The sequence below is a fragment of the Virgibacillus salinus genome (assembly GCF_900102415.1).
Taxonomy (GTDB): Bacteria; Bacillota; Bacilli; order Bacillales; family Amphibacillaceae; genus Lentibacillus; species Lentibacillus subterraneus.
The window spans coordinates 634385-692055 of record NZ_FNKD01000002.1; the positions used below are offsets into that span (position 1 = coordinate 634385).

Sequence of the window (57671 nt, forward strand, 5' to 3'; positions counted from 1 at the left end):
ATACGCAAGATATGCATGTAACATCCAGATATGTTTTTCTAATTTCCCTTGTAACGTTACAAGCAAATCAACTGTTGGCTCATCTTTGCGTTCGGAAGCTTCAGGAATACCTTCATTCTTTATTTCACTGATGATCTGTTTATAGTCGCTAATTAACTGTCTTACTATCTCATCTTCTTTATCATCAGCTGTTGCTTCCTCAAGTGTTGATTCTTTTATGTATTTAATCATTGTTGCCAATGGTTTGCCATCAATCATTAAAACTCTCTCAGCTATTTCATCCAAATCACTTTCTATTGTTTTATACATATCTTCAAAAACATCGTGCAACTGGTAAAAGTGTTTTCCTTGAATGAACCAGTGATAACGGTGGAGCTTTACGTACATGACAAAGTAATTGGACAATAATTGATTTAAAAAGTTTATTAGCTTCTGATTATCCATAGCGCACCTCGCTGTTTTACTTATAGTTTTCACGAGGTGTGCTTCTTTTATTCAATCCTTACATAACGCGTTTGAACATTTTCTCCAATTCATAGGAAGAATAGTGCACAATGATTGGTCGGCCATGCGGACATGTAAATGGATCAGTTGAATTACGTAAATCTTCCAATAATCGAAACATGTCTTCCTGGCTTAAATAATGATTTGCTTTAATTGATCGTTTGCATGACATTAATATTGCTGCATCTTCTCTTATTTTCTCAACATTGATCCGTTCATCCTCCATAACCTGATCAATCATTTCCCGAATTATCTCTTCTTCAAAACCCTTAGGAAACCATGTTGGATATGAGCGAATAATATAAGTTTGATTTCCAAATGACTCGAAAAATAGTCCTACTTTCTCAAGTTCTCCTTTGTAATGATCAATAAAGATAGATTCTTGTTTAGAAAATTCAAATGTCAAAGGCATTAATAATTCCTGAGACTCGTTAATTGTTTTACCAAGCTTCTGTTTAAAAAACTCATACTTTATACGTTCTTGTGCCGCGTGCTGGTCGATCATATATAACCCTTTTTCATTTTGGGCTAGAATGTAAGTACCATGGAGTTGACCAATTGGATACATAGTAGGTACACGTTGCTGTTCTTCTTTGACTACTGCAGGTTTTACGTCAGAAAGGATATCTTTATTATTGTCGAACTCTTGTTGAAAACCTATATTATTAGTCGAGTTTGCTTGCTCTATAGTTGATACATGTTCGTTTACTTGAGGCGTTTGTTCCCATTGCTGTGCTTCCCTCTGTGGTTCATTAAATTGTAATGTGTTTTGAACTGATTTCTCTTGATTTTCTTGCTTTTGTTCCATTTCAGGAATTAAGGATGCTTGTCGGAATTTTGTTCTAATTGTCTCTTCAATGGCAGCAAATAATTCCTTATCTTTACTAAAACGAACCTCTAGTTTAGTTGGGTGTACGTTCACATCAACTAAAATTGGGTCCATTGTTATCGATAGGACGACTACTGGCAGACGGCCAATTGGTAAGAGTGTGTGATATCCTCTAATAATCGCTTGTGACAATGGGATACTCTTTATATACCGTCCATTAATAATAGTGGATATATAATTACGCGATGCTCTGGTGACTTCAGGTTTTGCAATAAATCCTTCGATTGAAAAATCAAGGGTATCACGCTGAATCGGCAACATCTTTTTAGCAACACTCATCCCATATACATTTCCAACTACCTGGAGCAGATCTCCAGACCCAGTTGTCTTGAAGAGAGACTTCCCGTTGTGGGTGGCTTCAAAACGAATTCCCGGGTGAGATAATGCTAGCCTGTTTAATAGATCTGTAATGTGCCCAAGCTCCGTATGAATGGTTTTCATGTATTTTAATCGAGCAGGAGTATTAAAAAATAAATCTTCTACTACGATTTCTGAGCCTTTACGTGCATCACTTTTCGCCCTGTTTATAATGGATCCGCCTTCCATCGAAATTAACGTAGCAGCATTTTCACCTTGTGATGTCTTTACTGTTAATTTACTTACTGCTGCTATACTTGCTAATGCTTCTCCGCGAAATCCCAGCGTTTTGACATGAAATAAGTCTGTTTCGCTTTTAATTTTACTTGTTGCATGACGCAGAAAGGCTTTCTCGCAGTCATCCTCAGACATACCATCGCCATTATCGGTTATTTTAATTTTTTGTAATCCAGCTTCCTCTACTTCGACTTTTATCGAAGTACTATTAGCATCAATACTATTTTCAATTAATTCTTTTACGACAGATGCAGGGCGTTCCACTACTTCTCCAGCAGCAATTTTATTTGCTAAAGCATCTGGCATTTGAATAATATTCATGAGAACAATCCCTTCTATCTTACTTTTTTACATGTTTTTGCAAACGGTACAGTTCGTTCATCGCTTCCATCGGTGTCATTTCAAATAAATTAAGATTATTTAAGTCCTCAATTATTGATTTGTCTTCTTTGCTGTACTGTTTCTTTCCTTTAGGTATTTTTTCCTCAATAAAAAAGGATAATTGATCATTAGCAGCTAGATTGGCTACCTCATGCATTTCATCATTATTCTCCAATTGATTTAAAATGGAACCTGCTCGATCAATGAGTGGTTCAGGAAGATTTGCTAATTTCGCAACGTGTATACCATAGCTTTGATCAGCTGCTCCTTCTTTTATCTGGTGAAGAAAAACTACATTTCCTTCATACTCTTCTGCGCGAACATGAATGTTTTTCAATTTATCTAAGGTATTTTCAAGTGCAGTTAATTCATGATAATGTGTTGAAAATAATGTTTTGGCATGAATATTATTGTGGATATATTCAACAATCGATTGTGCTAGTGCCATTCCATCATATGTGCTTGTCCCTCGACCAATTTCATCAAGCAGAATTAAGCTGTTTTCTGTCGCATTAGTAATGGCATGATTTGCTTCCAGCATTTCAACCATAAAAGTACTCTGCCCTGCAACTAGATCATCTGCTGCACCAATCCGTGTAAAGATCTGATCGAATAGAATTAAATCTGCATCTTCACATGGAACAAAACAGCCAATTTGCCCCATAATAACTGTTAATGCCAGTTGACGCATATAGGTACTCTTACCTGACATATTAGGGCCGGTTATTAGAAGAACGTCAGTGTTTTGATCCAGTAATACATTATTTGGAACGAAAGAATCATCCTTCATCACTTGTTCAATTACAGGGTGACGCCCATTCTTAATAGATAACGTCTCATCAACAAATCGCGGGCGCTTATAATTATTCGCTTCACTAACCGTTGCGAACGCCTGAAGTACGTCAATCTTACTGACTATATCAGCTAAATGCTGTATTTTAGGTATATGTTCTTTTATTTGTTCTCGAATTTTAAGGAATAAATTATATTCTAAATCAACGCTTTTCTCTTCTGCCTCTAAAATAAGTTCTTCTTTTTCCTTTAATTCCGGTGTAATGTAACGCTCAGCATTCGATAATGTCTGCTTGCGTTCATATTTTCCCTCAGGCAAGAGATGTAAATTGGCTTTGGTTACTTCAATATAATAACCAAACACACGGTTATAACCAATTTTAAGGGACTTGATATTTGTTTCTTTCTTTTCCTTCTGTTCCAGTTCAGCAATCCATTGTTTTCCATTACGTGAAGCTTCTCTATAAGTATCAAGCTTTTCATTATACCCATCTTTAATAATCGATCCTTCTTTGATCGATATTGGCGGATCTTCTATTAAACTGGTATCTAATATGGATAGGATCTCTTCTGGAAATACAAGTTTATTACTTAATTCAATTATATTTTTTTGATTAAATTGCTTTAGTATTGTACTAACTTCCGGTAACTTTTCTAATGAATGTTTTAATTGGATAAGATCACGTGCATTTATATTGCCGAATGCAACTCGACCGGCAAGACGTTCAAGATCATAAACTGATTTTAATACATCACGTAGAGAATCGCGCTCCATAAATCCTTGATAAAAGCCATCAACAATATCATGACGTTTTTCAATTTCATATTTATTTAATAATGGGCGTTCTAGCCACTTTTTAAGCATTCTGGATCCCATTGCTGTTACTGTTTTATCAAGTACCCACAGTAGACTGCCATGCTTGCTTTTTTTCATAATTGTCTCAGTTAATTCCAGGTTTCGTTTAGAGTACATATCCAACGCTAAATGATGTTCCAATTCAATAATCTTAGCAGGCTGTAAATGATCAAGTGAACGCTTTTGTGTGTATTGGATGTAATTAAGCAGACGACTAAATGCCTTAACAAGTCGCTCATCAGTTAGGTTATCGCATAAACTGCGATATTCTGCATTAAAATTTATTTCATCCTGGTAGGACAATGTTACGTTTAATTTTTTGCTTAATTGGTCCTGTAATTCATCAGGCAAACTCGAAGGAATTACTATTTCTTTTATTGGCTGATTATACAACTCATGAATGACTGCTTCCCAACCACTTGAAATAAGTGCAATATTGTTTTCACCAATTGACAAATCATTATAAACTATTACATAAGAACCATCAGAGAAATGAGAAAGACTGGCAATATAGTTGTTATCACGTTCATTAAGCATATTGCTTTCCATTACGGTTCCAGGAGTAATAAGCTGAACAACTTCTCTTCTTACAACACCCTTAGCTACCTTTGGATCCTCAACTTGCTCACAAATAGCTACTTTATATCCTTTTTCAATTAAATTTTTAATGTAATTAGCAGCAGAATGATAGGGTACACCGCACATTGGAATAGGGTCATCTTGTCCTGCACCTCGTTTGGTAAGGGTTATTTCCAATTCCCTAGCAGCATTTATTGCATCATCAAAGAACATTTCATAAAAATCACCTAATCGAAAAAATAAAAATGCATCTTTGTGTTCTGCTTTTATTTTTAAGTATTGTTCCATCATTGGTGTGCTTTTAGCCATAAGTTAATCCTCCAAAAAATATACCGAATATAATGTACAATTATAGCATAATTTGTAGACATAAAGCGACTTCCCCATATCATAATAAAAGCTGTTCCCTAAAAGGTTGTTGATGTTGATATGAACTGCTACACAAACCGATTCGTAGTATTTAATGTGGATCTCTAACCTCGCAGCTGAAATATACTCGCTTTCACTGCTCCGTATGCTTTCACAGTGTCTTGCCTAGCCGTGGGCTCACCATGAGCCTCCGACGCATAGGACGTGCTAGTGCAGACGTTGCCACAGGACGTGGGGTACTTAGTCTGCCTCGCACGCAAAGAACGCTCACTGTGGGGTCTCTTAGGCTCGCTGTCGAGGCCAATGAAAAACCACCGTCTTTTTAAACAAGTGAAAATCGATTCCTAAATTTCGTGCAATAATCATCTTGTAGTGGGGAGTAACATATTATTTCACCTATTATTCACTAAATGAATTGGGAAATAAATTTTCCAAAATATGTTTTTCAGTGGGCTCCTTGCTGTCCCACAGGAGTCTCGCATATTTCAGCTGCTGGTTTAAATGGTTTAAATCTTGTTTTCACCCATCACAATATGCATTTTGTTAATTTGAACTACTTATTAAGATTCATTACTTTAAAAAAGCAACAATCTTTTAGAAAACAACCAGAGTGACAGTGCGTTCCTATAAAAAATCAGAAAACTGGGTATTCGTTAAAGGGGATACTTGTGAAAGCGTATTTTCCTTTACTATAGAGTGAAGTCTTAAGAGCGAATCCATTAGCTGCACTTATGCAGTAAAGTATGTTCTTAACTACCAAAAAAACTTACGAGAGTATTAACCCTCGTAAGTTTTCTAGTCCTTCGCCTTATCCTTCACAAAATCTGGACTTACATCACTTAACTCGTCATCTGTTATATCAAATCCCCAATCGTCATCATCAAAATTATCGTTGAAACCTTTAGGATTTACTCTTACCTTAACCTTTGTTTCTCCAATAATTTGGACAACAAATTCGCGCTCTATTTCTACAACTATTTTATGGCCTTGGTTGGCAATTTGGCACTCCAAACAATTAGGCTGTTGAATCACTTTGGCAATAACATCATAATCGTCACTCAGACAATTATCATCCTTAACAGATAGTGGAATATAGTCACAATACGTTACACGTTCTGTTACCACCTCAGTTTTTGTATTGTCATTGTACGAATACCAAATATTAATATCGTAGCTACCATTTATCTCTACAGTATCTTCTGATTTTTTCTTGGCATTATACAGATGATTGATCACCCAGCAACCAAGAATGCTTGATGGTCTATGTGACGGCGAGATATTGTGAGTAGCCTGCGTGAACTTTCTACCCTTACCACAGACAGCTTTCGTAATGATTTCTCTAAATTCTTGATCAAGAAAAGTCATAATTTCGTTTACCTCCTCTTTTTTCATAGTCATTTTATGCAAGACAAATACCTATAGTGCATAGCTATTGTATAAAAGGACGTAAAGATTAGAATATCTTTTCTTAAAAACCATTCAAAGGCTATTGCCATAAGGAAAGCCAGGCAAGAAAAATTTCCTGCCTGGCATCAATTTAATGGCTGCATGCTGAGCCGTTATTTGTCTTTGAACCAGTTTCACCCGATAAAAGGTCACCGCCAGTAGACGATATAACATCATTTGTTACCTCACGGGCAATTGTTCCAGAAACCAATTGCAAAATATCATTAACTACAATTTGAGTTTCTTTAAATTCTTGTACCACTGGAATATCATCAATTTCAGCTTGCAAACGGTCAATTTCAGCTTCTACCTTTTTCAATGCTTCTGTTTTTTCATAAGCCTGGAAATTAACTGCCTGCTTCTGTAAAGTTTTAATTTTAGTTATTAATTGTTGTACTTTTTTATTATTATTAATTTTTGCCTCGACTTGTTTAAAGCGATCAATCTCTTCTGTGCTAGCTAGCATCTGTGCCAAACCTTTTGCTTCATCAAGCACTTGTTTGCGTGTATATTCAGCCATATTAATTCACCTCAACTGTATTTTCTACCATTATACCATTTAATGACCATGTTTTGGATTCGGTAATTTCGACTTCAACAATTTTGCCAATTGCTGATTTAGGACCTTGAAAGTTTACCAGTTTATTTCTTTCTGTATAGCCAGCAAGTATATCTGGATTTTTCTTACTCTCACCATCGACAAGAACTTTAACAATCTTATTATCATAGGTTTTCATTGATTCTGCTGACTGTTTGTTAACAAGATCATTTAAACGGTATAACCGCTGTTTTTTCACTTCTTCTGGTACGTCATCTGTCTTTCTGGCAGCTGGAGTACCATCACGAGGTGAATAAATAAATGTATATGCTGCTTCAAATCCAACTTCTTCTACTAATGTCATTGTTTCTTCGAATTGTTCTTCTGTTTCGTTTGGAAAGCCGACAATAATATCTGTAGTGAGGGTTGCATTAGGCATAGCTTCACGTATTTTGCGAACAAGCTCTAAATATTCTTCACGTGTATATTTACGATTCATTTTCTTTAGAACCTCACTGCTTCCGGACTGGACAGGAAGATGGATATGATCAAGCAAATTCCCACCCTGTGCTAATACTTCAATTAAGCGATCATCAAAATCTCTTGGGTGTGATGTTGTAAAGCGCACACGTGGAATATCAATTTTATGAATATCATTCATCAAATCACCTAAACCATATGACAATTCTTCTAAATCTTTTCCGTATGCATTAACATTTTGGCCAAGCAGAGTGACTTCTTTATAGCCCTGCGCTGCGAGATGCCTTACTTCCTGGATAATATCCTCCGGTTTACGGCTACGCTCTTTCCCGCGCGTCATAGGTACTATACAATAGGTACAAAACTTATCACATCCGTACATAATATTTACCCATGCTTTTATATTACCTTTTCGTACTTTTGGAAGGTTTTCAATAATGTCGCCCTCTTTAGACCAAACTTCTACAATCTTTTCTTTTCCAAACATAGCTTCTTTTACTAGATGTGGAATACGGTGAATATTATGTGTTCCAAAAATCAAATCAATTTGCGGATGTTTTTTCAAAATCCGATTTACAACAGATTCTTCCTGTGACATACAACCACATACACCAAGAATTAAATCCGGGTTCTCTAATTTAAGCGGTTTTAAGTGACCAATTTCACCAAACACTTTGTTTTCCGCATTTTCACGAATTGCACATGTGTTCAACAAAATAATATCTGCTTCTTTGGTATCAGAAGTTGACTCATAGCCCATCTCGGTTAGAATACCTGCCATGACCTCTGTATCATGCTCATTCATCTGACATCCATATGTACGAATCATGAATTTTTTGCCCTCACCAATTTTCTCCATACCTTCAGGGATTTCAAAGTCATAATGAACTTTCACATCATCACGACCACGTTTACGAGCTTTATTTAAATTTGGTGGCTCATATGTCGTTTCAAAATACTTTGAAATAATGTCATCGCTGGAAGTGTTCTTTAACCGATTCATATTATCCGATCCGGATTTTATGTCCGTTGGATTTTCAGTTTGCTTTATTTGTGACTGATCCTTTCGTTGCTGCTCATTCATTAACGAAACTCCTTTCTTATATATAAAACGCTATTAATGACATAGATGTACATTATTAAATTATAAAGGCTATAGGCAAATTAAACAATACATGAGCAGTTTAGCGCAATGAAAAACTACCTGGAAATAGAAAGTTTACTAAATTTGTCATAAAAATAGTGTTACGCAGCATTTGCGCAACACTTAATATTATATTTAGTAAGTTATCTAGGTTCCACAATTAGTTTAATCGCTGTCCGTTCTTCCTCATCAATCATAATATCAGTAAAAGCCGGAATACAAATTAAATCAACTCCACTTGGCGCTACAAATCCTCTGGCAATCGCTACTGCTTTGACGGACTGGTTTAATGCACCAGCGCCAATCGCCTGCATTTCCGCTGTTCCACGTTCCCGTAAGACATTCGCAAGTGCACCTGCTACTGAATTTGGATTTGATTTTGCTGAAACTTTCAATACTTCCATTACTAGTACCTCCTTCAATTACTATTGTAGTTCTATTGCTACTATATTCTTGGAGATGATAGCTTATAACCTTATTATGCATCAATAATTCTAAACATTCAAATAATCAACCAAAGAATGGATGGTCATCGTTTATTAAAATACGCTCAACCTTAGTTGCTTTTCCAGTTTTATCATCTATTGTCACTAAAAACCCGTTTAATTGAGTTCTTCCCTTCGTGTCAATTTCAAAACGTACTGGTAAACTTGTGAGAAACTTTTTCATAACTGCTTCCTTTTCCATACCTAAAATTGAATCATAAGGTCCAGTCATCCCAACATCCGTAATATATGCTGTTCCTTGTGGTAAAATTCGATCATCAGCAGTTTGAGTATGTGTATGTGTACCAACAACAGCACTGACTCGACCATCCAAGTACCAACCCATTGCCTGTTTTTCACTTGTAGCTTCTGCATGAAAATCTACAAAAATAATGCTTGTACGTTTTTTCGCTTCTTCAATTAGTTCATCCATTTTACGAAACGGATCATCAAGTGCAGGTAAAAAAGTGCGTCCCTGCATATTAATTACAGCAATTTCACTTCCATTTAAGTTCACAAATTTAAGCCCTTTTCCGGGTGTACCCTCCGGAAAGTTTGCCGGCCGAATCATATTCTTGGCGTCATCTATAAATTCAAATATTTCTCTTTTATCCCAAGTATGGTTCCCCATTGTAACAACCTGAGCACCCCACTCAAGAAATTGCTTATAAATTTTCTCAGTGATACCTTTTCCAGATGCTGCGTTTTCCCCGTTAATAATAGTTATATGTGGACGGTGTTTTTCTTTTAATTTTGGTAAATAATGCTGAACCATATCTCTTCCAGGAGATCCTGCTACATCACCAATAAACATTATTTTCATAATTTTTCTCATCCTAACAAGTAATAATATGTTTCACACTCAAATTATACTTTAAAGCAAAAATAAAAGCGACCAGCTGGCCGCTTTTATTAATCTAGTTCCTCTAATTGGTCACTATTTAGCATATTCAACTGCTCTTGTTTCTCGGATAACAGTTACTTTAATATGACCTGGGTAATCCAATTCGCCTTCAATTCGTTTACGAATATCCCTAGCGATTTTGACTGAATCAATGTCATCAATTTCATCAGGTTTAACCATAATTCTAATTTCTCTTCCCGCCTGAATAGCGAATGACTTTTCTACACCTGTAAACGACTCGGATATCTCTTCCAGTTTTTCAAGACGCTTAATGTAATTCTCCAATGTTTCACTTCTTGCTCCAGGGCGTGCAGCGGATAGTGCATCTGCTGCAGCAACCAAAACGGAAATAATGGAAGTAGCTTCCTCATCACCATGGTGAGAAGCAATAGAATTAATGACAACCTCATGTTCCTTGTATTTGATTCCTAGTTCTTTCCCAATTTCAACATGACTTCCCTCTACTTCATGATCAATGGCTTTACCAATGTCATGAAGTAAGCCAGCTCTTCTTGCAAGTGTTTCATCTTCACCTAACTCAGCAGCAAGCAGTCCGGAAAGGTACGCTACCTCTGTAGAATGCTTTAACACATTTTGACCATAGCTTGTACGATATTTTAGGCGACCAAGTATTTTAACTAAATCTGGATGTAATCCATGTACTCCAACTTCAAACGTTGTTTCCTCTCCAATTTCTCGTATATATTCATCTACTTCACGTCTGGCTTTATCCACCATTTCTTCTATTCTTGCAGGGTGTATTCTACCGTCTTGTACGAGTTTTTCTAGAGCCATACGAGCTGTCTCTCGACGTATTGGATCAAAACCTGACAAAATTACTGCTTCCGGTGTATCATCAATAATTAAGTCAATACCGGTAAGCGTTTCTAAAGTTCGAATATTACGACCTTCACGGCCGATAATTCGACCTTTCATTTCGTCATTAGGAAGATTTACAACAGATACAGTTGTTTCAGCTACATGGTCTGCCGCGCAACGCTGTAAGGCTAACGAAAGAATACTTTTCGCTTTCTTGTCTGCTTCCTCTTTCGCACGATTTTCAGCTTCTTTAATCATTAATGCTGATTCATGACTAACCTCTTGTTCAACTCGCTCTAAAATTATCTGTCTTGCCTGATCAGTTGTATACCCTGAAATGCGTTCAAGCTCCGTTTGCTGCTCTTGAATTACAGCTTCCACTTTGCTTTCCATTTCTTCAATTTGTTGTTGTTTTTCTGTTAGTGATTGTTCTTTCTTCTCTAACAAGAGCTCTCGCTTATCCAGCGTTTCACTTTTTCTGTCCAGATTTTCTTCTTTTTGCATCAGACGATTTTCTTGCTTTTGCACTTCTGTTCGACGTTCACGTAAGTCATCTTCTGTCTGCTGGCGAAGTTTATGATTTTCATCCTTCGCTTCAAGAAGTGCCTCTTTTTTAGAGGCATCTGCATTTCGGTGTGCTTCATCTACTATTTGTTTAGCTAAATTTTCCGCACTGGAAATCTTAGCTTCTGCAATAGATTTACGAATCAGATAACCAACAACAATACCGACGATTACGGCAAGCAAAATGGAGATGATTAAGGGACTGTCCATGGGGTTCACCTCCTATTGCTATAAGTTGTACAACAATTCATTATTGTCGGCATGTACAATGTTCAATAATAAATAAATAAAATTGTATAATAAAAAATATAAAATTATACAATTTAATTGTAATTGTCCGTATAGCCAATGTCAAGGAATCGTAACAATTAGCAATCCGTTCAAATTATTAAATCCCTTGCCAGTAATTACCAGCAAAGGATTCTTCAGTTAAATATTCTTATACATCTAAACTTTCCTGTCCCTTTTCTTCTGTTTCTTCTGGCTGTTCATCTAAATTATAATGTTGACGAATCATTCCATGTAATTCTGTCATGACATTCTCATTAGCCTTCAGATATTCTTTTGCATTTTCCCGGCCTTGTCCAAGCCGATCTCCATTATAGGAATACCATGCACCACTTTTTTGAACTATATCAAGGTCAGATCCAACATCTATTATTTCGCCCTCTTTGGAAATACCTTCCCCATACATAATGTCGACCTCTGCCTTCTTGAAAGGTGGCGCCACTTTATTCTTAACCACTTTAATTCGTGTTTTATTACCAACCATATCATTTCCCTGTTTCAATGTCTCGGCACGGCGAACTTCCAATCTAACAGATGCATAGAATTTCAGTGCGCGACCGCCAGGAGTTGTTTCCGGATTACCAAACATAACCCCAACTTTTTCTCTGATTTGGTTAATGAATATAGCAGTTGTCTTTGATTTATTAATTGCACCTGATAGTTTTCTTAGTGCTTGTGACATAAGGCGTGCCTGCAAGCCCACATGTGCGTCACCCATTTCGCCTTCGATTTCCGCTTTGGGAACTAAGGCAGCAACCGAGTCAACAACAACTATATCTACAGCGCCACTGCGCACAAGTGCCTCAGCAATTTCCAGAGCTTGTTCACCGGTATCTGGCTGTGATAATAGTAATTCATCTATATTTACCCCTAATGCTCGCGCATATGTAGGATCAAGTGCATGCTCCGCATCTATAAATGCCGCATGTCCACCTTTTCGTTGTGCTTCAGCAATTGCATGAAGAGCGACAGTTGTTTTACCAGAAGATTCTGGTCCATATATTTCTACCACTCGTCCTCTTGGATACCCTCCAATACCTAAAGCTACGTCTAATGCCAACGAACCGCTTGGAATTGTTGCAATCTTTTGTTCAGCCTGTTCACCTAATTTCATCACAGAACCTTTACCAAATTGTTTTTCGATTTGTTTTAACGCCATATCTAAAGCTTGTTTTTTATCTCCCAACGAGCTTACCTCCTTTAATTAACTATCTACATCATACCTTGTTTTTCATCATTTGCCAAGAAAAGAACGAATAAATGTTCTCATTTTTCGATGTTGTTTAAACGGGAAAAATGGGGTTTACTAGATTATAGACTCTGAAAATACAATTTCACAGTAAATTCATGATGCCAAAATACTATTTTAACAAATTATATAAAAGTTCAAATCCCTTTAAAGTGGCTTTTTTTCGTATGGTTTGCCGGCTGCCTTGAAAAGTAAATTTCCTTGCAATACTCACCTTAGAACTGTCATAAACAGCGATGAAAACAGTTCCAGGAGGATGACCTTCCACACTATCCGGTCCAGCTGCTCCCGTAAAGCTAATACCTATATCTGAATCTAAAAGCGTACAAATATTTCTGGACATTTCTGCAGCACATTCATCGCTGACCGTTCCATACTGCCTAATAGTTTCAGGCGAAATATGCAATACATTTTCTTTAACGTTTGTATCATAACAAACTAGTCCGCCAAGGCATACTTTAGAAGCACCCTCAACAGCTATAAGCTTTTCAGTAAACATACCTCCTGTTAAGCTTTCAGCAGCACCTATGTGCTTATTTTGAGCTTTTAATAAGGCAAACACGTTCTCCTCTATTGTTTGCTCATCGGCTCCATACATGTGGTCTCCTACTTTGGCTTGAATTTGCTGCTTTGTCTTGCTGATTAAATTAGTAGCCTCTTCTTGCGTGTTCGCCTTAGCAGTTAGCCTAATAGCTATACCTTCACTTTGTGCCAAAGGAGCAATCGTGGGATTACTTTGATTTTGAATAATATCACTAAGTTCATCTTCGAGCTGTGACTCACCAATGCCAATAAACCGTAGCATTGTGGATTTAATAACTGAACTTTCCCCTGTTAGTTGCTGAAGATACGGCATTACATTATCCGACATCATCTGTTTCATTTCTCTTGGTACACCAGGCAAAAAAATCCACGTTGTATCGTTTTCGGATACAATCATTCCTGGTGCCATCCCCACGTTATTTTCAATTACGTCAGCACCAGTAAAAACGCGCGCTTGTTTTCGATTGTTCGGGGTCATTTTAGATTTTTGTTTCCTATAAAACGCCTCTATTTTTTCCATTGATGGTCGGTGTTCAATTATATCCCTTTTAACGATTTTCTGAAAAGCTTCTCTTGTTAAGTCATCCTCTGTCGGACCTAATCCACCAGTAACAATTATAACATCTGCCCGGTTTTTTGAATGCTGAAACTGTTCCTTCACTCTTTGCAGATTATCTCCCACTACTGAATGATGAAACACATTCATTCCTATCGCTGCCAGTTTCTCCGACATCCATTGTGCATTTGTGTTCGCAATTTGCCCTAGTAATAACTCCGTGCCAACTGCGATAATTTCCGTTCGAAACTGTTTCGTCATTTTGAATCCCTCATAACATGCCAATTTTTAACAAAATAATCATAACCTGATAAGATTGTAAAGAACAAGGCTACATACAGCATTATAGTAGCAAAAGGTAATCCCATATACGAAAATGGAAAATTATGAAGCAGTAATGCCGCAATCGCAACCATTTGAGTCACTGTTTTTAATTTCCCCATACTACCAGCTGCTAAGACTACTCCCTCACCTGCAGCTACCAAACGAAGGCCAGTAATTGCAAATTCTCTACTAATAATTATAATCGTTACCCATGCAGGCGCCAATCCTAGTTCCACAAGTAAAATGAGTGCAGTAGCTACAAGCAGTTTATCTGCTAGTGGATCCAAGAATTTCCCTAAATTTGTGACTAAATTAAACTTCCTGGCGTAATAGCCATCCACCCAGTCAGTTGTTGAAGCAACGATAAATAAAATTGCGGCAGCTAGGTGCGATATAGGAAGAGAGGACTCGCCAATGTCCCATACACCCCAGTTGAATGGAACACTTAATAAAATAATGAAAATTGGAATTAAAAATATACGTGAGAGCGTAATTTTATTTGGTATATTCACAACTATTTCCTCCTACGGTATAAACCCCTTCCATATAAGGAAGGGGTTAAAATGGAATGACTATCACTAATTTGACTGCGCGCTCGCTTTGTTAATATTTATCCAAAGTTTTTGAAGTACATAATCATTCTCATCAACTGGATAATTAACCTCTACACCATCTATAGTAATATCCAAATTAGGTGCGGATCCAACTTTAAACCAGACGCGCTCTGCTCCAGACAAATCTAGTTCAAGTGGAGAATCATCAGCAGTAAACATCCCTGAAAACAAAGATTCTCCATCACCGTTCTCCACTTCAAGCCAGGATTCACCTGATGTCTCTATTTTAGCCATTACCTGTTCACTTGCATTTTCCATAGTAAGCGTTGACTCAGGGCTAGATCCAGTACCTTTTTCATTTACTGTTAATTCTGGTTGAGGCTGATCTGCTTCTTCAGCTTGTGAGTCATTATTTTCTTCATCTGTTTCATCAGAACCTGCATCGGAGTTATCATCTTCTGCTTGTTCTTCATCTTGTTTGTTTTCATCAGGGTTATAAGTAACCTCATTATCATTTTGTGTATCTACGGGTTCTGAACTGTCATTAGACAATGTTTGCTGGTAGAAATACCATGCTGCAAAAACGATACCTATCACTAAAAGAACAACAATAATAGTTGGAATAAACGAGAAAATGGCTGTGTTTTTTGTTGGATTATTGTCCTTGCGTGATCGATGAATTTGGGTATATTGGGTAGAACTCTCTGCTTCAGTCTGTGGTATCTCATCCTTATATTCTTCCAGTAGCTCGGTTGAATCCAAACCAACTGCATTTGCATATTCCTTAATAAATGCCCTAGCATAAAATTTTCCTGGCAATATATGGAAATTACCTTGTTCGATTGCTTCTAAATATCTTTTTTGAATTTTGGTTGTTTCCTGTAAACTTTCCAATGATATCTTTTTTTCTTCTCTAGCTTCTTTTAGTCTTAATCCTATCTCCATAAATAACACCATCCATTTTTAGTTGCACTTATGCAGTAATAAAGCATTTATACTTTCTTAACTGCTAGAAATCAAACATCGAAAAGCCGTTATCCTGACTGAATTGATCCTTCTCAACTGTTTCGTATGTAATTGCTTCGTCTTCATTGCTGCGTAATTCAATAATATAATCAAAGTCATCTAATTTATATTCAGTAGTTTGTACAAACATATCAGGATGCTCCACAACTTTAATGGCAGGAAGCTGCATTATCTCACGAATTAGCTGCCAATGCTTTTCATTGGCACGCCTAGTCGAGACAATACCATCAATAATGTACAAATTATCACTATTATACTCATCTTGTATTAATTGACTTCGGATGGTTTGCTTTAATAAAGTACTTGATACAAATAACCAACGCTTATTTGCACAAACGCTTGCAGCTACAATTGATTCCGTTTTGCCTACACGCGGCATGCCACGAATTCCAATTAATTTATGACCTTCCTTTTTATATAACTCCGCCATAAAGTCAACTAATACACCTAAATCAGCACGGACGAAGCGAAAAGTCTTTCGATCATCAGCATCGCTATGTATGTATCGCCCATGTCTTACAGCTAGTTTATCACGAAGTTTGGGTTTACGTAATTTTTTTACTTCTATCATATCCATCGTTTGTAAAATTGATTTCAATCGAGTGATTTGTTCGTCTTCTCTTGAAAGTAATAACATACCCCTTCTTGAATTCTCTACGCCATTTATAGATATAATATTAATAGAGAGCATTCCTAACAAGGAAGAAATATCACCCAGTAATCCAGGGCGATTATATTGAATCTCATATTCAAGATACCATTCTGTCTTTTCCATAATAAGCCCCTTTATATTCATGCTGTATTAATGGTAACGAAACAAACATATTATTGCAATCTATCTATATAACTATAATAAAGGATTTTAGGTCCCGTGAAAAGAAGATTATGCATATCTATATAGAAAAAATAAAGAAGCTGCATTTATTCATTAACAGCTTCCCTATTTATATAGATAAATTTAATTTGTATTTCCCTGATTCTGTACGAGTTTAACCATTGTATTAGCTAACGCATGTCTTTCATCTGTATCCGCTGCGTTCCAAAGCTCTCTTAGCACAGCTTCTTCATTATTCTTGGCCTCTGTACCTTTAGCTAAGTAATCACCAACTTCGTATGCCATATTCGATACGGCCTGCTGACTCATACCCTGCGACTCTGCTTGCTCCAGTTTATTGGCTAAAAAACCTTTCCATGATTCAAAATTATCCAGAACGGACATACAAATCTGCCTCCTTCAATTTTTTACATGTTTAGTATTTGATTTTTTAGCAAGTTTATACATAACTATTTAGGATTACCACCCACCGGTTACATTAATAATTTCTCCTTGAATATAACTAGATTTATCGTTTATCAAAAAAAGGATTGCATTGGCAACATCATCTGCTGTTCCAGCGCGGTTAATTGGTATATCACTTGTTATTGTCTCCTTTTCAACCGGCAGCAAATGGTTATTCATTTTCGTGTCGATAAATCCAGGACTAACAGCATTCACAGAAATTCCTGAGGGTGCAACCTCTTTGGCTAGAGCTTTCACAAAGCTATTTTGGGCACCTTTCAAAGATGAATACATTACCTCATTACTTGCACCAATTTCACCCCAAATAGAAGTAATAAATATTATCTTTCCTTGCTTATTTTGAATCATCGCAGGGAGTAAATGCTTGGTAATTAACCAAGGTGTTTTCACGTGTAAAGCAAGCATTTCATCCATTACTCTCTCATCTGAATCCTGAAATAATCCATAGTGAGCCTTGCCGCTCGCAAAAATAATTGCATCAACCGGGAAAACAAGCTCTAATAATAATTGCTTAACTTCTGATTGCACGCTTAGATCTGCCTGAATTTCGGTTAAAATCGATTCATTATTAAGATTTAATCTGTATCTGTCAATTGCTTGCTTGTTTTTATGGTAATGCAGTATAAGTTTATAGCCCTCGCTTGCAAGAGATTCTGCAATAGCTCCGCCTATATCACCACTAGCTCCAATCAATAATACGTTTTTCCCCATATAATCTCCTATTCGTTAACAATTTTACAAACAGCAATACGATCGTCCTGTATCCAATCCTGCACAAATGAATTAAACTGATCTGCGGTCAATGATTGGATAGACGGGATCAACTCAAATAAATCTATTCCTATCGTGTGGTAATGGATATATTTGTTTGCAATAAATTCAAGTGAATTCATCGCTCGTAATAACTGACCAACTTTTTTCTTTTTCATCCGATCAACTTCTTCTTTTGTAAATGTAGCGTCATTTGTTGATTTCAAAAGCTCCTTAACCCTTTCAACAAATTGGTTAGGATTATCTGTATTACCACCAATAAAAGTATAGCCAAAGTTTTTTTCTAGATTAGTTTCAAATGAGAAACTGCTGTCGATAAGGTTTTCTTCATATAACTTTTGATAAAAAGCACCACTTTTAGAAAAGTAAAAGTCTATAATCATACTTTGGAGCAAATCTCTCTCCAAGAAATCCTGTTTACTTAGTTCTCCTGATGATTCTTTAATACCTATAGTACACTTTGCAATGGAAACCGGCATCACAATCTTATTTTCTTTCATTGCAACGTCTTTTGGTTCTTCAGGGAATTCCCGTTTAATGGCATCCAATTTAGCAAAGTCTTTGGAGTCCTGGTTACTTTGAATTAAATCCATCATACTCTCTGCATCAAAGTTACCCGCAATAAACAGTGTCATATTCTCAGGATGATAAAACGTATTATAACACGTATATAAATCATCCTTTGTAATTGAGTTAATCGAATCAACTGTACCTGCAATATCAACCTTAACAGGATGATTATGGAACATACTCCTGAGTGTGCCGGTGAAAGACTGCCAATCAGGCTGGTCATTATACATTTCGATTTCCTGAGCGATGATTCCTTTTTCTTTTTCTACTGATTCCTCTGAAAAGTAAGGATCCTGAACAAAGTTGAGCAATGTTTCAACATTTTTTTCAATATAATTTGTAGCGGCAAATAAGTATGCCGTCTTTGTAAATGATGTATAGGCATTTGGTGATGCACCTTGTTTACTGAAATCTTCGAATACATCCCGATCTTCTTTTTCAAACATCTTATGTTCCAGAAAGTGGGCGACACCTTCGGGAACTGTAATTTCTTCACTGCCATTGATAGGCACAAATGTTTGATCAATCGATCCATAATTAGTGGAAAAGACACCATACGTTTTTGACATCTCCGTCTTTGGAAGTAAAAAGACAGTTAATCCATTTTGTAACTGGTTTGTGTATATTGCTTCATCAATATTTTCATATGCTAACTTATTCATCTGATTCGCCTCCTTTACCAGTCAATAAGTATATCGTATCCAGTTCAATTTTATTTGCTACTTCGATTACATTTTCTGTTGTTACCTGTTTAATACCATCAATTAACGTTTGCGGTGGTCTTTCTGTCCCTGCAACAACCTGCTGGTACAATAACTCAATCATACCTTGTGTGTTGTCCATGGTTTCAAGCAGCTGATTAATAATTAGTTCCTTGGTATTATCCATCTCTTCTGCAGAAAAATCACCATTTTTCATTGCATCCATCTGCAGTTCAATAATTTCTCTAGCTTTTTCGTAATCATTGGGAGCTATACCGCTAAACACAAATAATAACCCTTTATGACTTTCAAATCTTGATGCTGCATAATAAGCAAGGCTGTTTTTTTCCCTGACATTGATAAATAATTTGGAACTGGGAAATCCACCAAAAAGACCATTGAATACTTGCAGTGCAAAATAATCGTCGTCCTGATAAGTACTGTGTGTTCGATATCCAAAATGCAGTTTTGCTTGCTGGATATCCTGTTTTTCAATGACAACATTCGGCTGCAGATTTAATTCTTTGCTTGCTTCTTCCTTTTTATAAGGTTCAACTTGATGTTCATCACGGTGGAATGTTGATTGTACCTTTTCCTTTACTGTTGCAGTATCAAAATCACCTAATACATAGATGTCCAGTTGATCTTCCCGCAATACAGTTTGGTGGTATGCAAAAAGATTTTCAGCAGTAATCAAATCCAGGTCTTCTTTATACCCGTGAACATGCAGTTTATAAAGTTCGTTATCACACATTTCATCAATTAGCTTCATATTGGCATAACTCATTTTATCATCAATTATAGCACTCATTTTTTGTCTTAATGTATCTTTTTCCCTATCTATGATAGATTGTTTAAAAGCTCCATTCTCACTGTACGGATGAAAGATAACTTCATTTAATAATGCCATTGCCTCTTCTAGAATAGCGGATTCATTACTAATAAACTTCTGATTGGCCACCTCCATACGGATACTGAGGATATGGTTATTCCCTTTCTTTCCTCCCCCCATCGAAAGAACAGCACCGTATAAGCTGTCAAGTTTTAATTGTATGTCACTCCTGCTTGGAAAAGATTTTGTTCCCTGCTGTAAAACATATGGAAGTAACGCACGCTTTGTTATGGTATCCCTTGATAATGGAGCTTTTAGCTTTGCTGTAATCGTCACCGTTTTGAACTTTTTACTTGGGACAACATGAAGGTTTACCCCATTTTCATGCGTCACGTCTTCAACCGTCTTATCCATTTATGACCCTCCCGGGCTATGTATTTTGTTTTGAACTCAATTATTTTTAGTGTGCTCTTATAATTGTTATTTTATAGCATAAAAACCTGGTTTGCTATTAATATAATAACAAACCAGGTTTTTATAATTGTTTAGGAAACTATAAAATTCAAGTCCTACTAGTCAATTTACTAAACCACCAGGCTCTTCGTAGGTCCTTTTCGCTTTCCAAGCAACGATCAACTTCGACTTTTCGTCATAATCGCGAAAAGTCAAGCTCATCTAATTTCATGAAAAATGAAGATTGACTACTCTTTCATAAGAATCCATTTAACGAATGCCAAGTTATCTAATATTATCTGCCACCCTTAATATACGGGACACCGTTTGCTTTAGGTGCTTCAGCTCGACCAATAAATCCTGCTAAAGCCAAAATTGTTAATACATATGGTGCAATTAATAATAATACTTGTGGTACATCTTCCAAGAATGGAACGCCTGAACTTATAACACTTAAACTTTGTGCAAAACCAAAGAATAACGCAGCTCCCATCGCACCTAGTGGATGCCACTTTCCAAATATAACTGCTGCAAGAGACATAAACCCTTGGCCAACAATTGTTGCATGCGAGAAGTTTAATGCGATAGTTAAAGCAAACACAGAACCACCTAAACCACCAAATGCACCTGATAGAATAACAGCAATATAACGCATTTTATAAACGTTTATACCGTTTGTGTCTGCTGCCATTGGATGTTCACCCACAGCACGCAACTGTAATCCAAATGGTGTTTTATACAATACATACCAAGCGATGAATGCAAGGATAATAGCAACATATGATGTTACATATATGCCCTGGAAGAATATAGGGCCGATAAACGGAATATCACTTAACCCTAAAATGTTGGTTGTGTAGAAAGGTTCGCTAACCATATCAGTTTGACCTTTTCCGTACCACTGTTTCGTTAAAAAGACACCTAACCCTAATGCTAAAAAGTTAATGGCGACACCACTTACAACCTGATCAGCACGGAATGAAACAGATGCCACTGCATGAATCATTGCAAATATAGCCGAAACTACCATAGCAACCAGAATCGAAATCCATGGTGTCCATGCACCTAAAACATCAGCGAATGCTAAGTTGAAAACAATTCCAACAAATGCACCCATTATCATTAAACCTTCTAATCCAATATTAACAACACCTGAACGTTCACTGAATACTCCACCTAACGCCGTAAATATTAAGGGCGCTGAAAAGAAAAGTGCGGGCGGAATAATTGATTGTAATAGATCTACAAGCCCCATTTATTTCTCCTCCTTTTTGAAGCGAAGTATTGCCCATCTAATAATATAACTGGATGCTACAAAGAAGATAATTAATGCAATGATAATATCAACAAGTTCAGTAGGAACACCTGCAACAGTCGGCATATTCACTGCACCAACTTTTAATGTACCAAATAATATCGCCGCAAGTACAACTCCAATTGCGGTATTCGCACCTAATAATGCAACGGCAATCCCGTCAAAACCCAGATTGGTAAACCCTGACATAACAGAGATAGATCCATATGTACCTAATCCTTCCATTGCTCCCGCTAGCCCAGCGAAAGACCCGGCAATTACCATCGATAAGACAATGTTCTTACTTACATTCATTCCAGCATACTTTGATGCATGTTCGTTATATCCAACAGATTTCAGTTCGTATCCTATTGAAGTCCTTTGTATAATAAACCACATAATAATAGCAGCTAATAATGCAATTAATATACCGTAATGCATTCTCGAAAAGAAGGTAAGGCCTTGTAGCCACTCTGATGCCAATGATGCTGAAGCAGAGACAGATTCCGTATTATCCAGGTTATCTGTTAATACACTTCTAATTAATTCATTTGTCACGTACAAAGCGATATAGTTCATCATGATCGTTACAATAACTTCATGTACGCCCAGTTTTGCTTTCAGAATACCAGGAACAAATCCCCATAGCGCCCCTGCTGCTGCGGCAGCAAGTACTGCCAATGGTAAATGGACAATCATTGGTGCATCAAAAGCTAAGCCTACCCAAACAGCGGCAAGCCACCCAACAATAACCTGACCTTCAGCACCAATATTAAACAAACCGGTACGGAACGCAAATGCAACTGCAAGACCGGTTAGAATGTAAGGTGTGATTTGTCTGACTGTTTCACCCATAAAATACAAATCGCCAAAAGCCCCTGACCATAATGCCATATAGCCTTTTATCGGATTATATCCTGAAAACAACATAATAAATGCTCCAGCTATTAAACCGAGCAGAACAGAAATTATTGGAATTAAAATATTAAATAAACGACTAGATGTCATTGAGTTTCACCTGCCTCATCTTTGTTACTGCCAGCCATCAAGAGACCAAGCTCATGTTCGTCTGTTTCGTCAGGTTTGACATTCGCTACAATCTGACCATCAAACATTACTGCAATTCGATCACTAACATCAAATATTTCATCCAGTTCAAAAGAAATCAGCAAGACAGCTTTTCCTTTATCACGTTCCTCAATTAGTTTATTATGAATAAACTCAATAGCTCCTACATCAAGACCTCTTGTAGGTTGTGCTGCAATTAGTAAGTCTGGTGAGCGATCGACCTCTCGAGCAATAATCGCTTTTTGTTGATTTCCTCCAGATAGCGCACTTGCTTTGGTATATTCGCTTGGAGTTCTTACGTCATATTCTTCAATCAATTCATTAGCTTTTTTATAGATTTCTTTAAAGTTCAATATTTTATTTTTCGAGAAAGGCTTCTGATAATATGTTTGAAGTACCATGTTATCTCCAATTGCAAAGTCTAGTACTAATCCATATTTGTGCCGATCTTGCGGAATATGTCCGATACCACTTTCTGTAACCTTACGAGGTTTAAAGTTGGTAATATCCTTGTTGCTAACTTTAATAGACCCGGATTGCGCCTTACGTAACCCAGTAATTGCCTCTACTAATTCAGTTTGTCCATTACCATCAATACCAGCTATTCCAACAATCTCTCCAGCTCGAACATCGAGGTTTAACCCTTTTACAATATTAACTCGTCTAATATCCTGTACATTGAGATTAGTAATACTTAAGACGTTTTCTTGAGGTATTGCTTCTTTTTTTTCTGTTTTGAAACTAATCTCTCTCCCCACCATCAATGATGCCAGTTCGTTTACATTTGTATCTTTCACATTAAGAGTGTCAATGCCTTTACCCTTGCGAATAACAGTGCAACGATCACATACTTGCATAATTTCTTTCAACTTATGAGTGATTAAAATAATCGATTTCCCTTCAGCAACTAATGAATTCATAATATCAATAAGTTCCTTAATTTCCTGTGGTGTTAAGACAGCTGTCGGTTCATCTAAAATCAGCACGTTAGCCCCACGATATAACGTTTTCAAAATTTCTACTCGTTGTTGCATTCCAACAGATATATCGCGAATTTTTGCTGTTGGATCTACATTTAGTCCATATCGATCAGATAATGCCTGAATCTCCTGCTCTGCATGCTTCAAATTTACTTTACCGAATTTTGTTGGTTCACTGCCTAAAATAATATTTTGTGTAACGGTATATGTATCAACTAACATAAAATGCTGATGGACCATACCTATACCTAGATCATTGGCTATGTTCGGGTCAGTGATGTTTACCTTTTTACCTTCAACCCTAATTTCGCCTTTTTCAGGCTGATATAACCCAAAGAGAACATTCATTAATGTAGATTTTCCAGCACCATTTTCACCTAATAACGCATGTATTTCCTGCTTCTTAACTTGTATGGTTATATCATCGTTTGCAACAATTCCTGGAAATTCTTTACGTATATTTAGCATTTCTATTGCATAATCCAAATCACTTCACTCCTTTTTAAAGCTCTCAATTTAATTTTTTAAAAATCGCCAAATGAAAAGGGCTGGAAGAATGACTCTTCATTTGAGGATTTTCTTTTCTAAATTAAGTAGGGTGTTAAAAGGCTGGTAAACCAGCCTTTTAACACCAATTAACTATTAAAGAGCTTCAACGAAAGCATCAGTTTCTTCACGAGTCTGAGGAACTTCCACATCGCCATTTATAATTTTCTCTTTCCAATCTTCAATTGCAGTTACAATTTCATCTGTTAATGCTTCTTCATTCGTTTTTGCAGCGCTTACACCGCCATCTTCAAGACCATAAGCCAATACTTCTCCGCCTGGAAAATCATCAGTCATAGCTCTGTTCGAAACATCTTGTACTGCAATATCAACACGTTTGACCATAGATGTAAGTGTTACATTATGATCACCAATTTGTCCTTCTTCATATTGGTCACGGTCTACACCGATAACCCAAATTTCACGTTCAGGATCATTTTGTTTAATATCTTTTGCTTGAGCAAAAACACCATTACCAGTTGCACCTGAAGAGTGATAAATTACATCCACATCGTTACCATACATATTTGAAGCGATCAATTTACCTTTGTCTGGTGCTGCGAAAGATTCTGCATACTGAACATCTACATCAATTTCAGGGTCTACTGATTTAACCCCTGCAATAAATCCTGATTCAAATTTGTTAATTAATGCTCCGTCTACTCCGCCAACAAAGCCAACCTTGTTAGTTTTTGTTTTCATAGCTGCTGCTACACCAACTAGGAATGATCCTTGTTGCTCTTTGAATGTTAAACTAGCAACATTTGACTCTTCAACAACATCATCTACGATAGCGAAATTTGTCTCAGGGTATTGCCCTGCAACTTTTGCAATTGCGTCATGTAATTTGTAGCCAATTCCAAATATCAGGTTATAGTCCTGTTTTACAAGACGTGTTAAATTTGGTAGATAATCTGACTTATCATTTGATTGTGCATAGTCAAATCCTTCACCTTTTGAAAGACCATGTTCGTCTCCCCATGCATTTAAACCTTCCCATGCTGACTGGTTAAATGATTTATCATCAACACCGCCTACATCAGTAACCATTGCTGAGGAAAAGTCACTAGTTTCTTCGTTTGCTGTATTGTCCTCACTGCCTGATCCGTTGTCGCCATCCGTGTTTTCTTCTCCAGATCCGCCACCACACGCAGCAAGAATCATACCAATCGTTAGCAACATTGCAGCCAATAAAATAAATTTACGATTTTTCAAATTAAGAACCCCCTATTTTTGGATAAATAATAAAAGTTAAGTAAAAAGATATAAAGTGATTATCCTTCAATCACCTCCCTAACTAAAGTTATATTGAAACCCCTTACAAACGCTTTCTTAAAACATGAAAACTAAAAAAATCAGACCGAAAATAATTAACCGAATATAAGACCGGTTCATCTTCATCGGTATAATGCATTTGTTTTAATAAAAGCAATGATTGTTCAGGATCACACTTTAAAATCTCGTAAATACGATCATGATAGCTTACAGGTTCAATGTATGTTACCGCATACGAAATTCTTTTTCCTGAAAAATCCTCCATAAGTTTAAACAATGAATCTTTTTTGTTAATTAAATCTATTGGCACTAAACCTTTTGGAACTTTATCAATGCAAAAAACGACAGGTTCGTTATCCGCTGTGCGAACACGCTCGATTTTTACGAGTGAACAAATTTCTTTTGGTGAAAACTTTAACCGCTCATCTTCAGATGGCTCAAGTAGTTCTGTTGATAGAAACTGGGAACCAGGAGTCTTCCCGGATTGTGCAATCATATATGTAACGCTATTTAACTGCTCTATTCCTGAAGAAAAGATTGGTTTTGGATTTACAAATGTCCCTACACCATGTCGCCGTGTCACTAGATTTTCCTCTTCCAACACACGTAATGCTTCCCTTAGAGTGGCACGCGAGACCCCTAATAACTTTGATAGTTGAAATTCTGATGGGAGTTTCTGCTTCGTTTTATAGGTACCATTTTCAATGTCCCGCTTTATTTCATCAATTACTCGCAAGTATAATTGACGTGAATCTATCTTAATCGACATGACACCCCTCCAATCTTCCGTAATTAACAAAAAGAGATCTGACATCTGACGTATGACTCTTATATTCGACATAAATATAACACTTTTAGCTTAATAAATAAATAGATATAGGCAAATTTACATAAAAAAACTTATTTAAATATAGTTCGAAAGTCGAAGTTATAACTAGCAAGTTGAACGGACAGCTATTTCCTATAATAATAGGAATAACTGTCCGTCATAATTTTTTATGAAGACTTTTCCTCGCTTTGTGAAACAAGCACAGTTCGGGGTTTACTGCCTTCATACGGTCCAACTATGCCTCGGTCTTCCATAGCATCAATTAAACGAGCGGCCCGTGTATAGCCAATTCGGAATCTGCGTTGCAGCATTGATACACTGGCACTCTGCATCTCCGTTATAAGTCTAACAGCATCATCATATAAGTCATCATCAACATCCGATGTAACTTCATTAGCTTCCTCTGGTATCATCTCTTCCTGATATTTCGCTTTTTGTTGCTCAATACTATGATCAACGATCCGCTCAACCTCTTCATCAGATAAGAATGCACCTTGAACTCTAGTTGGTCTTGAGGATCCTACCGGCATGAACAGCATATCTCCGCGGCCTAAAAGTTTCTCTGCACCACCTGAGTCCAGGATTGTACGTGAATCAGTTTGGGATGACACACTGAATGCAATTCTTGATGGAATATTGGCTTTAATTACACCGGTAATTACATCAACAGAGGGCCGTTGTGTAGCCAATATCAGGTGAATACCTGCTGCTCTTGCCATTTGTGCCAATCTAGTAATTGCATCTTCTACGTCGTTTGATGCGACCATCATCAGGTCTGCCAGCTCGTCCACTAACACGACAATATATGGTAGATTGGGTTGCTTTTCTTCTGATGTCTGATTGTATTTACGGATATATTCATTATAGCCTTCTATATTACGCGTCCCTGTGTCAGAGAATAGTTCATACCTTCTCTCCATTTCAGCAACCACTTTTTTCAGAGCTCGGGAAGCCTTTTTCGGATCGGTAACAACAGGTGCTAGTAAATGTGGAATACCATTATAGACGTTAAGTTCTACTTTCTTTGGATCAATCATCATCATTTTTACTTCATGGGGTTTTGCACGCATTAATATTGTCGTGATAATTCCATTTACACAAACACTCTTCCCGCTTCCTGTTGCACCCGCGATAAGCAAGTGTGGCATTTTATTTAACTCAGCCACTACAGATTCACCGGATATATCTCTGCCTAGTGCAAATAATAGTTTTGAAGCTTGCTTATTTAGTGTACTATCCAGCACTTCTCTTAATGAGACCATCGCTATTTCCTGGTTAGGAACTTCAATTCCTACAGCTGATTTCCCAGGTATTGGCGCTTCTATTCGTATGTCTTTTGCCGCTAACGCCAGAGCAAGATCATCATGTAAGTTAACAATCTTACTAACTTTCACTCCTGCCTCAGGATATACTTCATATTTGGTAACTGCAGGACCTACATGTACCTTAGTAACCCTAGCTTTCACGCCAAAACTATTAAAAGTCCGTTCCAATTTTTTAACGGTAGCCTGAATATGTGACTTTTCATGTTGTTGTGAGCTTTGAGAAGGTTCGGCTAATAAACTTGGTGAAGGCAATATATATTCATAGTTTTCAGCTTCTGTCATCGGCAATGGATTTTCATTCTCTGGCTCTTTACCTTCTTCGTTAGATTCTTCTACTTCTTCTTCAATAGCAGGTTTAGTCGATTCATTTGGATCAAACGAATAAGCAATATCTGTGAAATCCTCAATCACTGGTTCAACCTGATTAGTACCTGTTTCAGGTTCCGGATTCATTTCATAAATTTCTTCTCCGTTATTGATATCCTTATTTACACGTGATTCTTTCCATTTGCCTTTAATAGACTTCATAGTATTAGATATTCGTTTCGTCCATTTCGAAAAGAAGTCACCTAAGGAAAACTCTGTAATAAAAATAAAACCAACTATGATTGAAAAAATAGCAACAATCTTTGCACCAACAGATGAAAATAAGAAATAACAAAACGCAAAAAGAATTGCTCCAGTCATCCCCCCACCTGTTTGTGTAGAGGAGATACTACCATCTATGTATGCGAAAAAATTGTTCCATGTTGTTTTAATAATTGATGTATCCTCTGACAACAATAATAGTCGTTCATATGTCTGAATGTGCGTTATCAGTAATACACCAATAAAAATAATATAAAAGCCGATCATCTTTTTATTAGTGAAATTTGGATAGCGTCTTTTAACCATCAGCATAATTCCTGTAATCAGTAAGAAAATAGAAGCAATAAAATACCAGATTCCTAAAAAGAATCGAAAAATATATTCAAGACCTCCTGGAATTGCTCCATCACTAATAGCACTAGCACCACTTCCAAAAATAGCTAGAAAAATAAATAGTAATCCTAATAATTCAAATTTCACTTGTTTCTTTAATTGACTTTTCTTTTTTCTCCTTTTTTTCTTTGCCAAAATTATCACCTCTATTACTTCTGGGCAGTCAATAATAACAATTGAATAGCAAACCCCTGCCATTTTGATAGGCAAGGGCTGACTTTACAATGCAATTAATTACATTATAGCACAGATTTTTTCTGATAGCTTATACATTACCGTAAAATAGTTCCAGGGTTGTAGTCACTATTCATAAAGTCCTGAGGGTCAGAGGACAATAATTGTAATAATTGATAACTTCCATCTTCTGTCTGTTCTACATATAAATCTTTTCCTTTATAGGAAACACAGTGACGATTGGAGAAATCCTTTTCGGAATATGGAAAAATATCTGTTTCAGATAAAGGTGTATATAACATTACTGCATCACCTGATCTTCTGTTTGTTTATTATTCTTAATCATTTCATTTACTTTTTTCATCGCTTCATTTACTCCCCCTACTGCATCTATCAGACCATATTCAACTGCATTATCCCCTATAACATTTGTTCCAATATCCCGTGTAAGATTACCTTTGGCAAACATTAATTCCTTGAATTTTTCTTCTTTTATATTCGAATGTTGAGTAACAAAGCTAATTACTCGATCCTGCATTTTATCCATATACTCAAAAGTTTGAGGTACACCGATCACAAGTCCTGTTAATCGAATTGGATGAATGGTCATTGTGGCTGTGGGTACAACATATGAATAATCTGTAGCTACCGCAATTGGTACACCTATTGAATGACCTCCACCTAGCACAATAGAAACAGTCGGCTTGGAAATGGATGCAATCATTTCAGATAGTGCAAGACCTGCTTCCACATCACCACCGACTGTATTTAATAAGACAATTAGCCCTTCAATTTTAGGGTTCTGTTCAATTGCAATAAGTTGTGGCAGCAAGTGTTCGTATTTTGTTGTTTTATTTTGAGGAGGTAATTGGACATGTCCTTCAACTTGGCCGATGATAGACAATACATGAATATTGGAGTCTGGCGCTTGCGGGACATTTGATTGACCCAACTGTTGAATTTTTTGTACTAGTGAAGATGGATTTGATTGATCTTCTTGATTCTGATCATCCTTCTTTGATGGATTCTTATCCATTTATAGACACTCCCTTTTCTATGTTCAGTACGTATAACGTTAGTATGAACGAAGTGGAAGTTTACCATACAAGGAATAAAAAATTATCGGCATAAACTGCCGATAATTTTTATTATTGAATTAACTTTTTTAACGTACTTTCTTCTTTTTCAGTAAGTGGCACCAGTGGTAATCGAACACCACCAACGTCCATACCTTTCATTTTCAATGCTGCTTTGACTGGTGTTGGTGATGGCGCAGCAAATAAACCATTCATAATAGGTAATAATTTCCGATGTAATGATGCAGCATTCTTTACATCTCCAGATTGATAAGCATTAACCATTTTTCTCATTTCATTTCCGATGACATGAGAAGCAACTGAGACAACGCCATCTGCTCCAATTGCGAGCATTGGTAATGTTAATGCATCTTCTCCACAATATACACTAAAATTATCAGGTGTCCCTTCAATAACATTTGATGTCAAATTAAGATCGCCGCTGGCTTCCTTTACTGAAACAATATTTTCGATTTCACTCAAGCGGATAATTGTATCAGCATTCATTTTTATTACAGATCTACCAGGTATATTATACATCATAACCGGTAAATTTGTTTCTTTTGCAATTGTAGCAAAATGCTCATAAAGCCCTTGTTGATTAGGTTTATTATAATACGGCGTAACAAGCATTATAGCATCTACTCCAACCGCTTCCGCTTCTTTTGTTAGCGCGACAGCTGAAGCTGTATTATTGCTTCCTGCACCAGCAATAACTGGAACTCTTTTTTTTACTTTCTCTACGACGTACTTAAAGAGAGCAACCTTTTCTTCTACAGTTAATGTTGGCGACTCACCAGTGGTACCAGCAATAACCAAACCTTCACTGCCATTTTCCAGTAAATATTCGATCAATTTGGTGGTCTGATCGAAATCAATTCTTCCACTGTTATCAAGTGGTGTCACCATTGCTGTTAAAACTTTGCCAAACTTCATGTTAGTACACCTACCCTCTTTCTATACCTTATACCGCATTATCACCGCTTAATTCAAAAACATCATGTAATGCATTAACAGCAGCATTTAAATCATTTTCATGAATGAGAACCCAAATAGTTGTGTGACTATCTGCTGATTGTAAAATCTGTACACCGGCATTGGTCAGTGATTGAACTATTCTTGAAGCAACGCCCGGAACTCCTGTCATTCCAGCACCAACAGCGGATACCTTTGCACAATTCTCAATTATTTCTGGCTGAAAACCCAGTGTCTCCAATATATGCACTGCTTTTTTTGTATGTGCATCTGGAACTGTATAAATTACTCCTGTCGGTGAAATATTTATAAAATCAACTGAAATCCCAGCCTCGGCCATTGCTTTAAACACTTCAGACTGTAACCGATGCGCCTCTTCTTTAGTTTGTACTTTAATTTGGCTTATAGACGAAATATGAGCAATTCCAGTTATTAACCGGTCTGGAATATCTCTGGCAAATTCCTGTAATCTAGATGCAGTAACCAATGTTCCTTCTTCCTGTAAGTATGTTGACCTCACACGCATTGGAATTTTGGCCTGCATCGCAATCTCAACAGCACGAGGATGAATAACTTTTGCTCCCTGATATGCTAAATTGCATATTTCTGTGTACGTAACAATATCTAGCGGCCTAGCCGTAGAAACAACACGCGGATCTGCAGTCATAACTCCATTTACATCGGTAAAAATATCAATACTGTCCGCTTGCAGTGCAGCACCTAGAGCAGCAGCTGTAGTATCACTGCCACCGCGACCAATCGTTGTTATTTCGCCTATAGATGTTTGTCCTTGAAATCCAGCGACAACTACTACATCATGCTGTTCAAATTCTTTTAGGATACGCTCCGTTCTTACTTCTTTTATCTTTGCCTGGTTAAAATCATCGTTTGTAATAAATCCAGCCTGTGCTCCAGTTAAAGCTGAGGCACTTATATGACTTTTTTGAAGTTCATTTGACAAGACAACCGAAGCAATTGTCTCACCGCAGGACATTAACAAATCCAGCTCACGGTCTGAGTTATGATTCGAAGGAAAACCTATTAAATCCAGTAATGTATCTGTAGCGTACGGATCAGGCTTACGCCCCAATGCAGATACAACAACAACTATTTTATAATCCTTAATCAGAGCATTTTTAATATGTTTAATGACATGATTTCTATTTTCTTCAGTCTGTACAGAAGTACCACCAAATTTTTGTACTAATACCTGCATTATTTCACCTCTAAAATTATAGCCAGTTATTTTTGATCAAACGATCTGCAATTTGAATCGTGTTCCATGCAGCACCCTTTACAAGATTATCCGATACAACCCATAAATGAATTCCTTTATTATTATCTAAATCTTTTCGCACGCGACCTACAAATACTTCTTCTTTGTTTGAAGCACTCAATGGCGTTGGATATGTTTGTGTATTTGGGTCATCTTCCAGAATTACCCCTTCTGCATCCCTTAACACATTCCATATATCTTCTACTGCTAAACCTTCTTTTTCAACATCAACATAAACACTTTCGGCGTGCGAAGTGAAAAGAGGTAACCTAACGCATGTAGCTGCTACAGGTAAATTAGGAGCATGCATTATTTTTTTGGTTTCATTTATCATTTTCATTTCTTCAAATGTATAACCGTTTTCCTGAAATACATCTATTTGTGGGAGTGCATTAAATGCAATTGGATAGTGCTTTTCATCCCCTTTTACAGGTAATAACTCAGCTGTCATATCCTCATTATTTAAATATTGCTTTGTCTGATTTTCCAACTCATTACATGCCTCGTTACCCGCCCCTGAAACTGCCTGATATGTCGAGACAATAACACGAGATATTCCGAATGCATCCTTAATTGGTTTTAAAGCAGCTACCATTTGAATAGTTGAACAGTTTGGATTTGCAATAATTCCTTTATGTGATTTAATATCTTCTTCGTTTACTTCTGGTACTACTAAAGGAACTTCATTGTCCATTCTATATGCACTTGTATTATCAACTACTACTGCTCCATGTTTTACTGCCTCAGGTGCTAACTGTTTAGAGACAGAACCTCCAGCTGAAAATAAAGCAATATCTACGCCAGCAAAACTATCTGGTGTAGCTTCTTCCACTGTTATCTCCTGATTTTTAAACAATAGCTTTGTGCCTGCTGACCGCTTTGATGATAAAAGCTTCAGCTCATTTATTGGAAAGTTCTTTTGCTCAAGTATTTGAGTGATCTTTTTGCCTACCGCTCCAGTTGCACCTACTACTGCAATATTGTATGCTGTTTTCTTTGTCATTGTAAAGACACCTCACTAATAATAAGATTCTATTTATTTTACCATATTATCATACTCATGAGGTATAATTACAGGCTGAAGTTGTTTATGCTGAATTGCATGTTCAACAGTATCATGCAAATAGTCCATATCTGCGACTAACGAATTTGGTTTTTTTATAGGATCATCTTGGCCATATGGAATAAAATAAATAAATTTGCTTGCCATTAATCTCATTAAATTCACGCCATTTAGTCCAAGTGCATCATTAGTGGCTATTCCAAGAACAACTGGATTTTGATTTCGCATTGTTGCTTTTGCTGCCATTAATACAGGTGAATCTGTTAATGCATTTGCCATTTTACTTAATGAATTTCCAGTTAATGGAGCAATCACCATACAATCTAAAGGCAATTTTGGTCCTAATGGTTCCGCTTCGGGCATTGTTGTAATGACGCTTTTTCCAGTAATGGATTCTATTTTTGCAACATGATCTTCTGCTTTGCCAAACTTGGTATCTGTGGTTCTGACTGTATACGTAACGATCGGTATTACATCTGCCCCAGCCTCAACTAGACGTTCCAGTTGAGGAAATACTTTGTCATACGTACAATGTGATCCAGTAAATCCAAATCCAATTCTTTTTCCTTCTAATGACATTATATACGTTCCTCCTCATTAGTTAAAAATTGCTTAATTACATCGGCCAGTATTTTGCCTGCAGTCTTCGGCGCTACTATACCCGGTAGACTTCTGGCTAAAATTGCCTTAATACCTCGTTGGTCTGCATAAGCAAAATCTGTACCTCCAGGCTTTGAAGCAAGATCAATAATAAATGCATGTGACGGAAGCTGTTGAATAGATTCTTTTTTTACAACTTGTGCTGGGACTGTATTGATTAATAAGTCGCACTCATTTGTATGTTCATGTAATTTTTCAAATGGAATAGCTGTATGTCCCATTTCAGTAATTCTGGCTAAATCCATAATACTTCTAGCACAGACAGAAACTTCCGCCCCAAGGGCAGAGAATTTATTTGCTACTGTGTTGCCTACTCTGCCAAACCCAACCACAATTACTCGTGATGAGTGTATCGTATAGTCTGTATGTTCGATTGCCATCATTATTGTTCCTTCAGCAGTAGGAATTGAGTTGTATATAGCTACATCATCCCGATTAAATAATGGTATAAGAGAAACATGAAGTTCATCTGTAACAGAAGTTAAAAAGTCATTTGTTATGCCAGTAAATACGAGTGTTGATTTTTTTAACTGTGCAAACCACTGTTTTGTTAATTTAATTTCCTGATCAGAAAAAACTGTCTCAACATACCCTTTACTATTTGTTCCAGTTATTGGAAGAATAACTGCATCTAGTTTTCCTTGCTCTAGTTCGACAAAATCCACTTGTTTTAATCCTGTGAATCCTTGTTCCAACTTATCGAATCCAACTAAAAAAATGGTTGTATCAGGCAGTGTTTGCAACTGTCGTATCAATTCCAGGTAACGTGCATCTCCACCTATAACAGCGATTACTTGATTCATCGTCGAAAAACCCCTCCAGACATACTTTCACTAAATTCATTTCTTTATAGCTTATGTGCGTATCATGGGTTAGTGATTAGCAAAAACAAAAAAAAGGCTAGTATCATAAAAATGACACTAGCCCATAACGTGAATACTACCCTAATCGATTTCAATCATAATCATATCTTCGCCAATTTTTTTAATTGAGCTCCATCTGATTTTTGTTTCTTCGCCTTCTTTTTTTAAACCAAACCATTTGTAATTCGGAATGACAAATGATTCAATTTGACCTGTCTTTTCATTGATTTCAAGATCTGTCTGACCTAATATACCCAACCGTGATCCATGGTTGACATTAACAATTTCTTTACCGCTAATATCCTTATAGCGCATATGATCGCCCCCATGATTGTCTAGCTAATAGTATATATATGCCATTTAACATAATCTATGATTAGGAAGTTGTTTTAGGTGCAATTAATGCACTTGATGGAGATTGTTCAAATATCGTCTCAATTACTTTCTGTATTTTTTCATGATTAACTGCATCAATCTCCTGAATCATCTCATCCAATGATCGATGCCTGTTTAAAAGTAATTCATTTCTTCCATTACGGCTCATACGACTGCTGGTGCTCTCTAGGCTTAGCATGAGGTTCCCTTTTAACTGTTCTTTACTATTTTTTAGTTCTTTATCCGTCAGACCATTATTTATCAGCTTTTCCACTGTTTGATTAATTGTATCTTGCAGTTGTGGTAATTGTTCTTTACCAGTTCCAGCATAAATTGTTAGCATTCCACTATCCTGAAATGACGCATGATAAGAAAACACAGCATAAGCTAATCCTTGCTTCTCTCTAACTTCCTGAAAAAGCCTTGAACTCATACTGCCGCCTAGTACGTTATTCATAATTATCAAACTGTACATATCCTCATTTCCGACAGCCAGACCATTATATCCTAAACATAGATGAGCCTGTTCAGTATCTTTATTTCGCTCAATATTATTTGCTAAAAATGCAGGTTTCTTTAATTTTACACGCTCTGAGTCTGATTCATAATTGCCAAAATAACCTTCGACTGTTTTAATAAATGATTCATCTACATTACCTGCAACAGAAACTACTACATTTTGCGGAGTATAGCTCTCTTTTATATATTCCCTCAATGAATTCGGTTTAAAGGAAAGTAACTGCTCTTCTGATCCTAAAATTGGATATCCTAAAGGATGATCCCCATATGAAGCACGAGCCAGAATATCATGAACGATGTCATCTGGTGTATCTTCATACATTTTTATTTCCTCCAAAACAACTTTTTTCTCTCGTTCCATTTCTTCCTCATCAAAGGTAGAATTAAAGAACATATCAGCTAAAATTTCAAGAGCGTATTCCTTATGTGTATCGATAACTTTAGCATAAAAACACGTGTATTCTTTCGATGTAAATGCATTAACTTGTCCACCTATTGCATCAAAAGCTTCTGCAATATCCTGTGGAGATCTTTTTATAGTCCCCTTAAAAAACATATGTTCAAGAAAATGGGAAATTCCATTTGTTCCCTCTGATTCATTTCTCGATCCAGTTAATATCCAAATACCAATTGTTACAGAGCGTACAGCAGGTATATTTTCTAACACAATTCGAAGCCCATTATTACTAGTATGTTTCTCTACCAAAGTATTTCCTCCTAAAATCCATCCAAATGCTATCTTTCTTCATTCATTAATGAAGTAATCGTTCCTATTTTATAACCTTTTTCTTTTATATTTACAATTAACGAATCTAATCCTTGTGCTGTTGAGGATGTAGGGTGCATTAATACCGTAGCACCAGGATGAATGTTGTTGTTTACTCGGTTCATCATAACAGATACAGATGGATTCTTCCAATCAATCGTATCTACACTCCACAGAATCGTTTCCATGTTCATTTCATGTGCAATTTTAACTACTTGATCATTGTAACTCCCGCTTGGCGGAGCTAACCATTTTGGTTTATTATCAGTAATAGCTTTAAGAATTTCATTTGTTCGATTAATTTGTTCAGTTATTTGCTTTTTTGACAACCGAGACATATCCGGGTGATTATATGCATGATTACCTATTACATGACCCTGTTCATCAATCATTTTAACGAAATCAGCATTTTCCTGCGCCCATTTACCTTCAATAAAGAAAGTTGCTTTGACGTTTTGCTTCTTCAGAACGTTAAGTATCGAAGGAATATACTCATCACCCCATGACACGTTTATTAAGAACGAAACCATATCTTTTTCAGGGTGGCCCCTGTAAGTAGGGGCAGCTGGAAGTTCTTTATACGTAATGTTAGGTGGAATCTGTTCATAAACCAGTAGCGTTTTGTCAAATACACCACCCTTTTTCATTTGTTCATATGATTTATTTACATCTACACGGATACCATTTAATCCGGGTGTTTTCTTCCACACTTTATCAATTATTGCATTTTCAGGAGGTTTTCTATATTTAGTACTTTTTGTTCTGATTTTTTGAAGCAGAGATTCCTCCGATTTTGATACAGTATAAGAAAACGTTTCAGCATCATTTAAAATAAATGGATTATAGCTGTTATTAAATGCCAACGCTACAACAATAATAAAAACGCAAAAATGAATAATAGCACGATAGCGATACATTCAAATCCCCCCTTATTCATTCATATGAATGAGAAGGACAGGATATGAGAGCATAAAAAAAGAAACTGGATTTCCAGCTTCTTGATTTTAAAACAGCTTACATACTCGATTTTTCACTTTTTTCTTTTTCATCTTTTAGTACAGCTTTTCTTGAAAGGTTTACCCGACCTTGATTATCGACTTCTTTAACTTTAACCATAATTTGATCACCGATTGAAACAACATCTTCAACCTTATTAGTTCGTTCTTCTGCCAGTTCAGAAATATGAACCAAGCCATCTTTTCCTTTGAATAACTCTACAAATGCTCCAAATTTCTCAATACGCTTAACTGTGCCCATATACATTTGTCCTGCTTCAACTTCTCGTACAAGATCTTCAATAATCTCTTTTGTTCTTTCGTTCATGGAAGCATCAGTTGATGAGATAAATACACTTCCATCCTGTTCGATGTCAATTTTTGCACCAGTTTCTTCAATGATTTGATTAATCTGTTTCCCGCTTGGTCCAATGACAGAACGGATTTTATCTGGATTTATTTTCATCGTTAGGATCTTAGGTGCATATTGTGACAGCTCAGATTTTGGCTCTTTAATTGTCGCAAGCATAGATTCAAGAATATGCATACGACCTTTTTTAGCCTGGGTTAATGCTTCCTTCAAAATTTCTTTTGAAAGTCCGTCAATTTTAATATCCATTTGAAGTGCTGTAACACCTTTTTCAGTTCCAGCTACTTTAAAGTCCATATCACCAAGTGCATCTTCCATACCTTGAATGTCTGACAAAATTGTATAGTCTTCGCCGGATTTAACAAGTCCCATCGCAATACCTGCAACAGGTGTCTTAATCGGTACACCAGCATCCATCATAGCTAGTGTGCTTGCACAAATACTTGCTTGAGATGTAGAACCATTCGACTCTAAAACTTCAGATACTAAGCGAATCGTATATGGAAAGTCTTTTTCTGATGGAATAACTTTCTCAAGTGCACGCTCACCTAAAGCACCATGTCCAATCTCACGACGACCAGGTCCTCTAATTGGCCCTGTTTCTCCAACACTGTATTTCGGGAAATTATAATGATGCATAAAACGCTTGGACTCTTCTAAATCAAGACCGTCCAAAATTTGTACATCACCTAATGCCCCTAAAGTACACACACTCAACGCCTGAGTTTGTCCACGTGTGAAAAGTCCAGAACCATGCGTCCGTGGTAACACGTTAATTCTCGATGATAACGGGCGTATTTCATCAACTTTACGGCCATCTGGACGTATTTTCTCTTTGGTGATTAAACGACGTACTTCTTCTTTTACCATTTTATCAAGGGTCGCTTTTACATCACCAATAACTTCTTCATCGGCTTCTTCGTATAAGGCTAATACTTCATTCTTAACATTACTGATTGCTTCTTCTCTGGCATGTTTTTCTTCTACCTTAATTGCTTCCTGTAATTTATCTTTAGCTTCAGACTCCACTTTTGCAGCAATGTCTTCGTCAGTATCAAGTAATGGCATATCAGCTTTCTCAACACCGACAGCAGCAATTATTTTCTCTTGAAATTCAACAAGGCGAGTAATTTCATTATGTCCAAACATGATGGCTTCAAGCATAACATCTTCTGGTACTTCCTGCGCTCCTGCTTCAACCATGTTAATAGCATCTTTTGTCCCAGCTACAGTTAATTCGATTTCACTATTTTTCTGTTGCTCAATGTCAGGATTAATAATAAACTCATTATCAATCAGTCCAACGTTCACTCCTGCTATTGGTTCGGAAAGTTGGATATCAGAAATCCCCAATGCGATAGAAGATCCTATCATTGCAGCCATTTCTGAAGAACAATCCTGATCAACACTCATTACCGTACTGATAACTTGTACTTCATTTCTATAGCCATCTGGGAAAAGTGGTCGAATCGGTCTGTCAATTAAGCGTGAAGTTAATGTAGCTTTATCGCTTGGACGCCCCTCTCTCTTAATAAACCCTCCGGGTATTTTCCCGACAGCATATAAACGTTCTTCATAATTAACAGTTAAAGGGAAAAATGGTAAGTCTTTTGGTTCTTTGGATGCTGTTGCTACTGATAACACAGAGGTATCACCGTAGCGAATCATACATGCCCCGTTAGCTTGTTTTGCAAATTCTCCTGTTTCAACGATAAATTTCTTACCGGCAATTTCAGTGGAGAATTCTTGATTTTCTTCTGCCATTGTATTAGTACTCCTTTCAATATAAACATACTACCATTCATTTTATAGTTAATAAGCTAAAATGTAAATTTTATGTATTAATTAAGTATAAAAAACTTGGCTTATCGCCAAGCTCTAATGGCGAAAGCCTAAGTTGCATTTATTCAGCAAAATAATAATTTATACTTTCTGAATTGATAAAAAAAGCAGGATTGCTCCTGCTTTTTAAAATACTTATCGGCGTAGGCCAAGTTTTTTAATTAGTTGACGGTAGCGTGTAACATCGTTATTACGTAGGTAATTAAGTAAGTTACGACGTTTACCAACCATTTTCAAAAGACCACGACGTGAATGATGATCTTTTTTATGAACACGTAAATGTTCATTCAGTGTTGTGATTTCTTCAGTAAGTACAGCAATTTGTACTTCTGGAGAACCAGTGTCATTATCGTGAACTTTGTGTTCACTAATAATTTCATTCTTACGTTCTTTTGTGATAGCCATCTGGCTCACCTCCATTAAATTATTAATATCCCCAGTCCCCTAGCAAACGTCGGAGTTACGATCTGCCAAGCGATGGTTTTACGTTTCTAAGCGTACATCTTTTTCGCTGAAAATGCAAGTGGTAAATCAAAGAAACGTTAACTGCAAAAGTAATTGCGAATACATTTTTCATCGTTATCTATATAATTGACTAACTCTTCAACACTATTAAATTTTTCCTCTTCTCGAATGAATTTATGCCATTCTACATGCAGTTCTTCACCATATAAATCATTATTATAATCAAATATATTAACCTCTACAGATGGTTCAACTCTGTCATCTGTAAAAGTTGGATTATATCCCAGATTCGCCATTCCTTCATAAACTTCATTTTTATAAAGCACTTTTACTGCATATACACCGACTTTAGGCAATAGTGTATCGGGAGTAACCCTTAAGTTTGCGGTTGGGTAACCAATTGTTCTTCCGCGCTGATCACCTTCAACAACAATTCCTTGAATAGTTAGCGGTCGTCCTAGCAAGTAGTTGGCTTTTTCAAGTTCACCATTTTGGAGAAGCTCTCTTATTCTGGAAGAACTCACCTTTTCATTATCCAGTTCGACTTTGCCGATTGTTGTATAATTAAATAAACCTTTTGTTTGGTTTTTAATCCGTTCCATATTACCTTGACCTTTATGTCCATAAGAAAAATCAAATCCTGCCACCAAATGTTTAATTTTTAATCCAATAATAAAATGATCAATAAATTGCTGTGGTTCAAGTGATGCTAATTCTTTATTAAAGGTAATAACATACAGACGATTTACACCCAGTTGCTGTAGAATCTCTTGCTTCTCTCTTAAAGGCGTAATATATCTTACATGTGGTGCATCTTTTTTTAATACAACAGATGGATGAGGATGAAAGGTAATAACTGCACTTTCCATTTTACGTTCCTTCGCCTTAGATACAGCTGTTTGTATAACTTTCTGATGACCTTTGTGGATACCATCAAAAAAACCTATAGCAGCAACTGTCTCCGGTAGCTCTTCTAATATCAATGTGTGAGGATATGTTAATTCAATCGTTCGCAACGCTCTTCACCTACTCTTTTTCACTCTTTAAAAACTCTAATTGGTTTAATTAAATCCGTTTTTTCAGGATGTATTTGATAAATTGCCAATACTTGTTTATCAAACATCATTACAAAAGGATCTGTCTTTGACACATTATCAGGCTTTGGCAATTTTTGGCCATACAGCACTCGCTTTTTGGTATTTTCATCAACATTAATATGTTCCAGATGATTTAAACCTTTTGAAATTGGCATCAATAACTTTTCTTGGTTCTGCAACTCTATCGCATCATCAATAGCGGAAAATGTAACAGTGTCTTCCTTTTTAATAATTCCTGTTTCTGTTCTAACCAAGTGTGCCATATGTGCTGGGTAACCTAATTTCTTACCAATATCTACACATAATGTTCGGATATATGTACCTTTTGAACAGGTTGCCTTAATCGTAAACCTATCTTGATGTTCTGTCTCTCCCACTTGGTTAAGTTGGTAAATTATTACTTTCCGCTGTGGTCGTTCTACTTGTTCATTTGCCCTTGCATATTCATATAGCTTTTTACCATTTACTTTAACAGCTGAATACATTGGAGGAATTTGTGTGATTTCTCCCCTAAACAATTGTAACACGTTTTCAATTGACTGTTTAGATGGCGGATTTACCACTTTGTATTTCTCGATAATTGCACCGTGACTATCTTCAGTTTCAGTAGCAACACCTAACATCACTTGTGCTATATATGTCTTTTTAGTATCAGTCAAATAGGGGACGATTTTGGTTGCCTGTCCAATACAGATAGGTAAAACACCTTCAACCTCAGGGTCAAGGGTTCCTGTATGTCCTACTTTCTTTAAATGGAATTTTTTCCTAATTGCTATTACACAATCATGTGACGTCATTCCTTTTGGTTTCCATAAAGGCAATATACCATTCATCTAACCAGCTCCTGAGACTTATGTATCGTGCATGGAAAAATCTGACCCACTCATTATTTTGTGGGTCAGATTGAATTTCACTGTATATTACTTGTCTTTGTTTAAATCACGTAGAATTGTTTCAATACGATTTCCATATTCGAAAGCTTCATCAAATTCAAATGTGATTTCGGGTGTTTTCCGTAAACGGATGCGATTTCCAATTTCGGAACGGATAAACCCTTTAGCTTTGGCTAGGCCAACAAGTGTATCATGTTTCTTTTGTTCATCTCCTAGAACAGATATAAAAATCTTCGCCTGTTGTAAATCACCAGTTACATCTACATCTGTGACTGTTACAAATCCAACACGTGGATCTTTTATTTTTTTACTTAAAAGCTCACCTAACTCTTTTTTCATTTGCTCTGCGACACGATTTGAACGAATGTCACTCATTTTGATCACCTCTATAAATTGACGACCTGATAATTTGATTATACATGCTCAACATCAGTAAGTGTCCGTTCCAGTTCATTAAATGTGTCAATAATCCGCAAACCTTCCTGTATAACCTGTTCAGCATGTTTTTTTTCATTGGAAACTGTCACGATTCCAAGTTTTGTACGTTGCCATAAATCATGATAATCTAACTCTGTTACTGCTACATTTAATTCATTTTGTAATTTAGCCATTAAACTTTTGATAACAGATCGTTTTTGCTTAAGTGAATGACCTTCATAGAGAATGCATTCTACTTCAGCATAAATTATCATTTGCGTTCAATCTCCTCCATGACAAATGCTTCAATTACGTCGCCTTCTTTAATATCATTAAACTTTTTAATTGTAATACCACACTCATAATTTTTCGCAACTTCTTTGACATCGTCTTTAAAACGTTTTAAGGCATCTATTTCACCTTCAAACTGCACCACACCGTCACGAATAATGCGTACTCCCGAGTCACGTGTAATCTTACCATCTGTTACATAACTACCAGCGATAGTTCCAATTTTAGAAACCTTGAATATTTCACGAACTTCTGCTTGACCTATTACCTTTTCTTCGTACACAGGGTCAAGCATACCTTTCATAGCTAATTCTATCTCTTCAATAACCTTATAAATAACGCGATGTAAACGTACATCTACCTTTTCTGATTCTGCAGCCTTTTTCGCGTTAGCATCTGGCCGTACATTGAATCCAATTACAATTGCATTTGAAGCGGATGCTAAAATAATGTCTGATTCAGTAATAGCACCTACACCAGTATGAATGATTTTTATCTTAACACCTTCAACTTCAATCTTTTTCAATGAAGCAGCCATTGCTTCCGCAGACCCTTGAACATCTGCCTTGACTATAAGGTTTATATCCTTCATTTCGCCTTCTTTAATCTGATCGAATAAATCATCTATGCTAACTTTAGTTTGTTCTGTCCGGTTTTCCTGAATATGCTTTTGCTGACGAGCTTCACCAATTTGACGTGATTTCTTCTCATCCTTAAATACTAGGAATTGATCGCCGGCTTGTGGTACATCGCTTAATCCAGTTATTTCAACTGGTGTTGATGGACCAGCTTCATTTATCCGTTGCCCCAAGTCACTAACCATTGCACGAACGCGTCCAAATGTGTTTCCGACAACAACAGAATCACCTACATGTAATGTCCCGTTTTGCACTAGCAATGTAGCAACAGATCCTCTTCCTTTGTCAAGTCGAGCATCTATTACTGTACCAAAGGCATTGTTATTTGGATCTGCTTTTAATTCTTCTACTTCTGATACAAGCTGAATCATTTCAAGCAAACTATCGATTCCTTCATGTTTGACTGCAGACAAATTAACAAATATTGTACTACCGCCCCAGTCTTCAGGTATGAGTTCATACTCCGTTAACTCCTGCATAACACGATCTGGGTTAGCGCCTTCTTTATCCATTTTGTTAACTGCTACAATAATTGGAACTTCCGCAGCTTTAGCATGGTTAATCGCTTCAATCGTTTGTGGCATTACACCATCATCCGCTGCAACAACTAATATAGCTATATCGGTTACTTGTGCACCGCGGGAACGCATACTGGTAAAAGCAGCATGTCCTGGTGTATCAAGAAATGTTACTTTCTTACCTTCACTTCGTACTTGGTACGCCCCAATATGCTGGGTAATACCACCTGCTTCACCTTCTGTTACTTTTGTGTGGCGAATTGCATCCAATAATGTTGTCTTACCATGGTCAACGTGTCCCATAATGGTTACAACTGCAGGTCTTTCAACTAAGTCAGCTTCATTATTTTCTTCCCGATACTTATCAAAATCGGTATCTTCTAGGATTATTTCCTTCTCTACTTCCACATCATACTCTGCACAAATTAGCTCGACTGCATCATCATCAAGATCCTGGTTTTTCGTTGCCATTACACCAAGGAACATTAACTTCTTAATAATTTCAGATGCATCTTTATTAAGCTTAGCTGCCAAATCACTTACTGTTAATGTTTCGCTGTAAGTAATATGTTTCGGCGTTTCCTTTACAACAGGTTTTTGCTGCTTAGGAGCTTGATTGTTCCTTTTTGCGTTTTTACCATGCTGCTTTTTGTTATGGTTATTCTGGTTTTTCTTTTGTTGACCTTGATGTGATTTTGGGTTGTTATTAGACTTCCCATTACTGGTTTGTTTATTTTCTTTTTTTGTTTGGTTTGCTGCATTGTTGTTATTTGCTGGTTTTTTCGGTGTTTCTTTTTGCTTCGTTTTTTCCGTTTCTTTTGATCCGAATTTTTCATCCAACTTTAATATCGTTTCAATCGAAATTGTCGACATGTGGTTGGAAACCTCAACATTTAACTCTTTTAAATAGTTAATTACATCTTTACTGGTCGTTTTATTCTGTTTTGCATATTCATATACACGCATCTTACTCATACGTCCACCCCCGAATTTAATTACCCGAGTAACGATTTAATTTTAGTGGCAAATCCTGCATCTAAAATAGCTACAGCTACTCTTTGTGATTTTCCAATAGCATTTGATAACGTTTCTCTATCATCAACTATTAAAAATGGTACTTCATATGTTTTGCATTTGTCCGTTAATTTTTTTCGTGTTTGGGGACCGATGTCGTTTGCCAAAAGAACAAGTTTTGCTCTGTTTTGTTTGATGTCTTTCACAATCGTTTCTTCCCCTAAAGAACACTTTCTAGCCCTATAGGCTAAGCCAATTAAATTTAAGTAATTATTTTTCATTATTCTTTCCTTCAACTATTTGTTTAAGGTCTTCATAGATTGATGGTTCAATTTTTGTATTCAACTGACGGCTTAAAATCCCAGCCTTCTCAGCCTTTTCTATAACAGCTATATCATTCGACACATATGCTCCACGGCCATTTTTTTTGCCGGTTGGGTCAACAAAGACTTCTCCTTCTTTGTTTCGGACAACACGAATGAGATCTTTCTTTGGTTTCATTTCATTTGTCACTATACATTTTCGTTCTGGTACTTTTCGTTTTTGCGCCATTACAGAACCTCCCCCTATTCGAACAAACCTTCTTCATCATTGTCAGAATAAGCATCAGTATCTTCGTCGTCTGTTAAAAGCCCTTCTTCACGAGCTTCTGATTCACTTTTAATATCAATTTTCCAGCCGGTTAATTTTGCTGCTAAACGAGCATTTTGACCACGTTTACCAATAGCTAGTGAGAGTTGATAGTCAGGTACAATTACTGTTGTTGCCTTATCTTCTTCATTTACTAATACTTCAACTACCTTTGAAGGACTTAAAGCGTTTGATACATAGACAATAGGGTCTTCAGACCATTCTACAACATCAATTTTTTCACCTTTAAGTTCATTGACAATCACTTGTACACGTTGTCCTTTTTGGCCAACACATGAACCAACAGCATCGATTTCAGGATCATCTGCATGAACCGAAATTTTAGAACGATCCCCTGCTTCTCTTGCTACAGATTTGATATCAACAATTCCATCATAAATTTCTGGAACTTCCATTTCAAACAGACGCTTTAATAGTCCCGGATGTGACCTTGAAATATAAATTTGAGGACCTTTACTCGTATTCTCGACTTTTGTTACAAATACTTTTAAACGGTCATGCACATAGTATTCTTCAGTAGGCATTTGTTCCGCCTCAGCAAGCTTAGCCTCAATTTTACCAAGGTTTACATAAACAAACCGTGGATCTTTACGCTGAATAATTCCTGTCATGACATCCTCTTCACGATCAGCGTACTCGCTAAATATTACACCGCGTTCAGCTTCCCTTACACGTTGTGTAACCACTTGTTTTGCTGCTTGGGCAGCGATACGTCCGAAGTCTTTTGGAGTTACCTCAACCTCAATAACATCTTCAAGTTCATAATTGGGATCAATTTCGTTTGCCTGATCCAATGATATTTCCTCTTGTGCATCCTCAATTTCTTCCACTACCGTTTTGCGTGAAAATACGCGCATTGTGCCAGATTGTTCATCAATATCTACCCGCACATTTGTAGCAGATTTAAAGTTTTTCTTATAGGCTGATATTAGCGCAGCTTCCAATGCCTCCATTAGAATGTCCTTATCAATACCTTTATCTTTTTCTAGAAAATCAATCGCTTCAAACAACTGACTGCTCACTTTTATTTTCCCCCTTATAGCGTAACGGCTAACCTTGCTTTAGCTATTTTATTAAATGGAATTTCAACTAGCTTTTTACGGGTTTTCACTTTATATTCAATCGTAGCCATATTATCTGTGAATTCCGTTAAAATACCTTCGTATTCTTTTTGACCATCAATTGGTTCATATAATTTCACAAAGACATTATTATTTACATTTTTTTCAAAGTCACCTTTAGACTTCAGTGGACGCTCGACACCTGGTGAGGAAACTTCCAGAAAATACGCTTCTTCTACCGGGTCAGCTTCGTCCAGCTTTTCACTTAATTGTTCAGAAACGGTTCCGCAGTCTGCTATGTCAATCCCATCTTCACTATCAATATAGACACGAAGAAACCAATTCTGCCCTTCTTTCACATATTCAACATCAACTAATTCCAATTCTTTCTCCTGTAATATGGGCTGCATCAATTCTTCAGTTGTTTTAATTACATTGGAACTCAAAATATATCCTCCTTTATTCAGTTGTGTATATTCCTTATTATGAACCATCATACGTCATTTCATTTGCTCAATATCCATAATAATACAAAACCCCTGCCGGAAGATGTGGCAAGGGATGTAGTCAAAGTGCAAATTGCAAAAGATAGTAGTATGAAGAAAGAGTGGGGTTCGCCCACTCTTTTTACCGTTCGTATCATTTCTTACCAGTATAAACTATATCATACTGGGACTGATGTTGCAAGAATAGTAAATAATTGTTTATACCATTGCTTTATTATATACCGTATTCTTACTAATTTTATATTAAATGATTAGTATATGCAGTGTTAGGCTGTTAATTATAATCAAAATTTCTCTTCGTAAGTTTTGTTGCATTTTAATCTTCGAAGTTGATATAATCTGCGAACTAACTGCTAGAATAATCTCTATAAACTCTGTCCCGCCGTCCGGGGGCGCTACGGGCGGATGCGCACCTTAGGGCACGGCCTCAGCCCCCTTTCCCCGGCAAGGGGGTATGCCGACGTTGTCCGCAAAGGACGGTTTAGTCGGCCTTCATTTAGTTGCACTGCGGGGACTTCAGACACGTGCTATTCCCGCAGGAGTCACCGCCCTCCGCACCCGGACTAGTGTAGCTGTCACACATTTATTTTATAGCGATTCCTACTCCAGTCAACAGCAGAGGAAATACACGTAGTCTCCTGTGGGAGCTGAGGCCTAGATGAGACTACGCAGCGACGTAGGTGCGCGAAGTGTATTTCCAGAGCGGCTTAATAGCACTCAAACTTTTTAAAAAGTACTTCGCAGTTTATATCAACTGCGTTATGAATTCATTACTTCCATAAAACAACAATCATTTAAAATCAACTAATTTAAAATCTTATCGTCCGAATGCAGATAACCATCCAGTGCTTGCTGCAACGAGCCTTTTGTTTCAAAATGTTGACCAAATTCTACTTCAAGGTCGACCATATTTCTAACTATATCAGGACGTAATCCAGTAATCACTGCTTCACATCCCATCATGGAAATACCATCTAGTAATTTAAGAAATAATTGCATAACTTCTGTTTCCATCTCAGCTATTCCGGAAAAATCCATTATTAATTTTTGTACATGCCTCTGCCCGATTTCAAGCAATACTTTTTCTTCAATTATAGTTGCGCGATATCTATCCATCGTTCCTATAATCGGCAAGATGCTAATCTTTGAAGTTATCGGAATAATTGGAGCGGATAAGTTCTCTACTAATTTACGCTGATCCTCAATTAGCTTATCCTTAAACGAGGAATAGTTAATAAAGAATCCATTGAGAAACTTATCAATTAAATCGTTTATCCTACTCTCCATATTGTAAAATTCTTCACGGCTACTGACTTTTTCGTTAAACTTATCATATTGATAAAGAAAATCCCATAATGTTCTGCGAATTGCTTGAATCCATTCAATTTTTAACGCTAATGTCAGGGAATGTTTTGCCCACACAATACCTTCTTGCCGTGCAAAGTTCACTACTTCATCTTGTTTCTCATCAACTACGAATAAAACTAACTTATGGGCATTCTCTAATAAATTAATATTTCCAATCAATTGAATTTCTTCAATCTTATCCCGAACAGTTTTTGCTTCTGTTAGAAGTTGATCTTCAAAAACCTGTCTGTTATCAATCAAAAATTGGCGGATTGGTTGTCCTTCTTCATATGCTAACTCCATAGTATCCACTCCCCTATTTAAGTTCTTTTATCTAATGTCAAATAATTTACTCCCCTACTGATGAGATGAAACATCTGAATCTATTCCTAAACGTTGACTTAATTAATTTCACTTGATTTCCATTTATTATAGCAAAAAATCTATATTAAAGTACCATTTAAGTGTTCTGATAATAACTTGATTAGCCGTGGATGTTAAAATAATGACAGTTGATTCTTTTCTGCCATTCCTTCTAAACAACCATGATTATCAAGATACTCTAGAACCGTTTTAGAAATTTTACTACGTTGTCGAAGATCTTCTTTAGAAAGAAATTCCCCATCTTCTCGTACTTTAACAATATTAATAGCTGCGTTAGTACCCAGTCCATCAACAGCGTTAAATGGTGGGACCAACGTGTTACCGTCCACTATAAACTCAGAAGCAGTAGACTTATATAAATCAACTTTTTGGAAAGAAAAACCACGCTCAATCATCTCAAGTACCACTTCTAAAACAGTAGACAGGTTCTTTTCTTTCGGTGTCGCATCATTACCTTTAGCCACGATACCTTCAATACGCTGTCTTACCGCGTCACTCCCTTTAACCATTGTATCTAATTCAAAATCACCTGCTCTGACAGAGAAATAAGCAGCATAAAAGTATATTGGATAATGTACTTTAAAATAAGCAATTCGAACTGCCATTAGAACATATGCTGCAGCGTGTGCTTTTGGAAACATATATTTAATCTTTTTACATGATTCTATATACCAATCAGGAACCCCGTTTTTTTTCATTTCTTGGATCCAATCATCCTGTAACCCTTTGCCTTTTCGGACAAACTCCATAATTTTAAAGGCAAGTGATGCTTCTAGACCCTTGTGCATTAGATATACCATAATATCATCACGACACCCTATGACATCAGCCAATTCACATATTCCATCATTAATTAACTCCTGAGCATTGCCTAGCCACACATCTGTACCGTGTGAAAGACCAGATATCATTACTAGTTCAGCAAATGTACTTGGTTTAGTATCCTCCAGCATCTGACGAACAAATTTTGTACCAAACTCAGGTACGCCTAATGTACCCGTTTTACAATTAATTTGCTCCGGTTTTACTCCTAGTGATTCCGGTCCGGAAAATATTTTCATCACTTCAGCATCATCAGTTGGAATTGTTTTTGGATCAATTCCACTTAAATCCTGTAGCATTCGAATTACTGTAGGATCATCGTGCCCTAGTATATCAAGTTTAAGCAAGTTATCATGAATGGAATGAAAATCAAAGTGTGTTGTTTTCCATTCACTTTTTCGGTCATCAGCCGGAAATTGAATCGGTGTAAAATCATATATTTCTTTATCATCAGGTACAACTATAATTCCACCTGGATGCTGACCAGTTGTTCGTTTAACCCCGGTACAGCCTTGAACAAGTCGATCAACCTCAGCATTCTTGTAAACTAACTGTTTATCTGAAGCATAGCCTTTCACATAGCCATACGCTGTTTTATCAGCAATAGTTCCAATTGTTCCAGCACGATAGACATTATCTTCTCCAAATAATTCTTTGGTGTAATTATGCGCTCTTGGCTGGTATGTGCCTGAAAAGTTAAGATCTATATCGGGAACTTTATCGCCTTTAAACCCAAGAAATGTTTCAAAGGGAATATCTTGTCCATCTTTTGTAAGAGGATTGGCGCAATTTGGACAGTTTTTATCAGCTAAATCAAACCCGCTTCCTACAGATCCATCAGTTATGAATTCATGATGATGACATTCCATACAGACATAATGAGGTGGTAAAGGGTTTACTTCGGTTATTTCAGTCATGGTTGCTACTAAAGAAGAACCAACAGACCCTCGAGAACCTACAAGATATCCATCGTCCAATGATTTTTTCACTAGCTTGTGTGATATTAGATAAATTACTGCAAATCCATGTCCAATAATACTTGATAGCTCTTTTTCCAGTCGTTCGACAACAATTTGTGGTACAGGTTCACCATAAATATGTTTTGCGCGATTATAGCAAAGGTCACGCATCTCTTGGTCTGCACCTTCAATTGTTGGTGTATAAAGTCCATCCTTAACAGGAGAAAGTTCTTCTATTTCGTCTGCCAAATTATTGGTATTTGTTACAACAATTTCGTGTGCCTTTTCTTCCCCTAAAAAATTAAAACTATCTATCATCTCATTTGTTGTACGAAAAGGTGTATCTGGTAACGTTTGTCTGTTTAATGGATTACCAGCTTGAGAAGCAATTAATATTTGACGATAAAGTTTATCGTGTTCGTCAATATAATGTGTATTTCCCGTTGCTACTACATTTTTATTCACACGATTACCTAAGTCTACTAATTTACTAATGATATCCAGGATTTGAGCCTCATTCTGAACAAGATCCTTTTCAATCAGATGTGCATAGTTGGCTGGCGGCTGTACCTCGATATAATCATAAAATTCTGCTGCTTTTTCTGCTTCATCCGCTGATTTTTGCATCATCGTTTCAAATACTTCACCTTTATCACATGCAGACCCAACTAAAATTCCGTTTCGTAGCTTTTGCAATAATGATCTAGGAATTCGTGGAACACGGTAGAAATAATCAATATGAGCATATGAGACTAGCTTGTATAGATTCTTCAAACCTTCTTGTGTTTTAGCTACCAGTGTACAATGAAATGGTCGAGAACGCTGGTAAGCATTACCTTCTCCCATGTGATCATTTAACTTATTGTGATTTGTAATATCTTTATTCAAAAGTCCTTGAACTAACTTCCATAGTAAATAGCCAGTTGCCTCTGCATCATAAATAGCGCGGTGATGCTGCGTTAATTCGATATCCAAGTGTTTACACATAGTATTTAGCCGATGATTTTTTAATTCCGGAAATAAAAATCGCGAAAGCTCAAGCGTATCAATAACCGGATTTTCAACTTTTTTATATTCAATTTTTTTAAATCCCTGATTTAAAAAACCAATGTCGAAACTGGCATTATGTGCAACAAGAATGCCATCTTCCATCCATTCATAAAAGTCCTTTAGGACGTCATCAATTTCAGGTGCGTTATTCACCATATCATCTGTTATTCCGGTTAAATCTGTTGTTGTTTGCGACAATGGATGATGAGGATTAGCGAATGATTCAAATCGATCAATAACCTCTCCCTGATAAATCTTAACACCAGCAAGTTCAATGATTGTGTCATATACCGCTGAAAGACCTGTCGTCTCTACGTCAAAGACAATATAAGTACCATTTTCTAAATCAACATCATGTTCGTTATAAGCAATTGGCACACCATCATCAACAACATTCGCTTCCACACCATAGAGAATTTTAATTCCATGTTTTTGTCCAGCAGCGTGGGCTTCGGGGTACCCTTGCACACCTGCATGATCGGTAATGGCAATTGCTTTATGACCCCAAGTTGCAGCTTGATTTATTAGGGCTGAAGGTGATACCACTGCATCCATTTGGCTCATTGTCGTATGTGCGTGTAACTCGACTCGCTTCTCGTCTTCAGGTGCTGTATCTTTTCGAGTTTTTACTTTCACTTCATGAATATCAGTAGCCATCATTGCCAATTCATTTGTGAACATATCAGTTTGAATACTGCCTCTTGCTTTAATCCAAATGCCCGATTTTACATGTTCAAATTTCTCGGCATCCTCATCACCTTTTGAAAACATCTTTATTTGTAATGAGTCCGTATAATCTGTTGCTTTAATAATTAATAAACTTCTTCCGGAACGTAACTGACGAATATCTGTAGCGAAAACATAACCCTGTACAGTGACACGACGTTCCTCGTCCTGAATTTCTTCCATTTGCAATGGATCATCCTGAATTTTATAACCAAGCATTAGTGGTTTATTCTGCTCGTTTTTCTGTCTGTCTTGATCACGTTTTTCTTTTTCCTGAACAGTCTTTAAAACCATTTCCTGGTCTTCCAAGGCTGTTTTTTCTCTGAACTTTTTCAATTCAGCCATTTCAGTTTTAACATCAATCACAAGAGAGTATGGATTTGTTCCAATCTTTTTGCAATAATCACGAAATGGATCTTCCAAACGTTTTTTCAGTGCGTTGCCTTCTGCTTCATTCCTTGCAGTTAACATAATTTTATTATTCTCAACCCGAGGCACCTGGTTATGTACTAAATCTTTATAAGCAGGTGATAAATTGGAAATAGATTGAAGAAAAGACTGCCAATAATCACAAATAGTCTGGTCATCACAGTCCTTATCCTCTGCGTACAATGTCAGGTCAATTTGAGCAAATTGCTGAAATGTTTCATGTAATTTTGTAAGAAGTAATGTATAAATATTCATTGGCAATAACTGCTTGACACTAATATGAAAATGCCAGCTTTTTATCTGTTTGTGTACTTCAAGTTTAATTAACTGACTTTCCCCAAAATAAGATTCCAGATAATCATCAGGTATTTCCAACTGTTTTAATAATAGAACCATTTTCTCTCTTTTTGAAATATCCATCATGTTTTCCTCCTGATTATAGTTGTGGAACTATAATGATGGAAAACCCTTGCCATTTGGACAAGGGTTTTCAACTGTTCTTAAGCATAAATCAAACTTTATAAAAATAATCGCTGGATATCATTCCATGTCACAACAATCATTAAGAGCATCAGTAAAGCAAAGCCAATAAAATGAACAATACCTTCTTTTTGCGGATCTATTGGCTTGCCTCTAACCGCTTCAAGTGCAACAAATAGTAGCCTGCCACCATCGAGTGCCGGCAAGGGAACTAGGTTCACGATCCCTAAGTTTATACTTAAAATAGCAGTCCACATTAGGAAAGTCATAATTCCTGCCTTAACAAACTGATCTGTTGCGTCATATATCCCAACTGGTCCCGATAATGTTTCAATCGGTAACTGACCGGTGACTAGCATCCCGAGGTTAGTCAAGATCAATTTAGTTGTATCATATGTTCGGGTAAATCCATACTTAACTGTGCCAGTAAGTGATTTTTCAAAAGCCCGCTGGACTCCTACTTGTCCAATTGTCATGCCTTGAGTTTCAAGCTTTTTAGGGGTTACTGAAATTGGTTCAGTTTCACCATTACGTTGCACTGTCATGCTGAGTTCATTTTCAGGATTGTTCTGAACTATTTCCGTAAATTCATCCCAAGTTGAGACTGAATTGCCTTCAATCCGAACAATTTCGTCTCCTTCTTGAAGACCAGCTTCTTCTGCAGGGCTATCCGGTTGTATCCCAGAAACTAGTGCTCTATCGACTGGAACACCCTGAATAAGTCCAACAATAAAGAAAATGACTATAGCCAACATAAAATTCATCATTGGACCGGCAAACAATTGCATAGCCCGCTTACCTACACTCTTTGAAGCAAACTGTCGATCATATGGAGCAATTTGTGTTTCCTTTTCATCCATAACATAAAATGCTTTACGATCTACTTCAAAACTTAATTTTTGATCTTCTTCATCAATTTCATAGCCTTCGATAAGCAATTTATGATCTAAATCAGCATTTTCCACCTCAATAACACGTGCATTAGGATGCTTCGATTTGTTATTAACGATAATCTTACTGACCTTTCCACTTTCATTAAATTCTAATCCTATATGCTGCCCAGGCTTAAGCTCAACAATCTCTGGATCTTCGCCAGCCACTCGAACATATCCACCAATAGGTAATAAGCGAATGGTATAAACTGTTTCATTCTTTGTAAATGCAAAAACTTTTGGCCCAAACCCAATGGCAAATTCACGAGCAAGCATTCCAGCTCTTTTTGCAAATATTAAATGGCCAAACTCATGAATAAACACAAGCAGACCGAACATAAAAATAAACGCGATTACAGTGTTCAAAAGAAGCACCTTCCTTTATCTGATTAGGAATAACTATTGACTTCTTGTTATTTTAATTCACTCTTAACTTAACGTTTTGTTAAGTTGTTACTTTTATATAAAATGGATAAAGTGTAATATCGGTAAAACAAACAATAAGCTATCTAGCCTATCCAATATCCCTCCGTGTCCTGGGAGTAAGTTACCAGAATCTTTCACATCATAATGACGCTTAAACGCAGACTCAACCAAATCTCCAATTTGTCCAAAAATGGATACTAAAATTGTAACACCAATAACCAAAAATAATGAGTCAGAAAATGGTTCTATAAGGAAGAAAATGATTGCGACGATTATGGCAAGGGCAATACCACCTGCTGCTCCTTCAATTGTTTTGTTAGGGCTTATTTCCGGCCAAAGTTTTCTCTTGCCAATAGCTTTGCCAGTAAAATATGCACCAGTATCTGTCGACCAAATAACAAGTAACACATAAAATAAGTAAATTAAACCATCTTGCCGTGTTTCAATCAGGTAAAAGAATCCCATCCCAATATAAATAGTTGATAAAAGAATAAAACCAGCCTCGTCAAAAGTAAATTTATTCTTAACTAGTACAGTATATGACAGTAGTAATAAAACAAACAACATAATTACTTCAGATTTTGTAACCCATAATATAGGAATAGAACCTAAAACAAGCCACAATAATGCAATTGCTAAAATCGCAGGTAAAGAGTATTTACCAATTTCACGCATTCGCATTAACTCTACTAAACCAATTGTCGCAAGTATATAGACAAATATTTCAAAGGGTCTTCCCCCAATTAGAACAAATGGCAAAAATACTATAATTGCTAAGATTGCTGTTTGAATTCGCTGTTTCATGTTTGATTCAACACCTTAAATACCTCCATATCTTCTTTTTCGCTGTTGATAATCATGGAGGGCATTTTTAAATATTTCTTCTGAAAAATCTGGCCATAAAACGTCTGTAAACCAAAATTCTGAATAAGCTACCTGCCACAATAGAAAATTACTTAATCGTTGTTCACCACTTGTTCTTATCAATAAATCAGGGTCTGTTAAATCTTTCGTATATAGATACTCTGAGAATGTGTTTTCGTCTAAATTGTCAATCGATAGTTTTGAGCCATCAATATCTGTCATAACTTGTTTGATGGCTCGCATGATTTCGAATCTACTACCATAGTTTAAAGCAAAATTTAATAATAAGCCATCATTATTTTTTGTCTTCTCTTTCGCATAATGTATAGCTTCTTTGGTATGATCAGGAAGGGCATCAAAATCACCTATCGTATTAATTCTCACTTTATTTTCCATAAGCTCCGGCAAATATATATGTAGAAACTCTTTAGGCAATTTCATTAAAAAGTCAACTTCAGATTTGGGCCGTTTCCAGTTTTCTGTGGAAAAAGCATATAATGTCAGAATCTGTACATTAGAATTTCTTGCTGCTTTGACGATTTCTTTTACAACATTCATTCCTTCTTTATGTCCAGCTATCCGGGGTAACCCTCTTTTTTTTGCCCATCGTCCATTACCATCCATTATGATAGCAACATGATTTGGTATATTATCAAGATCGTTCTCTTCACTTAAATCTTTTTGTTGTTTATTTTTTAAAAAAGGAAGCTTCATTGACATAATTTGTCCTCCGATATGGTTGATTATCCTTATACAACCCTTTTAAATATAATCAATATGAAGGATTAGAAAACTCATCCTGTCGCCTGGTTCCAACGATATTAGATACATTAAATCATTTCATATTATTAGGATGAATCACCATTATAGCATTATAATGATTAAATTTTTATAAGAATTTCATTAAAATATAAGAAAAACCTGCCTTATACCTATATTTAGAAAGGATAGTTTTGCTTATATTTTAAGGAAAAACCATTTATAACATTTATATGATCAATGATCTAGCTTTACTATTTTAATACGCTTGAACTGGAAATAAAAGCCCTCTTAAACAAGAGGGCTAAAGCTTCTTATTTGACTCACCATATATTTAAACCTCAAGAATTTCCTTTTCCTTGCCTTTTGCTAGCTGATCAATCTTATCAATATGATTATTTGTTTCTTTTTGCACATCATCTTGTGCACTTTTGAGTTCATCTTCAGTTAGATCATTATTTTTCTCAGCTTTTTTTAGTTGATCATTCGATTCACGACGAATATTCCTTACCTGTACACGTCCCTCTTCGGCGTATTTTCCAACGACTTTAACTAAATCCTTACGACGTTCTTCTGTTAGAGATGGTATATTTATACGGATAACATTCCCATCATTTGAAGGTGACAACCCTAAATCTGATTTTTGTATAGCCTTTTCTACATCACCAATCGATGATTTATCAAATGGTGTAATGACCAGTAATCTAGCTTCTGGTGCAGATATAGTTGCTAATTGATTAAGTGGTGTTGACGCACCATAATAATTAACATAAATGCTGTCCAAAAGCGATGGGTTGGCGCGACCAGCACGTACTGTTGCTAGGCTTTTTGAGAATGCCTGAACTGCGTGCTCCATTTTACTACGAGTCTCCTTCAATATAACATCTGACATCTTTATTTCCCCCTTATTGTTGTTCCTATTGGTTCACCTTGTACCACTCTTTTAATATTACCTTCTTCGGTAATTGAGAATACAATTAGTGGAATATCATTATCCATACATAATGATGATGCTGTAGAGTCCATTACACCGAGACCTTCATTTAGCATTTCCAAATATGATATCTCCGTATACTTTTCTGCTTTTTTATTAACTTTTGGATCATCAGAATATACTCCATCAACATTATTTTTTGCCATTAAAATAACTTCTGCTTCGATTTCTGCTGCCCGTAACGC

The 57671-nt window shown here is 36.5% G+C and carries 52 protein-coding genes (2 of these 52 running past the window's edge); all 52 read right to left on the reverse strand.

The genetic code is table 11. From position 1 onward, the window contains the following. Positions 1 to 444 carry the 5' portion of a Dps family protein gene (locus BLS02_RS10060; RefSeq protein WP_092492870.1) on the reverse strand. It extends 6 nt beyond the left edge of the window, so 444 of the gene's 450 nt are visible here — the first part of the coding sequence; its start codon is at positions 442 to 444; its stop codon lies beyond the left edge, outside the window. Between the two features lie 58 nt (positions 445 to 502). Next, positions 503 to 2308: a DNA mismatch repair endonuclease MutL gene (gene mutL / locus BLS02_RS10065; protein WP_092492871.1), complete on the reverse strand. Its 1806-nt coding sequence runs from the start codon at positions 2306 to 2308 to the stop codon at positions 503 to 505. 19 nt (positions 2309 to 2327) lie between these two features. Continuing rightward, positions 2328 to 4904, reverse strand: a complete 2577-nt coding sequence (gene mutS / locus BLS02_RS10070) for a DNA mismatch repair protein MutS (protein ID WP_092492872.1) — start codon at positions 4902 to 4904, stop codon at positions 2328 to 2330. 855 nt (positions 4905 to 5759) lie between these two features. After that, entirely contained in the window at positions 5760 to 6329 is a 570-nt protein-coding gene (gene cotE / locus BLS02_RS10075; RefSeq protein WP_092492873.1) for an outer spore coat protein CotE, read from the reverse strand. Positions 6330 to 6501: 172 nt separating this feature from the next. Continuing rightward, positions 6502 to 6930 (reverse strand): YlbF/YmcA family competence regulator, encoded by a 429-nt coding sequence (locus BLS02_RS10080; protein WP_092492874.1) that lies wholly within the window; start codon positions 6928 to 6930, stop codon positions 6502 to 6504. A gap of 1 nt (position 6931) precedes the next feature. Continuing rightward, positions 6932 to 8512, reverse strand: coding sequence for a tRNA (N6-isopentenyl adenosine(37)-C2)-methylthiotransferase MiaB (miaB, locus tag BLS02_RS10085; protein WP_092492875.1), 1581 nt, complete (start codon positions 8510 to 8512; stop codon positions 6932 to 6934). Between the two features lie 203 nt (positions 8513 to 8715). Continuing rightward, positions 8716 to 8976 carry a stage V sporulation protein S gene (locus BLS02_RS10090; RefSeq protein ID WP_092492876.1) on the reverse strand — a complete coding sequence of 87 codons (261 nt, stop codon included), beginning with the start codon at positions 8974 to 8976 and terminating at the stop codon, positions 8716 to 8718. A gap of 106 nt (positions 8977 to 9082) precedes the next feature. Continuing rightward, on the reverse strand, positions 9083 to 9880 hold the full coding sequence (locus tag BLS02_RS10095; protein WP_092492877.1) for a TIGR00282 family metallophosphoesterase: 798 nt from the start codon (positions 9878 to 9880) through the stop codon (positions 9083 to 9085). 114 nt (positions 9881 to 9994) lie between these two features. Further along, positions 9995 to 11554, reverse strand: coding sequence for a ribonuclease Y (rny, locus tag BLS02_RS10100; RefSeq protein ID WP_092492878.1), 1560 nt, complete (start codon positions 11552 to 11554; stop codon positions 9995 to 9997). A 229-nt stretch (positions 11555 to 11783) separates the two neighbouring features. Then, complete coding sequence (gene recA / locus BLS02_RS10105; protein WP_092492879.1) at positions 11784 to 12818, reverse strand: recombinase RecA; 1035 nt, start codon at positions 12816 to 12818, stop codon at positions 11784 to 11786. Positions 12819 to 12993: 175 nt separating this feature from the next. Then, positions 12994 to 14241, reverse strand: a complete 1248-nt coding sequence (locus tag BLS02_RS10110; protein ID WP_092492880.1) for a competence/damage-inducible protein A — start codon at positions 14239 to 14241, stop codon at positions 12994 to 12996. After that, complete coding sequence (gene pgsA, locus BLS02_RS10115) at positions 14238 to 14816, reverse strand: CDP-diacylglycerol--glycerol-3-phosphate 3-phosphatidyltransferase (RefSeq protein ID WP_092492881.1); 579 nt, start codon at positions 14814 to 14816, stop codon at positions 14238 to 14240. Before pgsA ends, BLS02_RS10110 begins: the two co-directional genes overlap by 4 nt. Before the next feature lie 66 nt (positions 14817 to 14882). Next, positions 14883 to 15803 (reverse strand): helix-turn-helix domain-containing protein, encoded by a 921-nt coding sequence (locus tag BLS02_RS10120; protein ID WP_092492882.1) that lies wholly within the window; start codon positions 15801 to 15803, stop codon positions 14883 to 14885. A gap of 64 nt (positions 15804 to 15867) precedes the next feature. Continuing rightward, the gene (locus BLS02_RS10125) at positions 15868 to 16659 is read right to left on the reverse strand and encodes a YmfK family protein (protein ID WP_092492883.1); all 792 of its coding nucleotides are present in this window, start codon (positions 16657 to 16659) and stop codon (positions 15868 to 15870) included. A 183-nt stretch (positions 16660 to 16842) separates the two neighbouring features. Next, positions 16843 to 17103: a DUF3243 domain-containing protein gene (locus tag BLS02_RS10130; protein WP_092492884.1), complete on the reverse strand. Its 261-nt coding sequence runs from the start codon at positions 17101 to 17103 to the stop codon at positions 16843 to 16845. A gap of 75 nt (positions 17104 to 17178) precedes the next feature. Next, entirely contained in the window at positions 17179 to 17895 is a 717-nt protein-coding gene (gene ymfI / locus BLS02_RS10135; protein ID WP_092492885.1) for an elongation factor P 5-aminopentanone reductase, read from the reverse strand. An 8-nt stretch (positions 17896 to 17903) separates the two neighbouring features. Next, positions 17904 to 19187, reverse strand: coding sequence for an EF-P 5-aminopentanol modification-associated protein YfmH (gene yfmH, locus BLS02_RS10140; protein ID WP_092492886.1), 1284 nt, complete (start codon positions 19185 to 19187; stop codon positions 17904 to 17906). After that, complete coding sequence (gene yfmF / locus BLS02_RS10145; protein ID WP_092492887.1) at positions 19180 to 20472, reverse strand: EF-P 5-aminopentanol modification-associated protein YfmF; 1293 nt, start codon at positions 20470 to 20472, stop codon at positions 19180 to 19182. The genes yfmH and yfmF overlap by 8 nt, the downstream gene beginning before the upstream one ends. A 334-nt stretch (positions 20473 to 20806) precedes the next feature. Beyond that, positions 20807 to 21766 carry an ABC transporter permease gene (locus tag BLS02_RS10150; RefSeq protein ID WP_092492888.1) on the reverse strand — a complete coding sequence of 320 codons (960 nt, stop codon included), beginning with the start codon at positions 21764 to 21766 and terminating at the stop codon, positions 20807 to 20809. Further along, the gene (locus BLS02_RS10155; RefSeq protein ID WP_092492889.1) at positions 21767 to 22813 is read right to left on the reverse strand and encodes an ABC transporter permease; all 1047 of its coding nucleotides are present in this window, start codon (positions 22811 to 22813) and stop codon (positions 21767 to 21769) included. Continuing rightward, complete coding sequence (locus tag BLS02_RS10160; RefSeq protein ID WP_092492890.1) at positions 22810 to 24339, reverse strand: ABC transporter ATP-binding protein; 1530 nt, start codon at positions 24337 to 24339, stop codon at positions 22810 to 22812. Before BLS02_RS10160 ends, BLS02_RS10155 begins: the two co-directional genes overlap by 4 nt. Positions 24340 to 24495: 156 nt before the next feature. Beyond that, the gene (locus BLS02_RS10165; protein ID WP_092492891.1) at positions 24496 to 25614 is read right to left on the reverse strand and encodes a BMP family lipoprotein; all 1119 of its coding nucleotides are present in this window, start codon (positions 25612 to 25614) and stop codon (positions 24496 to 24498) included. A 103-nt stretch (positions 25615 to 25717) separates the two neighbouring features. Next, the gene (locus BLS02_RS10170) at positions 25718 to 26443 is read right to left on the reverse strand and encodes a GntR family transcriptional regulator (protein ID WP_092492892.1); all 726 of its coding nucleotides are present in this window, start codon (positions 26441 to 26443) and stop codon (positions 25718 to 25720) included. Positions 26444 to 26670: 227 nt separating this feature from the next. Beyond that, positions 26671 to 28944, reverse strand: a complete 2274-nt coding sequence (locus BLS02_RS10175; RefSeq protein ID WP_092492893.1) for an FtsK/SpoIIIE family DNA translocase — start codon at positions 28942 to 28944, stop codon at positions 26671 to 26673. A 137-nt stretch (positions 28945 to 29081) separates the two neighbouring features. Beyond that, the gene (locus BLS02_RS10180; protein WP_092492894.1) at positions 29082 to 29285 is read right to left on the reverse strand and encodes a YlzJ-like family protein; all 204 of its coding nucleotides are present in this window, start codon (positions 29283 to 29285) and stop codon (positions 29082 to 29084) included. Further along, positions 29285 to 30019 carry a ClpP family protease gene (locus BLS02_RS10185; protein WP_092492895.1) on the reverse strand — a complete coding sequence of 245 codons (735 nt, stop codon included), beginning with the start codon at positions 30017 to 30019 and terminating at the stop codon, positions 29285 to 29287. Before BLS02_RS10185 ends, BLS02_RS10180 begins: the two co-directional genes overlap by 1 nt. A gap of 112 nt (positions 30020 to 30131) precedes the next feature. Beyond that, on the reverse strand, positions 30132 to 30995 hold the full coding sequence (dapA, locus tag BLS02_RS10190; protein ID WP_092492896.1) for a 4-hydroxy-tetrahydrodipicolinate synthase: 864 nt from the start codon (positions 30993 to 30995) through the stop codon (positions 30132 to 30134). 28 nt (positions 30996 to 31023) lie between these two features. Beyond that, on the reverse strand, positions 31024 to 32250 hold the full coding sequence (dapG, locus tag BLS02_RS10195) for an aspartate kinase (RefSeq protein ID WP_092492897.1): 1227 nt from the start codon (positions 32248 to 32250) through the stop codon (positions 31024 to 31026). Between the two features lie 16 nt (positions 32251 to 32266). Then, positions 32267 to 33313 (reverse strand): aspartate-semialdehyde dehydrogenase, encoded by a 1047-nt coding sequence (gene asd / locus BLS02_RS10200; RefSeq protein ID WP_092492898.1) that lies wholly within the window; start codon positions 33311 to 33313, stop codon positions 32267 to 32269. Positions 33314 to 33346: 33 nt separating this feature from the next. Continuing rightward, complete coding sequence (dpaB, locus tag BLS02_RS10205) at positions 33347 to 33952, reverse strand: dipicolinate synthase subunit B (protein ID WP_092492899.1); 606 nt, start codon at positions 33950 to 33952, stop codon at positions 33347 to 33349. After that, positions 33952 to 34836: a dipicolinic acid synthetase subunit A gene (gene dpaA / locus BLS02_RS10210; protein ID WP_092492900.1), complete on the reverse strand. Its 885-nt coding sequence runs from the start codon at positions 34834 to 34836 to the stop codon at positions 33952 to 33954. The genes dpaB and dpaA overlap by 1 nt, the downstream gene beginning before the upstream one ends. A gap of 141 nt (positions 34837 to 34977) precedes the next feature. Then, entirely contained in the window at positions 34978 to 35211 is a 234-nt protein-coding gene (locus BLS02_RS10215; protein ID WP_092492901.1) for a YlmC/YmxH family sporulation protein, read from the reverse strand. A gap of 61 nt (positions 35212 to 35272) precedes the next feature. After that, on the reverse strand, positions 35273 to 36496 hold the full coding sequence (locus BLS02_RS10220) for a M16 family metallopeptidase (protein ID WP_092492902.1): 1224 nt from the start codon (positions 36494 to 36496) through the stop codon (positions 35273 to 35275). Positions 36497 to 36525: 29 nt separating this feature from the next. Further along, entirely contained in the window at positions 36526 to 37473 is a 948-nt protein-coding gene (locus BLS02_RS10225; RefSeq protein WP_092492903.1) for a polysaccharide deacetylase family protein, read from the reverse strand. 97 nt (positions 37474 to 37570) lie between these two features. Next, positions 37571 to 39685, reverse strand: coding sequence for a polyribonucleotide nucleotidyltransferase (locus BLS02_RS10230; RefSeq protein ID WP_092492904.1), 2115 nt, complete (start codon positions 39683 to 39685; stop codon positions 37571 to 37573). Positions 39686 to 39898: 213 nt separating this feature from the next. Beyond that, positions 39899 to 40168 carry a 30S ribosomal protein S15 gene (gene rpsO / locus BLS02_RS10235; protein WP_092492905.1) on the reverse strand — a complete coding sequence of 90 codons (270 nt, stop codon included), beginning with the start codon at positions 40166 to 40168 and terminating at the stop codon, positions 39899 to 39901. Between the two features lie 137 nt (positions 40169 to 40305). Next, entirely contained in the window at positions 40306 to 41244 is a 939-nt protein-coding gene (ribF, locus tag BLS02_RS10240; protein WP_092492906.1) for a riboflavin biosynthesis protein RibF, read from the reverse strand. A gap of 20 nt (positions 41245 to 41264) precedes the next feature. Next, positions 41265 to 42158 (reverse strand): tRNA pseudouridine(55) synthase TruB, encoded by an 894-nt coding sequence (gene truB / locus BLS02_RS10245; RefSeq protein WP_092492907.1) that lies wholly within the window; start codon positions 42156 to 42158, stop codon positions 41265 to 41267. An 87-nt stretch (positions 42159 to 42245) separates the two neighbouring features. Continuing rightward, positions 42246 to 42593, reverse strand: coding sequence for a 30S ribosome-binding factor RbfA (rbfA, locus tag BLS02_RS10250; protein ID WP_092492908.1), 348 nt, complete (start codon positions 42591 to 42593; stop codon positions 42246 to 42248). A gap of 38 nt (positions 42594 to 42631) precedes the next feature. Beyond that, a complete protein-coding gene (locus tag BLS02_RS10255; protein WP_092492909.1) occupies positions 42632 to 42910 on the reverse strand; it encodes a DUF503 domain-containing protein in 279 nt (92 codons plus the stop codon). Next, positions 42907 to 45057, reverse strand: a complete 2151-nt coding sequence (gene infB / locus BLS02_RS10260) for a translation initiation factor IF-2 (RefSeq protein WP_092492910.1) — start codon at positions 45055 to 45057, stop codon at positions 42907 to 42909. Before infB ends, BLS02_RS10255 begins: the two co-directional genes overlap by 4 nt. Before the next feature lie 20 nt (positions 45058 to 45077). Then, the gene (locus tag BLS02_RS10265) at positions 45078 to 45377 is read right to left on the reverse strand and encodes a YlxQ family RNA-binding protein (protein WP_092492911.1); all 300 of its coding nucleotides are present in this window, start codon (positions 45375 to 45377) and stop codon (positions 45078 to 45080) included. Next, positions 45367 to 45648: an RNase P modulator RnpM gene (gene rnpM / locus BLS02_RS10270; protein WP_092492912.1), complete on the reverse strand. Its 282-nt coding sequence runs from the start codon at positions 45646 to 45648 to the stop codon at positions 45367 to 45369. The genes BLS02_RS10265 and rnpM overlap by 11 nt, the downstream gene beginning before the upstream one ends. A 14-nt stretch (positions 45649 to 45662) precedes the next feature. Next, positions 45663 to 46769 carry a transcription termination factor NusA gene (gene nusA / locus BLS02_RS10275; protein ID WP_092492913.1) on the reverse strand — a complete coding sequence of 369 codons (1107 nt, stop codon included), beginning with the start codon at positions 46767 to 46769 and terminating at the stop codon, positions 45663 to 45665. A 14-nt stretch (positions 46770 to 46783) separates the two neighbouring features. After that, positions 46784 to 47254 (reverse strand): ribosome maturation factor RimP, encoded by a 471-nt coding sequence (rimP, locus tag BLS02_RS10280; protein ID WP_092492914.1) that lies wholly within the window; start codon positions 47252 to 47254, stop codon positions 46784 to 46786. Between the two features lie 864 nt (positions 47255 to 48118). Then, positions 48119 to 48964 (reverse strand): STAS domain-containing protein, encoded by an 846-nt coding sequence (locus tag BLS02_RS10285; RefSeq protein ID WP_092492915.1) that lies wholly within the window; start codon positions 48962 to 48964, stop codon positions 48119 to 48121. A 194-nt stretch (positions 48965 to 49158) separates the two neighbouring features. Beyond that, positions 49159 to 53451 carry a PolC-type DNA polymerase III gene (locus BLS02_RS10290; RefSeq protein ID WP_092492916.1) on the reverse strand — a complete coding sequence of 1431 codons (4293 nt, stop codon included), beginning with the start codon at positions 53449 to 53451 and terminating at the stop codon, positions 49159 to 49161. A gap of 98 nt (positions 53452 to 53549) precedes the next feature. After that, positions 53550 to 54809: an RIP metalloprotease RseP gene (gene rseP / locus BLS02_RS10295; protein WP_092492917.1), complete on the reverse strand. Its 1260-nt coding sequence runs from the start codon at positions 54807 to 54809 to the stop codon at positions 53550 to 53552. Positions 54810 to 54902: 93 nt separating this feature from the next. Further along, positions 54903 to 55673: a phosphatidate cytidylyltransferase gene (locus BLS02_RS10300; RefSeq protein WP_092492918.1), complete on the reverse strand. Its 771-nt coding sequence runs from the start codon at positions 55671 to 55673 to the stop codon at positions 54903 to 54905. Positions 55674 to 55688: 15 nt separating this feature from the next. Then, a complete protein-coding gene (locus BLS02_RS10305; protein ID WP_092492919.1) occupies positions 55689 to 56453 on the reverse strand; it encodes an isoprenyl transferase in 765 nt (254 codons plus the stop codon). 373 nt (positions 56454 to 56826) lie between these two features. Next, positions 56827 to 57384, reverse strand: a complete 558-nt coding sequence (gene frr / locus BLS02_RS10310; protein WP_092492920.1) for a ribosome recycling factor — start codon at positions 57382 to 57384, stop codon at positions 56827 to 56829. A gap of 2 nt (positions 57385 to 57386) precedes the next feature. Beyond that, positions 57387 to 57671, reverse strand: partial view of a UMP kinase gene (pyrH, locus tag BLS02_RS10315; protein ID WP_092492921.1) — the 3' portion only. The gene runs 438 nt beyond the window's last position; 285 of the gene's 723 nt are visible here — the last part of the coding sequence; its start codon lies off the right edge, out of view; the stop codon is at positions 57387 to 57389.

Coding starts and splice junctions, on each gene's coding strand:
- BLS02_RS10090 (WP_092492876.1), bottom strand. CDS start 8,976: ATGGAAGTATTGAAAGTTTCAGCAAAATCAAATCCAAATTCAGTAGCA.
- miaB (WP_092492875.1), bottom strand. CDS start 8,512: ATGAATGAGCAGCAACGAAAGGATCAGTCACAAATAAAGCAAACTGAA.
- BLS02_RS10120 (WP_092492882.1), bottom strand. CDS start 15,803: ATGGAGATAGGATTAAGACTAAAAGAAGCTAGAGAAGAAAAAAAGATA.
- BLS02_RS10170 (WP_092492892.1), bottom strand. CDS start 26,443: ATGTCGATTAAGATAGATTCACGTCAATTATACTTGCGAGTAATTGAT.
- BLS02_RS10290 (WP_092492916.1), bottom strand. CDS start 53,451: ATGGATATTTCAAAAAGAGAGAAAATGGTTCTATTATTAAAACAGTTG.
- frr (WP_092492920.1), bottom strand. CDS start 57,384: ATGTCAGATGTTATATTGAAGGAGACTCGTAGTAAAATGGAGCACGCA.
- BLS02_RS10095 (WP_092492877.1), bottom strand. CDS start 9,880: ATGAAAATAATGTTTATTGGTGATGTAGCAGGATCTCCTGGAAGAGAT.
- rny (WP_092492878.1), bottom strand. CDS start 11,554: ATGGACAGTCCCTTAATCATCTCCATTTTGCTTGCCGTAATCGTCGGT.
- BLS02_RS10225 (WP_092492903.1), bottom strand. CDS start 37,473: ATGTATCGCTATCGTGCTATTATTCATTTTTGCGTTTTTATTATTGTT.
- BLS02_RS10110 (WP_092492880.1), bottom strand. CDS start 14,241: ATGACGAAACAGTTTCGAACGGAAATTATCGCAGTTGGCACGGAGTTA.
- BLS02_RS10130 (WP_092492884.1), bottom strand. CDS start 17,103: ATGTCCGTTCTGGATAATTTTGAATCATGGAAAGGTTTTTTAGCCAAT.
- BLS02_RS10150 (WP_092492888.1), bottom strand. CDS start 21,766: ATGGGGCTTGTAGATCTATTACAATCAATTATTCCGCCCGCACTTTTC.
- BLS02_RS10125 (WP_092492883.1), bottom strand. CDS start 16,659: ATGGAAAAGACAGAATGGTATCTTGAATATGAGATTCAATATAATCGC.
- yfmF (WP_092492887.1), bottom strand. CDS start 20,472: ATGGATAAGACGGTTGAAGACGTGACGCATGAAAATGGGGTAAACCTT.
- BLS02_RS10265 (WP_092492911.1), bottom strand. CDS start 45,377: ATGAAAAATAATTACTTAAATTTAATTGGCTTAGCCTATAGGGCTAGA.
- dpaA (WP_092492900.1), bottom strand. CDS start 34,836: ATGAATCAAGTAATCGCTGTTATAGGTGGAGATGCACGTTACCTGGAA.
- ymfI (WP_092492885.1), bottom strand. CDS start 17,895: ATGGGGAAAAACGTATTATTGATTGGAGCTAGTGGTGATATAGGCGGA.
- BLS02_RS10305 (WP_092492919.1), bottom strand. CDS start 56,453: ATGTCAATGAAGCTTCCTTTTTTAAAAAATAAACAACAAAAAGATTTA.
- mutL (WP_092492871.1), bottom strand. CDS start 2,308: ATGAATATTATTCAAATGCCAGATGCTTTAGCAAATAAAATTGCTGCT.
- BLS02_RS10285 (WP_092492915.1), bottom strand. CDS start 48,964: ATGGAGTTAGCATATGAAGAAGGACAACCAATCCGCCAATTTTTGATT.
- BLS02_RS10255 (WP_092492909.1), bottom strand. CDS start 42,910: ATGATAATTTATGCTGAAGTAGAATGCATTCTCTATGAAGGTCATTCA.
- truB (WP_092492907.1), bottom strand. CDS start 42,158: ATGAATGGTATATTGCCTTTATGGAAACCAAAAGGAATGACGTCACAT.
- dpaB (WP_092492899.1), bottom strand. CDS start 33,952: ATGTCATTAGAAGGAAAAAGAATTGGATTTGGATTTACTGGATCACAT.
- BLS02_RS10230 (WP_092492904.1), bottom strand. CDS start 39,685: ATGGCAGAAGAAAATCAAGAATTCTCCACTGAAATTGCCGGTAAGAAA.
- dapA (WP_092492896.1), bottom strand. CDS start 30,995: ATGAAGTTTGGCAAAGTTTTAACAGCAATGGTGACACCACTTGATAAC.
- BLS02_RS10180 (WP_092492894.1), bottom strand. CDS start 29,285: ATGTTATATACACCTTTATCTGAAACAGATATTTTTCCATATTCCGAA.
- BLS02_RS10155 (WP_092492889.1), bottom strand. CDS start 22,813: ATGACATCTAGTCGTTTATTTAATATTTTAATTCCAATAATTTCTGTT.
- infB (WP_092492910.1), bottom strand. CDS start 45,057: ATGAGTAAGATGCGTGTATATGAATATGCAAAACAGAATAAAACGACC.
- asd (WP_092492898.1), bottom strand. CDS start 33,313: ATGACAAAGAAAACAGCATACAATATTGCAGTAGTAGGTGCAACTGGA.
- BLS02_RS10300 (WP_092492918.1), bottom strand. CDS start 55,673: ATGAAACAGCGAATTCAAACAGCAATCTTAGCAATTATAGTATTTTTG.
- mutS (WP_092492872.1), bottom strand. CDS start 4,904: ATGGCTAAAAGCACACCAATGATGGAACAATACTTAAAAATAAAAGCA.
- yfmH (WP_092492886.1), bottom strand. CDS start 19,187: ATGAATAAGTTAGCATATGAAAATATTGATGAAGCAATATACACAAAC.
- dapG (WP_092492897.1), bottom strand. CDS start 32,250: ATGCAGGTATTAGTACAAAAATTTGGTGGTACTTCTGTACAGACTGAA.
- cotE (WP_092492873.1), bottom strand. CDS start 6,329: ATGACTTTTCTTGATCAAGAATTTAGAGAAATCATTACGAAAGCTGTC.
- BLS02_RS10185 (WP_092492895.1), bottom strand. CDS start 30,019: ATGGATAAGAATCCATCAAAGAAGGATGATCAGAATCAAGAAGATCAA.
- rbfA (WP_092492908.1), bottom strand. CDS start 42,593: ATGAGTGACATTCGTTCAAATCGTGTCGCAGAGCAAATGAAAAAAGAG.
- rnpM (WP_092492912.1), bottom strand. CDS start 45,648: ATGGCGCAAAAACGAAAAGTACCAGAACGAAAATGTATAGTGACAAAT.
- rpsO (WP_092492905.1), bottom strand. CDS start 40,168: ATGGCTATCACAAAAGAACGTAAGAATGAAATTATTAGTGAACACAAA.
- BLS02_RS10215 (WP_092492901.1), bottom strand. CDS start 35,211: ATGCGCTATAAGGATATTAGCGGTAAAGAAATTGTTAATGTCAACCAT.
- BLS02_RS10080 (WP_092492874.1), bottom strand. CDS start 6,930: ATGGCTGAATATACACGCAAACAAGTGCTTGATGAAGCAAAAGGTTTG.